A 57342-nucleotide genomic window follows, 5' to 3' on the forward strand; every position below is an offset into this window, starting at 1 on the left:
GGCTGGCGATCCTCGAGCAGTTCGGCTTCCTCAATAGCTTCCTGAGCGCGGTCAGCGTGATCGATGCGCCGGCGTCCTGGCTCAACTATCAGAATGCCTTCGCGCTGTTCCTGGCCGTGGTGGTCGCCGAGATCTGGCGCGGTACCGCCATCGTGCTGGTGATCCTGGTATCGGGCATGGGGCTGATCCCCAAGGAATATGACGAGGCCGGTCAGGTGTTCGGCGCCAGCTACTGGCAGCGCCTGTGGAAGATCACCCTGCCGATGCTGCGTCCCAGCATCCAGTCGGCGCTGATTCTGCGCACCCTGCTGGCACTCGAGGTCTTCGCGGTAGTGATGATGCTGGGCGGCAGTGACATGCCGGTACTGATGAGCGAGACCTTCGACTGGCAGTTCCTCTACCAGCAGACGGGTGCCGCTGCGGCCTATGCGGTGTTGATCATGCTGATCTCGGTGGTCATCACCGGCTTCTACATCAAGTTCCTCAATGTGCCGAAGGAGGCCCGCTGATGAAATCCTCTTCTTCCGAGGCCGTCATGCCGTCATCGCTTTCATCACGCGCAAGCGCCTCCTCAGTCGACTCCTCACGCCAGGTGGCGCAGACCGCCCACAAGCCACGGCGCAATGACATGGCCTGGAAATGGCTGTTCCGGGCTGGCGTCTCGATCCTGGTGCTGTGGGTGCTGGTGCCCATCGCCCTGCTGATGCTCAACAGCGTCAGCACGCCGGAGCAGATCACCGGCTGGCCCAAGACCCTGACCCCGGCGCTGAGCTTCGAGACCCTCGACTTCTTCTGGCACTACCAGGGCGTGATCAGCGCACTGGGCAACTCGCTGCTGGCCGCCGTCTTCACCATGGTGATCGCCATCGTGCTCGGCGCACCGGCAGGCTATGCACTGGCCCGCTTCGTGTTCCCGGGCATGAATGCCTACCGCATGATCATCATCCTGTCGCGGGCCTTCCCGATGCCGCTGCTGGCGCTGCCGCTGGCCGTCATCTTCATCCAGGTCGGCATCGATGACTCCATCCTGGGTCTGGCGATGGTGCACGCCACCCTGGCACTGCCGTTTGCGGTGCTGATCACCTCCAGCCTGTTCATGGGCATTCCGGTGGAACTCGAGGAAGCCGCCTGGCTGATGGGCTGCAACCGCTGGCAGGCCTTCCGCCGCGTGGTGCTGCCGCTGGCCGCCCCGGGCATCACCGCCTCGGCCGTGTTCGCCTTCGTGATCTCGTGGAACGAGGTGTTCGCCTCGGCAATCCTCACCGTCGAGAACCGCACCCTGACCGCCTTCCTGGTGCAGAGCCTTTCCGAGTCACCTGCCGAGATCAAGTATGCCGGTGGTCTGATTCTGGTCGTCCCGGCGCTGCTGTTCCTGTTCGCGATCAGGAAGTACCTGTTCAGCATGTGGGGCATTTCCAACCGCTAACGTACGCCCGCTCATCAGGCCAATGACCGGCGGCGATCTTCATCGTCTCTCGCAAGCGAGTTCACTTCCTCGCCGCCGCTCTCGATCAAAGGAGTCAGACCATGTCAGCCATCCAAATCAGCGCCGTACGCAAGCAGTTCGGCAAACAGGAAATCCTCAAGTCCATCGATCTCGAGATCCGCGACAAGGAATTCACCGTGCTGCTCGGCCCGTCCGGCTGCGGCAAGTCGACTCTGCTGCGCATCATCGCGGGGCTGGAATACGAGAGCAGCGGCTCGATCCGCATCGGCGAGCGTGAGATCACCTCGCTGGCACCACGCGATCGCCGCATCGCGATGGTGTTCCAGAACTACGCTGTCTTCCCGCACATGACCGTGGCGGAGAACATCGCCTTCGGCCTGCGCGTGCGCAAGGACAGCGAGGCGCATATCCAGCGCAAGGTGAAGGAAACCGCTGAACTGATGCATATCGAGGACCGCCTCGATCACTACTCCGGTCAGCTTTCCGGCGGCCAGCGTCAGCGGGTTGCGGTCGCGCGTGCCCTGGCGATGGAGCCGGAAGTGCTGCTGATGGATGAGCCGCTCTCGAACCTGGATGCCCTGCTACGCCTGGAAATGCGCGCCGAGCTCAAGACCATCCTCGCCGCCTCCGACACCACTACCATCTACGTGACCCACGACCAGGTCGAGGCCATGAGCCTGGCGGACCGCATCGCGGTGATGAAGGGTGGCCAGATCGAGCAGTACGCACCGCCCTCCGAGATCTACCACTACCCGGCGACCGAATTCGTCGGCAGCTTCATCGGCAACCCGCCGATGAACTTCATCCCGCCGGATGCACGCTGGAATCACCCGACCCGCTCCGAGCAATCGAGCCAGCAGGTGCACAAGTGCGGTATCCGCCCCGAGGACTTCGAGGTGCGCTTCGAGCCCACCGAGAACTTCGCCCCGGTGCGCGTACTGGTCTCGGAATTGCTGGGATCGCACAAGCAGCTGACCGCGCGTTTCGGTGACGAGATGATTCGCGTCAACGTGCCGAGCGATCTCGAAGTCGGCAATGGCAGCGATATCCACATCCGCCCGCTGGCCGAGAAGGTGCGCTTCTACGACCACAGCGGCCACCTGATGTCGGCGTAAGAGCGCCGCGCACCTGACAGACAGTTGCCGGGCAATCTGCAACACCCGGCAAGCCGCCCGTGCTGCTTGCCGGACACGACACTGATTGACGACTGCTCACTTGCGATCAGTCGCTGACAGCCAGTCACTGATGACCATTCTCTCACAGCCCTTTTGTGACAGTCCTTTTGTAACTACACCGCGACCCACGACGGAGCCGACTCACATGAATGCCAAGCTCGACGCGCTCAGCGCTCACGACGTTCTCAAGCTCAACGACCTGGGCGGCTACACCGTGCCCACGCGTGGCCTCTACCCCTTCCAGTGGAACTGGGACGCCGCCATCACCGCGCTGGGATGGCTGGCCGCCGGTGACGAAGCGCGTGCCTGGCGTGAGGTTGAGCGCCTGCTGGAAGGTCAGTGGGACAACGGCATGGTGCCGCACATCGTCTTCCACGGTGACGCGGAAACCTACTTCCCGGGGCCGGAAGTCTGGGGCGTCAAGCATAGCCCGGCGACCAGCGCCATCTCCCAGCCGCCGGTGCTGGCCAGCGTCATGAAGCTGCTGTTCGAGGAAGGCCGTGATCGCCGGCTTGCCGAGGAAAAACTGGCCGCCACCCTGCCCGGCGTCATCCGCTACCACCTGTGGTTCTACCGCGATCGTGATCCGGAACACACCGGCCGCGTGTGCAGTTATCACCCGTGGGAATCGGGCATGGACAACAGCCCCCAGTGGGACGGCCCGCTGGCTGGCGTGCCGCCGGTCGATGCCGAATACGTGCGTCGCGATACCGGGCTGGTCGATCCGTCCGAGCGCCCGCACAAGTACGAATATGATCGCTACATCTATCTGGTGAAGTTCTTCCAGCAGAACGAGCACGACGCCGAGGTGCTGTATCGCGACTGCCCGTACCGCGTCGAGGACATCAGCCTGATCTCCATCCTGCACCGTGGCACGCGCGACCTGATCGCGCTGTGCGAAGAGGATGCCGCCGGTATGGGTCTGGCCAACACCCACGGCGAGGCGCTCTTCAGCCTCAAGCAGTCGCTGGCGCGCACCGAGGAAGGCGTGCAGGCGCTGTGGAGCGATGAGCTGGGCTGCTTCCTGAGCCGTGATGCGCGTGCCAACGTGCTGCTGGAGCACATCACCACCGCCGGTATCCTGCCGCTGTTCGCCGGGGTCGCCAGCGGCGCCCAGGCACAGCGCATGGGCGGTCTGCTCGAGGAATGGCTGGAACAGGCGCCCTTCGGTGTCGCCTCTACCCATCCGGCCAGCACCCGCTTCGAGCCCAAGCGTTACTGGCGCGGACCGAGCTGGTTGCACATCAACTGGATGCTGGCCACCGGCTGCGAGGAATATGGCATGTCCCGCGAGGCCGACCAGATCAAGCAAGCAAGCCAGAAGTGCATCGAGGCCGCCGGCTACTACGAATACTTCAACTCGGTGACCGGCGAAGGCTGTGGCGGCCGCGACTTCTCCTGGACCGCGGCGATGGACCTCTACTGGCTCAACCCGCTGGAAAGCTTCACCGCCAGCAAGGCCGCAGCCGGCGTCGTGGAGGCTTCCTGATGACTCAGCACGCCTCTCAGCAAGCCTCACCACTGGCGCAGGCACCGCAAAAGGCACCGCTGTCATGCCAGGCGGTACCGCCCATGCCGGCAACGTTCGCCAGCCGCGACTTTCTGGGTGAGCATATCCGCTCGATCATGGACTTCTATCTGCCCAAGGCGATAGACCATGAGCGCGGTGGCTACTTCCAGGCCTGGCGCGACGACGGTACGGTGTATGCGCCCACGGCGCGTCATCTGGTCAGCAGCACGCGGATGGTCTTCAACTTCGCGATGGAATATCTGCGCAACGGTGATGAGCAGTGTCTGGCCGCGACCCGTCACGGCATCGATTACCTGCGCGATGTCCATCTCGATCCGCAGACCGGCGGCTATCTGTGGTCGCTGAGCGAACAAGGCGAGGCAGACCACACCAACCAGTGCTACGGCCTGGCGTTCGTGATGCTGGCCTATGCGACGGCCTGGCGCGCCGGCATCGAGGAGGCTCGCGGCTGGCTCGAGGAGACCCGCGCGCTGATGGAAGACAGGTTCTGGTCGCCGGAGGCAGGACTCTATGCCGACGAGTCCAGCGCCGATTGGCAGACGCTGTCCGACTATCGTGGCCAGAACGCCAACATGCATGCCTGTGAAGCTATGCTGGCCGCCTTCGAGGCCACCGACGAGGCGCACTATCTGGAACGGGCCATGACCCTGGCCAGCAACATCTGCCAGCGTCAGGCCGACAAGGCCGATGGCCTGATCTGGGAGCATTACGATCGCGACTGGAACGTCGACTGGGACTACAACCGCGACGACCCCAAGAACCTCTATCGCCCGTGGGGCTTCCAGCCGGGTCACCTGACGGAATGGGCCAAGCTGCTGCTGATGCTCAAGCGTCATCGCGATGACGACTGGCTGCTGCCAACCGCGCAGCGTCTGTTCGATACCGCCTTGGATCTGGCCTGGGACAGCGAACGCGGCGGCATCTACTACGGCTTCGCGCCGGACGGCACCATCTGCGATGACGACAAGTACTTCTGGGTGCAGGCCGAGAGCCTGGTGGCCGCGGCGCTGCTGCACGAGGCCACCGGTGATTCACACTACGCCGAGTGGTACGAGCGCCTGTGGGGCTACGCCTGGCAGCACTTCATCGACCACCAGTACGGTGCCTGGTATCGCCTGCTGAATGCCGACAACCAGCGCTTCGATGACCTGAAGAGCTCGCCCGGGGCCAAGTGTGACTATCACAGCCTGGGCGCCTGCCATGAGCTGTTGCGCGTGATCACCGGCGACTGAGCCCTGTCGCACTGCCGACCGCACCACCCGACACCCCGCCTTGTGCGGGGTGTCGGCGTCTGGAGACCTTCACTGCCTGTCACCACCCGCCAGCCCGCTCTATTTATTCGTACACCCATCATGTTTCTTTAGAGCACCGCTCCTGACAATACTGGATTGCGCTGACCGCCCCGGCAGAGGGTGGCAGCCGACAGCCGCGGGCATGCCCCGAGGCGCTGCATCCAGCCGTTTCAATAGCTTCAGAAACTACAATAACAAGCGGAGTCCCACATGCCCCTTTCTCAACTCCTGGACTGGCGATTGCACCTGCTGGTCGTGGTGCTGTCTCTCGGCGCCGAACTGATCGGTATTCTCAAGTTCCCGCTCGGCCCCGGCACCTTGCTGCTGTTGCCGCTGTTCTATGCCTTTATTGCCGCCGTACTGTGCAATCCGCACCTGTTCAGTGGTACCAGGCGCTTCATCCCGCCGGTGGTAAGCGCGGCGGCAGGGCCGGTCATCCTGCTGTCGATCATGCCGTTCATCGCCCGCTTCGGTTCCACCATCGGCCCGGCCATCGAGCAGCTGATCTCGGCGGGTCCGGCGCTGATCCTGCAGGAACTGGGCAACCTGGGCACCATGCTGATCGCGATGCCGATCGCGGTGGTGGTACTCAAGATGGGCCGCGAGGCGATCGGTGCGACCTACTCCATCGCGCGTGAACCCAACATCGCGATCATCTCCGACAAATATGGCCTCAAGGGCCCGGAAGGTGTCGGCGTGATGGGCGTCTATGTCGTGGGCACCATGTTCGGCACCCTGTGGTTCGCGCTGATGGCGGGCTACCTGACCTCACTGGATATCTTCGACCCGCGTGCACTGGCCATGGCCTGCGGTGTCGGCAGCGGCAGCATGGTGGCGGCGTGTTCCGGCGCCATCGCCGGTGCCCTGCCGGAGATGGGCGAAGAACTGCTGGCCTTCGCCGGCGCCAGCAACCTGCTGACCTATGCCACCGGCCTCTACGTCTCGCTGTTCATCGCCCTGCCGGTCGCGGAGCGCCTGTTCCGCTTCTTCAGCCGCAAGCGATCCCGCAGCGAAGACGTCATGAATGACGAGGAAGCCAAGCTCGCCTCCGAGGCACTGGCTGAAGACCGCCCCGAAAACCAGCTGGGCAAGACGGCCATGGTCGTCGCGGCTGTCTGCGTGGTCGGCTGGGTGGTCAACACCATCAATGGTGCCAGCCTGATCGACGCCGCCCCCGGCATGCTGATCCTGTACGTGATGACCATGCTCGGCCTGCTGGTCGCCCGCGTCATGCCCTTCTATCTGCCGGCCATCGCCTGGGTGTCGCTGGTCAGCATCCTGATGACGCTGCCGTGGTTCCCGGGCAGCGGCTGGATCACCGAGCAGCTGGGCTTCGTCAACTTCCTCGCCATCGTCACGCCGGTACTCGGCTATGCGGGTCTGGCGCTGAGCAAGCGCGAGTTCAGCATGTTCCGCCAGGCGGGCTGGAAACTGGTGATTATCTCGCTGCTGGTCTTCACTGGCACCTATATCGGCTCGGCTGTCGTGGCACAGGCACTGCTCTGATCACGCTAGCTTCGCCCTTTGCATCTCACCTTGCTTTCCCCTTCTCATCACTTTCACGCCGGCACTCCAGGGTGCCGGTTTCCACAGGAATTCAGCATGCAACTACCCGACAAGATCGACGAGGCACTGCTGCGCAGCTGGCGTCATGAGTTTCATCAGCATCCCGAGACAGCCTTCGAGGAGCACCGCACTTCGGCGCGCGTCGCCGAGATCCTGCGTGCGGAAGGCCTGGAAGTCACCAGGGGACTTGCCGAGACCGGCGTGATCGCGGTGCTCGATGGCAAGCTGGGCAAGGGCCAGACCATCGGCCTGCGCGCCGATATGGACGCGCTGGATGTCACCGAGGCCAACGCCGTCTCACATTGCTCGCACACACCGGGCAAGATGCATGCCTGCGGTCATGATGGCCACACCACCATGCTGCTGGGCGCGGCCTGTGAACTGGCGCGCGATCCGGACTTTGCCGGCCGCGTGGTGTTCGTGTTCCAGCCGGCCGAGGAGAACGAAGGCGGCGGCCGCCGCATGGTCGAGGATGGCCTGTTCGAGCAGTTCCCGATGGATGCCATCTATGGCCTGCACAACTGGCCGGGGCTGGCACTCGGCGAGGCGGCGGTGCATGAAGAGGCGGTGATGGCGGCCTTCGATGTCTTCACCCTGACCCTGAGCGGTCACGGCTGCCACGCCGCCATGCCGCATCTGGGCAAGGACACCATCCTGGCGGCCTGTCAGCTGGTGACCCAGCTGCAGGGGCTGATCAGCCGCGAGACGCCGGCGCACCAGACCGCGATTCTCAGCATTACCCAGTTCCATGCCGGCGATGCCTTCAACGTGATGCCGGAAGAGGTCGAGCTGCGCGGTACCCTGCGCTGCTTCGACCCGGCACTGCGCGCGCATCTGCAGCAGCGCTTCCATGACGCCGTCGATGCCATGGCGACCTTCCACGGTCTCAAGGTCAACTTCGATTACCAGCCGCGCTATCCCGCGACCCTGAATGCGCCCGGCCATGCCGAACGCTGTGCCAGCGTTCTCGAGCAGCTGCCGAGCATCCAGCGGGTCCATCGTGATCTGCCGCCCTCGATGGCCTCGGAAGACTTCGCCTATCTGCTGCAGGAATGCCCGGGCGCCTATATCTGGCTGGGCAACGGTGAAGACAGCGCCTCGTTGCACAACCCGCACTACGACTTCAATGATGCTGCCACGCTAATCGGCGTCAGCTACTGGACGTCACTGGTGCGTCAGCTGCTGGCCGTTGGCGGATAGCGCATGGCCGCGATGAAGCTCTGACGAACCATCATCACTGATCAAGACCACCAGCGACACGGGCCCGGCGAGGAGTGCTGAGCATGAAGATCTGCGTGATTGGCGATGCGCCCATTGGCACTCGGGCCATACAGGCGCTTGCGCATGCCGGAGTCGAGGGCGTCATGGCAATGGCGGCCTCGGAGGTGCAGGACGCCCGGAGCCACCCACCCTTCAGCGCCGATGTCTATCTGATGGCGCTGGCGACATCACAACAGGTACAGAAGGTACTGACAGGCAATCAAGGCCTGCTGCGCATGGCGCCGCCCGGCAGTACCGTGATCGATCTCTGCAGTGGTGATGTCACGCTCAGCCGCGAGCTGGCCGTGCAGACACGCCTCGCCGGCCATCACTGGCTGGAAGCGGCCACCAACCGCAATCCTGCCGATGAGGCGAATGACAGCCTGACGCTGTTGATCGGCAGTGATGAGGCGACAGTGACGCGCATGACAGCGCTGCTTGACGCCATCTGCACGCAGCATCTGCATGTCGGGGACGCTGGCTGTGGCCATGCCGCCGCCCTGGCCAGCGACTATCTGCATGCCGCGCACCTGATCACCACCGCCGAGGCGGTCGCCATGGCCTATCGCGCAGGCGTGACACCCCAGGCGTGCATCGATGCCATCAACCTGGGTGCCGGGCGCAGTGCCGTGAGCGAGGTGAATTTTCCGCGTTGGGTGCTGCCGGGCCGCTATGACTCGGGGATCTCGACCGGTCAGCTGCGCCGCGACCTGCGCCTGGCGCGCAGTTTCGTCACCACGCTCAACCTGCCGGAAGGCTTGATGAAAGCGGTCTTCGAACGCTGTCAGCCGCCGGAGCTGTGTCCGGCGGACGAGGATGATCTCCATCATCTATGTGATCGCTGGCTGAGCAGGGTGCCCGCCCAGCTGCGCCCGCCTCGACTGACCGAAACCAGAGCCCCTGGATCATGAGGCCCGAGGTCAGCGCGCTTCCTGACGCGGACCGCTGAATGCCGTGATCCAGCGTTCGAGATGACGCAGCAACTGCAGGCTGGCACGCGGCATGCGCCGCCCGACCCGCGTGATGATATGCGCGCGGGCCTGGCGGAAGCTGGCACATTCCACATCGCGAGCGATCAACACCCCCTCCTGGAGCTCTCGGGCCGCGGCGAAGGCCGGCAACAGCGTGATGCACAGTTCGGACCGCGCCGCCTGCTTGAGCACTTCCATGGAATTGGTCTGCACCACCATATGCGGGCGCACCCCTGCCTCACGAAATCCATCGTCCATCAGCTGACGCACGCCGTGACTCGGCCCCCACAGCGCCATGGGGTGCTGCGCCACTTCCTCGAGTGTCAGCGCATGGGCCTCACTCGCCAGCGGATGCTCCGGTGACATGATGGCCACCAGCGGCTGCGGACTCGAATGCCAGAAGCGCAACTGGGGATGGACCCGCTCGTGATACATCAGGCCGATATCCGCCTCATCCTCGATCACGCTGTCGATGATGCTCTGCATGCTGCCGGTATCGACCTTGAGCGTGATGCCGGGGTACTGCTTGCGAAAGGCGCGCAGCGGACTGTTGATGATATCGCCGACGAAGCCTTCGCCGATGATCAGGCGAATCTCCCCGGTTTCCAGCCGCTGATAGGCATCGAGGCGTTCGCCGAGGTGCTGATCGAGCTTCTCTCGCTGCAGGATGTAATCCAGCAGCATCTCGCCGACCCGCGTCGGCTGCACCCCGTCACGGGTGCGCTCGATGAGCGAGGCGGCCATGGCCTCTTCGAGCAGACCTATCTGACGACTGACTGCCGAGGGGGCGATGTTCAGACGCGCTGCGGCACGCCGGATGGAGCCGGCTTCGACGGTGACCTGAAAATAGACAAGACGCTGATGCGGGATATCCATGAGGCGCTCTGCAGAGGATGGGAGAGAGAATTACATAAGTGCCAGGAAAAGTGCTGCCAGGAATGTCTGGAAAACTGGACAGTCTTCACACAGGACGCAGCCAGCAGAGTACCCGATATTCTGCCGTCTCGGGCAGCACGCGGTTGAACTCCCCCACCCTCAACGCCATATCAGAATGGATCATCGCCTCGCCTCCTCGCCTCTCCTCCTATTCATGACAGTTCTCACGGCCCTCTGCGCCGTGACGCGAGAACAGGCGATCAGCGTCGCGAGCCGGCCGAATGGAGAAGCGACGCACCGCCATTCTGAAGCCAGTACGCGAATAGGCTAAGATGGCCCATCGCTCCATTGACTGTGTCTGCGTGACACACCACACAGTCCCCATGACAAGGAGATTCAATATGCTGACCATCTCCAATTCGGTAACGCTGGCCGACTGGGAAATCGACCTCACCCAGATTCGCGCCCAAGGCAATGGCGGCCAGAACGTCAACAAGGTCGCCTCCGCCGTCCATCTGCGCTTCGATGTACAGCGCTCGACGCTGCCCGGCTTCTACAAGGAGCGCCTGATGCAGCTGTCGGATCAGCGCATCAGCAAGGAAGGCGTCATCATCATCAAGGCGCAGAGCCATCGCACCCTCGAGTTGAACAAGGAAGATGCGCTGGCCCGTCTCAAGGCGATGATTCTGGAAGCCGTGAAGGTACAGAAAGCGCGCCGTGCGACAGCGCCCAGCAAGGGCGCCAAGCGTCGCCGCGTCGACAGCAAGACGCGCAAGGGCAAGATCAAGGCCATGCGCGGCAAGGTACAGGACTGACATCGCCGCAAGCGGCGGCCAGTTCACGACTCATAATTCACGTCAGGGATAACAATACATGCGCAATATCATCAGCTCGGCCGTGCTGGGCGGCCTGCTGGCCGCGGGAATGGTCTGGAGTGGCAGCTATCTCAAGCAGGCTGCCCAGGTATGGGAATCTTCCAGCCGTGTAGTGACGGTCAAGGGGCTCGCGGAGCGCGAGGTCAAGGCCGACCTGGCCCTCTGGCCGCTGCACTTCAGCGTCAATGCCAATCAGCTGACCGGGCTTCATGAGGCGCTGGCCAATGATGAGCGCAAGATTCGCGCCTTTCTCACCGCACAGGGCTTTCCCGCCGACCAGGTCAGCGTGACCTCTCCCCAGGTGACTGACCTCTACGCCAACAGCTACAACGCCCAGCGCCCGGATGAGCGCTATCGCGCCGAAGCTACGGTGCTGGTGCGCTCGCCCAAGGTCGACCTCGTCAAGCAAAGCGCCTCACTGACCGGTGAACTGGTGCGCGAGGGTATCCTGCTCTCGGCTGACTATGCCTACCGCACCGAATTCCTGTTCACGGGGCTTGAAGCCATCAAGCCGGACATGATCGCGGCCGCGACCGCGGATGCCCGACGCGCCGCCCAGCAGTTCGCGGAGGATTCCGGTAGCACGGTCGGCCACATCAAGCATGCCAGCCAGGGCTATTTCTCGATCTCGGACCTCGACAGCTATACCCCTGACATCAAGAAGGTCAGAGTCGTGACCACCATCGACTACACCCTGAGCCACTGATCACCTCTCGACAGCCCCCTTCTTCGCCGTATGGAGCCCCAATGCCCGACACCCCGCTGAGCAAGACCCAGACAAGCTTCTATCGACGCCTGTTCGTGGCCCACCTCATCGCGCATGACATCGCCAGCGTGCCAGCCATCATCGCGGCCACCGGCATGCCGCGGCGTACCGCCCAGGACACCATCACCGCCCTGGGTGAGCTCGAGATCGTCTGTGAATTCCAGCGCGAGGAGGGCCAGCGCAACAATATCGGCCACTACGTGATTCGTGACTGGGGGCCGATCAATGCCCAGTGGGTAGCCGACAACGCCGAACGTCTGCAGAAAGCGCTGGGCTACGCGTGAGGGGCATGAACTTTATCGAACAACGAGGGCCGAGAAATGGGGAGCGAGAGATGGCTTTCGAGAATGAGCTCTCAAGCATGAGGCCTCAAGCATGATGGCTGACCCATGACGGCCGAGATTCTGGACAGTGCCGTTCAGCACGGCTTGATCGCCGTGCTGATCCAGCTGGCGCTGTGGCCGCTGTTTGGCGTGTGGTCGGCAGGTGCCATCGCCGTCGCCCTGTTTCTGGGCCGTGAGATCGCTCAGCATGAATACAAGGGCGATGGACCCAAGGCAGAGAACTGGGACTACGGCCTGCTGCAGCACTGGAATCTGGATTCCTGTCTCGATGTTGCCCTGCCACTGCTCTGCTGTGTGAGCCTGGCCAGTACGGTCTGGGCGTTAAGGCGCTACCTGGCCCGGGCGTGATCCGCGGCCCGCCTCGCGACTAGATGGGTCGCGCAAGCGCACGGCGAAAAGTGAACGTCGTAAAAAGTGAAAAACCCGTGCAGTCTTCTCTGAACGGCTCCCCTCCCCCAGCGCTGCGTTCTACCCTTCCTTGCCCTGCGCGTTTTGACTGTCCTTATAGCCTTCTCTTCCTGGCTGTCTTCCTTGCTGCCTCGCTAGCCCTTTGCTGGCTGTCTCTTGCCTACATCTGGCCTGCCTTTTCACCTCAGCACGGTGCAACCAGATTCGCTGGAAAGCGTTGCCTCAAGCATCATCAGCCAACGGCAATGCTGGTGACACTGCGCCGTACGGCGCCCGACCCAGTGGCGGAAAGCGCAGTGGCGGAAGGCGCAGAGGCGGAAGGCGCAGAGGCAGCGCGACGACGCAGCGGATGTCGGGCGCGATCCTGCAGGTAGGCCGAGAGCGTTTCCGGGCGGATGCCGGGATGCTGAAAGACGTAATCCTCGGTGATGATCGACAGAAATTCAGCACTGCGTGCGCCCGCGACCTCAAATCCCAAGATGAAGTGGCGCGACTGAGAGACCTCGAAGCAATAGTTTTCGGCGGCCACGGCGCAGGTCTGCACCACATAGCCTCCCCCCAGCTGTTCTCTGAGGATGGATCGTTCGGGATTGAATCGAGATGCCGTGTAAACGTCTATGATTTTCATTATCACCCCCAATATCGACTGGCGCAGTATATACGGAAAATCTAATACTTACATGCTTAGAGAACTCATCCCGCCTACCCCGCACTTCGAGCCGACAGTCAATTGATCCAGATCAACTCAAGCGGCAGCGCTTTCTGGGCCAGATGTCAGTGGCATCTGCCTGGATCAATAGAAAAGCGCTTGCGCGAGCACAGTGCTGATTGAGCTGAGAGGCCGGGAAAGTGAGCAATACGAACCAAAGGCGAGATACGTGAGGCAGGCGGGTCATCGCGAGAATGGTGATGAAGAATGGAAATCGGGAGCTGAAAGATGGAGAGCAGTGAGTGAGCAGTGAGTAAATAGTGACGAGATGGGCATCTTCAGGACATGCGAAAACGCAAAAAGGCCATCCGTTACCGGATGGCCTTTTCACTTGAATCTGGTCGGGACGACAGGATTCGAACCTGCGACCTCTGCAACCCCATTGCAGCGCGCTACCAAGCTGCGCCACGTCCCGACAGTGTCTGGAAGAGCTTCCCCCTCAAGACGAGACGTAATGTACCGCATTGATCTCAAAAAGAAAAGCAGGAATCTCACATTTCTTTACCTGCGTCGTGATCTGGTGTCGCACTGACGCCTGAATCCGCTGTCGGCATTGCAAAATGACCGGGTGCGACGCATGTTCATGAAGCAGGCATTCATTGCGCACCTTCGAATGCAACGCCCATGAACGACAATCGTCCAGAGGAGTTCGCGACCGATGATCCAATTCACGCTTACCACCACGCTCAAGGGCGGCACCAGCGTCAGCGGCGACCCCATCAAGGTCAGCGCCGAGAGCGCCCCTGCCGCCGGCAGCCAGATCACCAAGGGGCAATGGCCCGCACTCGACGCCTTGTCACCCAACTTTCCGGTGACAGTGACGGGAGTCGAAGAGGACGAGGATGGCAATACCCTCGTGCGCCTCAAGGAAGCCGACAGCCCGGATGCCAACGACCCCGACAGCTACCGCTACACGCCCTGGAAGTAACGGAGCGACGCCGGGTAGCATCGGGAAGGTATGAGGGGTTATCGCGCCAGCGTCGAGAAGGCAATATATTGCGCTTCATGCGGAAAGTTGGACGCCTTCATTTCGCGCAGCTTCTTGTCAGACAAGTTATGACCCACGCTGCGTTAGCATAGGGTTTGCGGAGCCTTCGTTGGCTCTGGCGAGCTGTGGCTGATGATGAGGTGGTGTATCATCCAGCCTTTCCCGGTTGGTGCCTGATGTGCACTGACATCTCGATGCCCGAGGTCACATGGTCAGCCCATTGAAATTGATAGTTACCTCCTGGCGCTGGCTGGTCGGCAAGACCGGCTCCGCCCGAGAGACACTCCATCATGGCTTTCTCGTTTCCGCATTCTTCATCGGGTTGATTTCGGCCCTCTTCAATTCCCTGCTGGGCCTCACCCTGCCGGCGTACAACATCGTGCTGGTCATCACCAGCGCGTTCATCGCCCTGATGTGGTATCGCTCGCGGTTTCATGGCGAGTTCCAGCGCATGGCCTGGCTGTTCTGTGCGCTGGTCACTTTCGTGATGCTGCCCGGCAACTGGCTGTTCAATCATGGCGCGACCGGCCCGACCCTGCTCTTCTACCTGATGGCGTCGGCCTATGTATTGGCGGTACTGCCCGCCGACCCCAAGCGCCGAGGCATCATCGTCATCGGCCTGATGTTCATGCCATGGGCACTGCTGGCGTTTGAGCATGCAAGGCCGGGCCTGGTCAGCAGCTATGCCAGCGAAGGCATGCGTTTTCTCGATATGGGCTTCAGCTACACGCTGGCCTTCGGGCTTCTCAGCGTGGTGATCGCAGGCTATGCCCGACGTATCCATGAAGAGCGTGATATCGCCAATGCCTATGCGGCGCGACTCGAGCGCCTCAGCCTGCTGGACAGTCTGACCGGCCTCTACAATCACCGCGCCATCCACGAACAGGCCGAAGCCTGGATCAGGCGTTCGCAAAGTGCCTGCCTGCTGATCTGCGACCTGGATCACTTCAAGATGATCAATGACAACCACGGCCACCCGTACGGCGACACGGTACTGGAAGAGTTCTCACGCCATGTCAGCCAGTTGACCCGAGAGTTCTCGGGAGAAGCCGGACGCTATGGCGGCGAGGAGTTCATGATCCTGATTCCCGGCACCCTGGCGACGGCTCGCCAGTTCGATGGATGCCTGCGGGAGCGCTGCGAAGCCTCGCCCCTGTTGCATGGCGTGATTCTCTTCAGCACCGGCGCCAGCGAATTGCACGCCGATGACACCCTGTCGAGCTGGGTCAAGCGCAGCGATGACGCCCTCTACCACGCCAAGGAAAATGGCCGAGGCCGTCTGATGGTCGACAAGGACCTGAGCGTCATCTGAGCCTTCACCCGCCCGACCTGGACCGACTGAGCCCCCAGACACAACGCCCCCGCAAGCATGGCTTGCGGGGGCGTTGTGTCTGGGCCGGTGCGAGGCTGATGTCGCTCAGCGCTCGCCCTTCAGCCACTCGAGATTGATCTCGTGCTGGCCATTGTCATCGGTGATGAAGATGGTGCCTTCGGAGATCATCACGGTCCACTTGATGTTGCGCGGCAGCGACTCGGTGATGGCGTCCAGCGACCCTTCCGGCACGGCCGCGATGCTCAGGTTGGAGAGCCCAGCCACCGCCGGCACGACCTTGGTTTCCCACACACGCAGGCTGCCATAGGCCAGCAGCGAGGTACGCTCGGTGCGTCGCGAGCACCAGGTCAGGCGCTCGGCATCCGGCTGACCGACTTCGATCCAGTGCAGGATACGGCCATCGAGGCTCTTTTCCCACAACGCCGGCTCATCGACATCGGACAGGCCGCGACCGAACGCGATGTTCTCGCTGTACCACAGGGCGTGGCCCAGCAGACGCACGCAAAGACGCAGTTCGGTTTCGGAGGGGTGACGAGCCACCGTGAAGCGCAGGGTCTCGTAGACGCCGCGATCCAGGTCGGTCAGCGACAGATCCACCTTGTAAGGCGTGGAAGACAGGGCCATGAAAATCTCTTCTTGAAAAGGCAGACGTCTTGGAAAGGCAATGGCAGGAAGACACTATCCCGATAAAGCACCATGCTCCTCGACTGAACCACGCGCGTGAAAATGCAAGCGCGTGGGTGCGGAGCGCAGAGTCTACCCTAGCCGGGCCCTGAACGCCCGACTCCTGCCTGGCATGCCAGCCCTCAGGCGAGGTGACGCGCCACCAAGGCATCGATGGCATCGATATCGCTCAGGCGTTCGCGCGTCATGATCAACTCGCGCCCGAGCGCCAGCGCCCGCCGCTCGGCGCGTGCGCGGGTGGCCTCATCGCTGATGGATTCGAGCTCCAGAATATGCGCAAGCCCCACAGTGCGGCGGATCAGCTCACAGCCGGCATAGCCCAGTGCATCACGCAACATGCGAGACAACAGATGCTCTGCCACGCCCGACGCAGCGAAGCTGGCATCCGATGTATGGGTGGCCTGCTCACGATACTCACAAGCGAAGCTCTCCCAACTGGCGACCGCCTGGGCGCGCAGCTGCGCTACGTAGTCACGCTTGTTGCCCTGTTCTCCCTCAAGCTCGGTATGCGCACAGGCCGCCAGCCACAGTGCTGCCAGCCAGCTGCCAATATCAAAGCCCGCCGGCCCGAAGAAGCCGAATTCCGGATCGATGACCTTCGTACTGTCTTCACGCACGAAGATAGAGCCCGCATGCAGATCACCATGCAGCAGTGCCTCGGGCGCGGAGAGGAAACGCTGCTTGAGCTCCGCCACTTCGACCTTCAGGGCAGCATCCTGCCACAGGGCTTCGGCATCCGCGCGCAGCGCCGGATTGATGCTGTTGCGCTCGTGATCACAGAACGGATCGATGAAGAACAGGTCTTCGGTGATCTTGCACTGATCGGGATTGATGAAGCGGGCGACGCGCGCCTTCTTGTCGTGGGCATCGAGTGCCAGATCGCTGCTGCGATAAAGCGTAGTGGCCAGAAAATGCCCCATCTGCTCGCCCAGCCGGGGCAATGACGCGCGCTCCAGGAAGGCATGGCGCAGATTGCGGTGATCGCCGATATCTTCCATCACGATCGCTGAACGAGCTTCATCGAAGTGATAAAGCGCCGGCACCAGGTCCGGCGCGCAGTCTGCCTCGAACTGCAGAGTTTCCGCCTCGATGCGCACACGCACCAGCGACAGCGGCCAGCTTTCGCCGATGATGCGCACCCAGGGCAGGCCCTGCTTGACGATTACCGAGGCGGAGCGGTCCGGCGTGCAGACGCGATAGACATAGTTGATGTTGCCATCGCCGATCTCTTCGACCTGAAGTGCTTCAGCGGTCGCGAAGCCCGGATATCGAGCACCGACGTGCTGGCGCGCGAAGGCGATCACATCCGCATCATCGCGAAACTGATAGTCGATGGAAGGCGCGTGGCTAGCGGTGGGGTCTTGAGCAGTCATGGCAGGTCTCAGCGCTGAATCATGAAGTCGCCGGCCTCGGCGACGCTTCGCGTGCATGGCATGCGAAGCACCTCAAGGCTCTCACTTTATTCATTTAAGAAATAAGAAGGCGATCAGTTATAGCGAGAAGATGCCTGCTGGCGCGGCGATTGGCAAGACCTGCCGAGCGAGTTTTGCTCAGCTCGGCAGGCGCTTGTCGCATGCAGGATGCTGGATTACTGGATGGGAGCCAGCAGATAGGCCGCGCGCGAGATCAGCTTGCGCCACATCGGCCGCGCATCCAGCTCTTCGCAGCTGATTTCACGACAGTGGCGGAAGTCCTCTTCGAGCATCGCCTCCACTTCCGAGGCAAACTGGTGATCGGGCACGAACGCCGTGATCTCGAAGTTGAGGCGGAAGGAGCGGTTGTCAAGATTGACGGTGCCGATGGTTGCCGTATGACTATCCATCAACATCACCTTCTGATGCAGGAAGCCTGGCTGATAGCGGAAGACGCGTACGCCGGAGCGAATCATCTCGGACAGGAACGAGAACGCCGACAGGAACACCAGCAGGTGATCGGGTCGCTCAGGAATCATCACCCGCACATCCACCCCGCGCAGCGCAGCGATCTTGAGCGCATCCTGCACGCCCTGGTCCGGCACGAAATAAGGGCTGGTGATCCAGATGCGGCTGACCGAGGAGTGAATCGCCTGCTGCACCAGCAGGCTGGCCGTCTCGCGGCGGTCCGCCGGGCCGGAAGGCACGATCACTACATGCTGACATTCGTCACAGCTGATCTGCGGCTGCCATTCAAGCGACAGCACCTCACCGGTCGCCCAGTGCCAGTCTTCCCAGAAGGCTTCCTGCAGGCCCATCACGCTGGGGCCCTCAAGCTTGAGATGGGTATCACGCCAGGCCCCGTAACGCTCGGAATGGCCCAGATATTCATTGCCGACATTCAGCCCGCCCACGAAGCCGACACGGCCGTCGATGACGGTGATCTTGCGATGATTACGGAAGTTGATCTGGAAACGATGACGCCAGCCCCGCGAGGAATTGAAGGCACTGACCTCACACCCCGATTCCATCAGATCATTCAGATAGCCGTCGGGCAGCTTGCGCGAGCCGATCTCGTCATACAGGAAACAGACCCGCACGCCGCGTTCGGCGCGGCGCATCAACTTCTGCTTGAGACGCACCCCCAGTTCATCGTTTCGCACGATGAAGAACTGGATCAGGATGTAATCCTCGGCGGTATCGATGGCATGAAACAGCGAATCGAAGGTGTGCTCGCCATTGATCAACAACTTGGCGCGGTTGCCGGTGGTGACAGGCATCATCGCCAGGCGCTCTATGGCATCCAGATGGGTGGGATTGCCGCCCAGCGGGCGTGACAGCCACGGCGACAGTTTGGGACGGAAACGCATCAAGACGCGGCGCATGGTCGAGTCGCGCTCCTCGCGAGCGCTGACATAACCATAGAAACGTGGACGCCCGAATACCCAGTACAGTGGCAGGGCGACGTAGGGAAAGGTCAGCAGACACAGAATCCAGGCGATCGCACCCTGGGAGGTACGACTGGACATCAGGGCCATGACGGCGGTCATCGCACCCAGAATGTGACTGCTCAACAGCAGAAAGCCAAGTAACCAGGCGGTCATTGCAGCTCCATTGCAGGCGTCAGGGTTGCCAGAGTATGCCACAGCAGTGCGCGCAACGATGCCATGACATCGACGGCACACAGACGAAGACCCCCGCCGGCATGCCATCACCGGCGGGGGTCTTCAGGTCATATCCACACGATACGACGGCGTATCACGACAGGGCCATCATGCACGCTCAGCGATGATTTCCTTCCACTTGGCCGGGCCCGTCTGGTGCACGGAGACACCCGCGCTGTCGACGGCTACGGTCACCGGCATGTCTTCGACCTCGAATTCGTAGATCGCTTCCATGCCCAGGTCTTCAAATGCCAGCACACGGGATTTCTTGATCGCCTGGGCGACCAGGTAGGCAGCGCCGCCGACGGCCATCAGGTAGCTGGACTTGTTGTCACGGATGGCGTCGATCGCGGTCGGGCCACGCTCTGCCTTGCCGACCATGCCCAAGAGGCCGGTCTCTTCCAGCAAGGTGCGCGTGAACTTGTCCATGCGGGTCGCGGTGGTCGGGCCAGCCGGACCGACGACTTCGTCACGGATCGGGTCGACCGGGCCGACGTAATAGATGAAGCGACCCTTGAGATCGACCGGCAGCTGCTCGCCGCGTGCCAGCATCTCGGTCATGCGCTTGTGAGCGGCGTCACGGCCGGTCAGCAGCTTGCCATTGAGCAGCAGGGTGTCGCCCGGCTGCCAGCTCTGCACTTCCTCGGGCGTCACGGTGTCGAGGTTGACACGCTTGACACTGTCGCCTGCTTCACGGGTGATTTCCGGCCAGTCCTCGAGCTTGGGTGCCGGCAGTTCTGCCACACCGCTGCCATCCAGGGTGAAGTGCACGTGACGGGTCGCCGCACAGTTCGGGATGATCGCCACCGGCTTGTTGGCCGCGTGGGTCGGATAATCCATGACCTTGATGTCGAGCACGGTGGTCAGACCACCGAGGCCCTGGGCGCCGACGCCAGTGGCGTTGACCTTCTCGAACAGCTCGAGACGGATCTCTTCGGCACGGTTGGAGGCACCACGCGCCTTCAGTTCCTGGATATCGATCGGCTCGAGCAGGGACTCCTTGGCCAGCTGCATCGCCTTCTCGGCGGTACCGCCGATGCCGATACCCAGCATGCCGGGCGGACACCAGCCAGCGCCCATCTTCGGAATCTGCTCCAGCACCCAGTCGACTACGGAGTCGGACGGGTTGAGCATCGCGAACTTGGACTTGGCTTCGCTGCCGCCACCTTTGGCCGCGACGTGGATCTCGACGCTGTCACCCGGCACCAGCTTGTGGTGGATGATGGCGGGCGTGTTGTCCTTGGTGTTGGCACGCTTGCCGTCCGGGTCTGCCAGCACAGAGGCGCGCAGCACGTTGTCCGGCAGCAGATAGGCGCGACGCACGCCTTCGTTGACCATGTCATCCAGGCTCATGTCGGCCTCGAAGCGCACGTTCATGCCGACGTGAACGAAGACGGTGACGATACCGGTGTCCTGACAGATGGGACGATGACCCAGGGCACACATCCGGGAGTTGATCAGGATCTGCGCGATGGCATCCTTGGCGGCAGGATTCTCTTCACGCTCGTACGCCGCGTTCATGGCGTCGATGAAATCCTTCGGATGGTAGTAGGAGATGTACTGCAGCGCGTCGGCGACGCTCTGGATCAGGTCATCCTGGCGGATCACGGTCATCAGGATCGGCTCCTCAAGGGCAAGCGATGGAAAAGACAGACACACTGGCGCACAGGGCACAGGGGCGATTACTGTTGTCAGGCACGGCAATCGCGCCGCCACGGGGCGAGCGTCAGATCAGGTGCGCGGGATTATACCTCATGCGAGCACGCGGCGGCAGAGCGAATCCTGCAACCCGCAAGACATGAGAATTCAGCAGGTTATGGCCCAGTCTGCGCAAGGCTCTCCCGCCCTGAGCCGCCTGCTTCGCTGCCGGCAGTCGCGTGTATCGCGAAGCGACTGCCGCCGTCCCGTTGCGGTACCGTCCTGTCATGCAGACTCCCCTTCTTCAGCCACGATGATTGCTCAATGACGCCACGCGACTGTTCACCCCCCTCCTTCTCGCCACGCCTCTTCCCGCGACGCTTCTTCTCGCGGCGTCTGCTGTCGCTGGCCGCTGCCGCGCTCACGATGTTGCTGGCAGGCTGTGGCACCCAGTCGGGTTCTGGCGCAGGTGTCGGGAGCGATACCTTCGACTGGGTGACGCCCTCCCCCCACGGCAAGAGCAATTCACGGGTTCGCCATCTGGTACTTCACTACACCGATGATGATCTGCACGGCTCCCTGCTCAGCCTGACGGGCTCTCAGGTCAGCGCTCATTATCTGCTGTCGGCGCCGATGCCCGCGACCGGCCTGCCGCGCGTCTATCCGCTGGTGCCGGAAGCGCGCCGCGCCTGGCATGCCGGCGTCAGCCAGTGGGGTGAGCGCAGCAATCTCAATGACACCTCCATCGGTATCGAGATCGTCAATGCCGGGCCCCTGGCACTGGAGCCATTGCAGGGAGGCGAGCAGGAAGATGCCAGGGAGGCGGTCGCCAGGCGCTGGGCCCCCTCACGTGGCTTCGCACCGTGGAGCGAGGCGCAGATCACTGCATTAATCACGCTGCTCAAGCCCATCATCGCGCGCCATGGCATCAAGGCGGTGGATATCGTCGGGCACTCGGACATCGCCCCTGAGCGCAAGACCGACCCCGGCCCGCGATTCCCCTGGCAACGCCTGCATGACGCCGGCATCGGTGCCTGGCCACGCACCTCTGACGTGCTGTGCTTCCAGCGCCAACTGGCAAGCGAAGGGCTGCCATCACGAGAGGTTCTGCTCACGGCGCTGACGCATTACGGCTACCCAGTGGACGTCGCACGGCCCGAACTGGCGATTGCCGCGTTCCAGGCACACTTTCGTCCCGGGTCGATCAGTGGGGCCTTCGATGTCGAGAGTATCGCGATATTGCTGGCGCTCAACGCACGTTACCGCCAGTCGCCTGGCTGCCAGCCGCCCTGAAAACGTCAGGCATGAGCCCCGGACAGTCACCTGAATGTCACTTCCCTGTCACATTTCTGACGCAGCATCGATTTGTCCTTGACGCACCAAACAGATTTGCATGGCAGTTTGACGACCGCCGTCTACTCTGGGATGAGGCATGACCAGAGAGGGTCATGGGCAGACAAGCTAGCGACTGGCTCGAAGAAGCCGGAATACCCCATCACAATGAGGTTCATCATGGCTGACAACATTCTCAGTGCAGTACCTGAAACGGCAGCAGACATGACAACACCCGCCACATCCCCCGGGGCTCTTGGATTCGTCGTCTGTGATGACAATCGCATCTATGGGGCGGGCATGAGCGAAGAAGACTGCCTCGACAACGCCCTGGAGTGCCTGTGCGGTTTCTGTGAGCGCAGCGCGCTCAAGAAGATGCTGGAGCTATGTCAATCCGGCGTGCGCTATCCCTTGCGCCAGCTTCCCGCCAGCCAGGCCTGCGTCAGCAATTGCCAGGTCTCCGGCCCTACCGATCATTACCGTATCCATGACGGCGTCGCCTATACTCCGGAAGAATTCGTGACACCTCTCTCGGCGTAAGCCATTCACGCCACTTTACCCGCCCCCCCCCTGGCTCGCACCCTGCATCGCATCCTCAAGAAAGCGCCCCTGCCACCGAGGTTTCAGTGACAGGGGCGCGTTCTTTTGCATTGCCTTCCTCTGGTGAGGCGCGACAGCGAATCACGTGCCAGGCCTCTCAGCCGCCAAGATAGGCACGACGCACGTCATCATTGGCCAGCAGCGCCTTGCCGCTGTCCGCCAGCACCACGCGACCATGCTCCAGCACATAACCGCGATCGGCGATCGACAGGGCGCGATGGGCATTCTGCTCCACCAGGAAGATGGTGGTGCCCTGCTCGCGCAGCTGCTCTACGATCTCGAAGATCTGCCCGATCACGATGGGCGCCAGCCCCAGCGATGGCTCATCGAGCAACAACAGCCGCGGCCGACTCATCAGGGCGCGCCCGATGGCCAACATCTGCTGCTCTCCGCCGGACATGGTGCCGCCGCGCTGCTGAAAGCGTTCCTTGAGGCGCGGGAAGAGCCCCAGCACGTGCTCGATACTGCGCTCGTTTTCCTCCTTGCTCTGGTAATAGCCGCCCATGGCAAGATTCTCCTCCACCGTCATGCCGGTGAAGATGCGGCGACCTTCCGGCACCACCGACAGCCCTCCACGCATCACACGCGCCGTGGGTGTACCGGTGATCTCCTCGCCCTCGAACCACACCCGCCCGCTGGTCGGACGCGGATCGCCACAGATCGACATTAGAAGCGTCGTCTTGCCGGCACCGTTGGCACCGATCAGCGTCACGATCTCGCCCTGTCCGACGGCCAGCGAGACATCATTGAGCGCCTGCACCGGCCCGTAGTGGGTGGTCAGATGCTCGAGGGCCAGCATGGCCTCCCGGGGCGCGAGCTCCTCACCGGCAAGCGTGGCCTCGGGTGTCACGTCTTCGACATGCTCACTCATGATCACTCTTCCCCCAGATAGGCCTTGATCACGGCATCATTGCGCCGTATGTCTTCCGGACTGCCATCCGCCAGCGGCTGGCCCTGATTGACCACGTAGATGTGGTCCGAGATGCCCATTACCAGACTCATATCATGCTCGATCAACAGCACCGAGATGCCCTCATCGCGGGTCAGGCTGACGATCAGATCATCCAGATCGCGCGTTTCATTGGGATTGAGGCCCGCCGCCGGCTCATCCAGCATCAGCAGCCGCGGCCTGGCGACCATGCAGCGCGCGATCTCGAGCCGACGCTGCTGGCCATAGGCCAGATTGCCCGCCTCGCGGTTGGCGAATTCGAGCAGACCGACTCGCTCCAGCCAGTCGCCGGCATGCTGCATCAGCGCCTTTTCACTGCGTCGATAGCCCGGCGTCTTGAACAGTCCCTTGAGAAGGTTGCGTTCGGCGTGCATGTGCTGCGCCACCAGCAGGTTCTCGATGACGGTCATCTCCTTGAACAACCGCACGTTCTGGAAGGTGCGCACCATGCCAGCCTGAGCAATTCGGTAGCCCGGTAGACGATGCATGGCGCGGTTCTGGAAATACACCTCGCCGCCAGTCGGCTGATAGAAGCCGGAAATGCAGTTGAAGACGGTGGTCTTGCCTGCACCATTCGGTCCGATGACCGACACCACCTCCCCCGGATGTACCTGAAGCGTCACCCCATCCACGGCCTTGAGGCCACCGAACTGCATGGTGAGGTCACACACATCCAGCAACGGTGCCCTACCCTCGGCGCGCGCCTGACGATGTGAGGAGGTGGCTGGTGCTGCCTTGTCGAGGCCTTGCCTGTCGTGGACCTGCTTGTCACAGACCTGATTATCATGTGTGTCAGCCACGGTCGAGCTCCATCTGCGGTCGTTTGAGCGGCACCAGGCCCTGAGGACGCCATACCATCATCAGCACCATCATCAGTCCGAACAGCAGCATGCGATATTCATTGAATTCGCGTGCCAGCTCCGGCAACAGCGTCATGGCGATCGCGGCCAGAATCACACCCAATTGCGAGCCCATTCCCCCCAGCACCACGATGGCCAGAATGATCGCCGACTCGATGAAGGTGAAGGATTCTGGGCTGATGAAACCCTGACGCGCAGCGAAGAAGGCACCGGCGAAACCGGCGAAGCTCGCACCGATCGTGAAGGCCGAGAGCTTGATACCGGTGGGGTTCATCCCCAGCGAGCGACAGGCGATGTCATCCTCGCGCAGCGCCTCCCACGCCCGCCCGATGGGCATGCGCAGCAAGCGGTAGATCACGAACAGCGTGATCAGCACCAGAATCAAGGCCAGCAGATACAGGTAGATCACCTTGAGGGCCGGGTCATAGTCGATGCCGAAGAACTCATGGAAGGCGATGTTGCCCTCGTCGGCCCGCCGCGAGAACTCGAGATTGAACAAGGTCGGCTTGGGAATGCGCGCGATGCCATTCGGGCCGCCAGTCAACTCGGTCCAGTTGTTGAGCAGGATGCGGATGATCTCGCCGAAGCCCAGCGTCACGATGGCCAGATAGTCACCACGCAGCCGTAGCACGGGGAAGCCAAGCAGATAGCCGAACAGCGCCGTCATCAATCCGGCGATGGGCAATGCCTCCCAGAAGCTGAAGCCCAGATAGCTGTTGAGCAGCGCATAGGTATAGGCCCCAACGGCGTAGAAGCCCACGTAGCCGAGATCCAGCAGCCCGGCGAGCCCTACCACCACGTTGAGCCCCAGGCCCAGCATGATGTAGATCAGCGTCAGGGTGGCGAGGTCCACCGCCGAGCGGTTGGAGAGGAACGGGAAGATCAGCAACGCACCGATGGCCAGCATGATCCACAGCTGACGCTTCTGACCGCTCATGACATCAGGGACGCTGAAACGTGAAGGTTTGCGCGTGCGTGCGCGCCACTCCTCGATCTGCGGACGTACCAGCTGATGCAGGAAGACGGCCAGCGCCGCGGCCAGCAACCATCCCCAGGTGTCCATGCCCATCAAGCGTACCGTGGTGGTGATGCCGGTGGACTCGAGCTGCACACCCAGTACCGAGCCCCCCAGCACGAGGGTCAGCACGGCGGCCGCAAGTGCCGACCACCAGGGACGCCGATAGGAAGGCTGTGGCGGAATCGTCTCGGCGGGTGAGGTACCCGCTGTATTCAAAGTCTGTTTCGCAAGCTTGGGCATCAGATCTTCTCCACTTCGGGCTTGCCGAGAATCCCGGAGGGACGGAACAGCAGAATCAGGATCAGCAGTCCGAAGGCCACCACGTCCTTGTATTCAGTCGACAGGTAACCGCCGGTCAGCGCCTCCGCGACGCCCAGCAGCAGGCCACCCAGCATGGCGCCGGGGATACTGCCGATACCGCCCAGCACCGCCGCCGTGAACGCCTTGAGGCCAGCCAGGAAGCCGATGTAGGGATTGACCACGCCGTAGTACATGCCGAGCAGCAGGCCTGCCACGGCGGCAAGTGCCGCCCCGATCACGAAGGTCATCGAGATGATCATGTCGGTATTGATGCCCAGCAGACGCGCCATGCCGGCATCCTGCGAGCAGGCACGGCAGGCACGACCCAGACGCGAGCGCGAGATGAAGGACGACAGCAGCAGCATGCACACCAGGGTGACGCTGAAGATGATCACCTGCATGTAGGAGAGATTGACTGCGAAGCTTTCCAGCCCGAACTCCCAGCCGCCCGGGATCAGGCTGGAGATCGCCATGTCCCGCGAACCCTGGGCCAGACGCATGTAGTTCTGCAGGAAGATCGACATGCCGATCGCCGAGATCAGCGCGATCAGACGCTTTGAGCCACGTACCGGGCGATAGGCCACCCTCTCCACGGCAAAGCCGTAGGCACAGGACACCAGCACCGCCACCAGCAAGGCGGCCGCCATCAGAAAGAAGGGGTTGGCGATACCCAGCATGCCCAGCGCCGCGATGACGATGAAGGTCACGTAGGTGCCGATCATGTAGATCTCGCCGTGAGCGAAATTGATCATGCCGATGATGCCATAGACCATCGTGTAGCCGATGGCGATCAAGGCATAGGTACTGCCGATGGTCAGGCCATTGATGACCTGTTGCAGGAAGTAGAGGATGTCTTCCATTGGAACGACCCTTGGCCGCGACTGTCGTCGGCTTGTGGCCGGTGACCGTCAGGGAAATGCCGCATGTGCGGCGACAACGGGAAGGCACGGCGATGTTGCATCACCGTGGACTCGACCGAACGGAGAAGCCCGCCATGCCAGGTGGCATGACGGGAAGCGTTTCGGGGGTGATCCACCACGGCCACATGAGGTCTCAAATACTCTCTCAAATGATCGCTCAAATGAGGTGCCAGATGTGATGTCACATGGCCGTGGCGAAGGCTGAGCTCAGACGAGCAGAGGCCAGCCGATGATCAATGTGCCGCTTCGCTCTTGGTTCCGTCGGCGTGCCAGTTGTAGACGACGAAGTTGAAGTCCTTCAGATCGCCCTTCTCGTCGTATTCGACCTTGCCGATGGGCGTGTCAAAGCTGTTGGCCTTGAGATATTCGGCGACGTCATAGGGGTCGGTGGAGTCAGCCCCCTTGATGCCATCGGCGATCAGCTCCACCGCGGTGTAGGCCGGCATGACGAATGGCCCGGAGGGGTCCTGATCCTTGTCCTTGAAGGCCGCGACCAGATCGGCGTTCTTCGGGTCTGTCTCGAAGGCCGGCGGCAGCGTCACGTAAAGCCCTTCGGAGGCCTGACCGGCGATCTTGGAAATGTCCGGATTGCCGACCCCTTCCGGGCCCATGAAGGGTGCATCGAAGCCCAGCTCACGCGACTGACGCAGCAAGAGGCCCAGCTCCGGGTGATAGCCGCCGTAGTAGACGAAGTCGACATTCTCCTTCTTGAGCTTGGAGATCAGCGCCGAAAAATCCTTGTCGCCTGCCGTGATGCCCTCGAACAGCACCACATCGATGCCGGCTTCCTCGACGGTATCGCGCACGCCGGTGGCGATGCCTTCCCCGTACTGCTGCTTGTCGTGGATCACGGCCATGTGCTTGGGCTTGACCGTCTCGGCGATATAGCGCCCGGCGACCGGCCCCTGCAGGGAATCCAGGCCGATGGTGCGGAAGACCAGCTCATAGCCCTGCTCGGTGATGGTCGGGCTGGTGGACGCCGCCGTGATCATCATCACGCCTTCCTCGGCGTAGATGTCCGAGGCCGGCTGGGTCGCACTGGAGCACAGGTGGCCGATCACGTACTGGACACCGTCATTGACGATCTGGTTGGCCACCGCCACCGCCTGCTTGGGATCACAGGCGTCATCGTATTTGACGCCCTTTAGCATCTCGCCGTCGACGCCACCGGCGGCATTGATCCGCTCGATGGCCATCTCGGCACCGATGAACTGCATGTCACCGTACTGGGCAACCGGCCCCGTGACAGGGCCTGCCATGGCGATGGTGATATCGGCCTGAGCCTGGGTGGACATCGCCGCGGCGATACCGAGAGCGAGAAGAGACCTGCGCATCATGATGAGAATTCCTGTTCCCGATTATTGTTGTACTACGGCCGGGCAGACCTGACTGACGCCTGGTGCCAACGCTGGGCTGACCGAAAAAGGCTGGCGACAGTGTCTGTCATTCGCTGACCTTGTGCGCCGCTGCCAGCCTGCAGGCAGGGGGTCGACACGTCAGGAATGCCTTGAAAGCATTATTGGCAGCAGCGAATACGCATGTAAAGTGACCGTTTGGGCGCTCATGAATGCGGCTCGGCAGCCTACCAATAGCGAAAAGCACCACGCTTCCCAATGTGGCCAGACAATCCTCGGAAAACCCGATCAAAGCCAGTCATTGGCACATGCCAACACGCGGATAACAGGATTTCCCTCTCCTCTCGCACCATCAGGAGGCACTGCAGCCCCCTGCCCGGCTACGCCCAAGGTTGTAAGAGAAGCAATGCTGCCGCCCTCCCCGAGCAACCGGTTGCCCCTGAGCCATGCACTGAGCTGCCATGTGATGATTTGCGAAGCATAGGCAAGATAACGGGATAACTCGCTGATGACACTTGCGCAACACATATCCGCCGCGCGCTGGTACCAGGGTACCTGCAGACAGGCACACGCCAGCCCTGAACGCCACGCGCCCGACGATGGGTGACATCGTCGGGCGCGCAGGGTAATGCCTTTGGCAACGCGAAAGCTGGGAGATGGAGAGTAGCGTCAGCCCAGCGCGATCAGGCGATTGCGGACGTCGTTGATCTGGTCGCGCAGTCGACCGGCTTCCTCGAACTCGAGGTTCTTGGCCGCGGCAAACATGGCATCTTCGAGACGGCTGATCTCCTTTTCAAGCGCCTGAGGACCTTCGGCCGCCAGCGCGGCGTAGTCCGGCGTCTCTTCCGCCACCTGACGCTCGCTGCCCTTGCGACGGCTGCTCTTGCGGCCCGGTGCCTGGGCACCTTCCATGATATCCGCCACCGACTTGGTGATGGTGCGCGGCGTGATGCCGTGCTCGTCATTGAAGGCCATCTGCTTCTCGCGACGGCGTTCGGTCTCGGCGATGGCCCGCTGCATGGAATCGGTGATGCGATCCCCGTACAGAATGGCCTTGCCGTTGGCATTACGCGCCGCGCGGCCGATGGTCTGGATCAGCGAGCGTTCCGAGCGCAGGAAGCCTTCCTTGTCGGCATCCAGAATCGCCACCAGCGAGACCTCCGGTATATCGAGACCCTCACGCAGCAGGTTGATGCCGACCAGCACATCGAACTTGCCCAGACGCAGGTCACGAATGATCTCGACACGCTCGACGGTGTCGATATCGGAGTGCAGATAGCGCACCCGCACATCATGCTCTCCCAGATACTCGGTCAGGTCTTCCGACATGCGCTTGGTCAGCGTGGTGATCAGCACGCGCTCGCCCACCTGGGTGCGCGCCTTGATCTCGGAGAGCACATCATCGACCTGGGTCGAGGCCGAACGCACCTCGATGATCGGATCGAGCAGCCCGGTGGGACGTACCACCTGCTCCACCACCTGGCCGGCATGTTCTTCCTCATAGGGGCCAGGCGTCGCCGAGACGAATACCGTCTGCGGCAGGATGCTCTCCCACTCCTCGAATTTCATCGGGCGGTTGTCGAGGGCCGACGGCAGACGGAAGCCGTACTCCACCAACGTCTCCTTGCGCGATCGGTCACCGCGGTACATCCCGCCGACCTGCGGCACGCTGACGTGGGACTCGTCGATGAAGACCAGTGCATCCTTGGGCAGGTAGTCGAAGAAGGTCGGCGGCGCATTGCCGGGATCACGCCCCGACAGATAGCGCGAGTAGTTCTCGATGCCATTGCAGTAGCCCAGCTCCATCATCATCTCGATGTCATAGAGGGTACGCTGCTCCAGGCGCTGGGCCTCGACCAGCTTATCGTGCTTGCGCAAGTAATCGAGGCGCTCGACGAGTTCTTCCTTGATGCGATCGACCGCAGCGACGATGGTCTCGCGCGGCGTCACGTAGTGACTCTTGGGATAGATGGTCATGCGCGGCACCGACTCGGCCACTTCACCGGTCAGCGGATCGAACAGCCGGATGGAATCGATCTCGTCATCGAAAAGCTCGACACGCACCGCCTGCTCTTCGGAGTCGGCCGGGAAGATGTCGATCACGTCGCCACGCACCCGATACGTACCGCGCCGGAAATCCATATCGTTGCGAGTGTACTGCAGCTCCGCCAGACGCCTTAGGAAGCCACGCTGGTCAATCTGCTCACCACGATTGAAGTGCAGGCGCATCTTCAGGTATTGATCCGGATCCCCCAGGCCGTAGATGGCCGAGACGGAGACCACGATGATCGCATCGCGGCGTTCCAGCAGCGCCTTGGTCGCCGACAGGCGCATCTGCTCGATATGGTCGTTGATCGAGGCATCCTTCTCGATGAAGGTGTCCGAGGAGGCGACGTAGGCTTCGGGCTGATAGTAATCGTAATAGGAGACGAAATATTCGACGGCGTTGTCGGGGAAGAACGACTTGAACTCGCCGTACAGCTGTGCCGCCAGCGTCTTGTTGGGGGCCATGACGATGGCCGGGCGCTGCAGACGCTCCACGATGTTGGCCACCGTGAAGGTCTTGCCGGAGCCGGTCACGCCCAGGAGGGTCTGATGCGCCAGACCCGCGTCCAGGCCGGTTATCAGCTTCTCGATGGCCGCCGGTTGGTCACCGGCCGGCTGAAACTTGGAATCGATGCGAAATGGTTTGCTCATGCGCTCTCAATGGTGGCAGTCAGTCGGGTCTTCAACTGACGACAGGCAGATGATTGCCCAGCGGCATCATTCGCTCGCGGGCGCTTCTCGACTGGTCACCAAGACCCGGGTGCTGGTCATCAGGCGATGGATGGGGCAACGCTCGGAGATCTCGATCAGACGCGCGCGCGTCTCGGCGTCCAGCTCATGGCCCTCCTCGGCCAGAAACTGCATGCTGACCGTGAGGCGGTATTCGCTGTCGCTGCCACGGCGCTCGTCGCTGTCGTCCCGGTCCACCGTGGTGGTGATCCCCGCCAGCGGCAAGCCTTTGCGCCTTGCGTACATCTGCACGGTGATCGACTTGCAGGCCCCCAGCGACAGGTCGAAGTAGTCATGCGGGTCCGGAGCGCTCTCGGCGCCACCGACCACCGCCGGCACATCGACCAGCAACTCATCAAAGCTTGCGACCTGTACCCGCTGCACGAAACTGCCTGACCGACGGCTGATTACCTCGATGCTCATTCGTCACCTCCCTGTCGCTGATCTGTCCGTGATCCCGCTCATGAGACGTTGCCTGCTCGCCGCCTGTCCAGCGTCTGTGCACTGCGGTCACTTGACCTTGTAACCGGCCTTCTCGACCGCCTTGACCAGGGCGTCATAACGCACCTGACCGTCGACTTCGGCAAAGCCACGCCCGACCTCGGCTTCCTTGACGCCATCCATCATCATCAGCGCCGTGGTGACCTTGTTGACGTCCTTGACGCTCTCGACACCGATCAAAGTAAGAGAAAAGCTGGCCATCGTGTCATTCCTGTCATGCAGTAAAAAAGGGGCGCCGCGGCGCATTGCAGCCGTCAAGAATAGCACGGTTGTCTGGCAGTCAGCGCGGACCAGACGCTTCGCAAGCCAGGCCGCAGAAACGCCTGGCAGGACGGGAGCCCTGATTTGCCCGTTCTTTTACTGTCACTTGAGGCACTAGGGGCTGACAGCCGCCAGCTGGCGCGTGACAATGCGGGCATCCGACATGCCGCATGGTTGCCAGAGCGCCACCGGCAGTTCACTCCTTCGCAACAGGATGGTGGTAAATGAATCCCTTCAAGACCCTGATGCAAGACCACGGCTACCAGCTCGGCGAGGACGGCCGCCTGACGCTGGGTGAGCCAGACGATGCCTCCATGCCACTCGCTGGCGTAGCTGACCGCACCCTGGCCGAAAATGGGTTGACCCCGCTGGGCAATTTCGAAGTCCTCGAGGTCTGCGGCAAGGATGGCGAACGCTTTCTGCAGGGGCAGACCTCACAGCAGCTGAGTCTGGTCGATGGCGAGCTGGCGCCGCTGACGACCTTCTGCACACCGAAGGGGCGCATTCTGGCCATGGCTCAGCTGCTGCGCGTCAGCGAAGGGCGCCTGTGGCTGGTGATGCCGGCTGGCACCGCCGAACCGCTGCGCGCCCATCTGGCCAAGTTCGCGCCCTTCTACAAGGTGACGCTGGAGGTGTCGTGCGAGCTGAGTGTGCTCGGCCTTCTCGGCGAACAGACTCTGGCGGCCTGTGCCGACGCCCTGGCGGCACCGGCTCTGCCCGCGCACGACCTGGCCATGCGCTCGGTTCTCCCGTCGCCCCTGCAGTCGAGCGAGGAAGAAGAACCGCAGACCTGCGCGCTGGCTCGCCAGCCGTCAGGCAATACCCCGCGCGCGATACTGGTCGGCCCGCATGCCGCCCTGGCAGACCTCGCGACGGCGCTTTTCGGACGCGATGTGGCCGCCAGCGACGAAACCCGCTGGCGCCTGGAAGATATCCGCGCCGGTCTACAGTGGGTCACTTCCGCGCAGACTGACAGCTGGCTGCCGCAGATGCTCAATCTGGAAGCCCTCGCCGCGATCAGCTTCAAGAAAGGCTGCTATACCGGTCAGGAAGTCGTGGCACGTGCCCACTTTCGCGGTCAGGTCAAGAAGCGCCTGCAACGCCTGACGACAATGCAGCCGGCCGACTTGCCGGCGGTGGGCAGCAAGGTCACATCTCCCGATGGCAAGTCCCTTGGCGAAGTGTTGCAGGCAGCCCATGATGAGCAGGGACGCCTGGAGCTGCTGGCCGTGATCAGCCTGCGTGATGAAGAGATAGCGTTGGCATTGGAAGATGGCACCGAGCTTGAGCGCAGCGCACTGCCCTATGCCGTCGAGCGTCGCGACCCGGAGCAGCTCAAGGGCTGAAGGGTACGGCTTGAAGGACTGGCTGTCTTGAAGGGCTTAGCCTTGAAGGACTTAACGCTTGAAAGCCGCCACAAGAAAGCCCCACACGTGCCAACGTGCGGGGCTTTCGTCTTTCACGGATTGCAGACCTGATGCACCTACCGGGGCTCACAGCCCTTCCGGCAGCCAGCCATCCCCTGCGATCAGGTGCTCGATCAGCTCCTGCACCGGCATCGGTCGTGCATAGAGATAGCCCTGATGCAGCGAGCAACCATGCGCGAGCAATTCGGCTCGCTGCTCTGGCGTCTCGATGCCCTCGGCCACCACCGCAAGATGGAAGGCCTCCGCCAGCCCCAGCATCGCTTCGATCATGGCCTGCCCCTTGCTGGAGCCCAGCGCCGTCACGAACTGTCGATCGATCTTGAGCTTGTCGAACGGCAACCGCTGAAGCTGTGACAACGAGGAGTAGCCGGTGCCGAAGTCATCCAATGCCAATGCCACGCCGTGAGCCCGGATGGTCTGGAACAGCACGGCGAGTGCCTGGATGTCATCCGGCAGCTGGCTCTCGACCAGCTCAAGCGTCAGGCGCTCACACAGCTCCGGATGCCGGAACAACATTTCCAGGTCTGACAGGAAGCGCTTGTCCATCATGTGGCGCACGGTCACGTTGACGCTCAGATGCAACTCATGGCCGCTTTCGTGGACGCGCATCAAGGTCGCGATGCTTTCCTTGAGCACCCAGCGCCCCAGCGCGACATCCAGGCGTGCGGACTCGACGATCGCCATGAAATCCGCCGAGCCCATCAAGCCATGTTCGGGGTGCTGCCAGCGAATCAACGCCTCCGACAGCTGCAAGCGGCCGCTACGCCCATCGACGATCGGCTGCACGAAGAGCCTGAGCTGATTCTCACGCAGCGCGACGGTGAACTCGGCCTCCAGCTGCTTGAGGCGACGCAACTCACGCTCCGCCTCCTCATCGAAGAAGTGCCACTCACGTTGGCACTGCTGGGTATCGTGCAAGGCACGCTCGGCGCGATAGACCAGCGCATCCACCTGGTGGCCATCCTCGGGGTAGCGCGTGATGCCCAGACTCGGCTGCAGATAGATCACCTCATCATTGAGCGTGACCTTGTCGCGCACGGCATTCAGCAGGTTGTCCAGCCAGCCACTGATACCGCCACGCGTCGCTTCCAGCAGCCGGCGCTGGACCATGATCAGCAGCCTGTCGGTCTCGAGGCGCGCCACATCGCCCGAATTCCCCAGCAAGGGAGCGATACGCTTCTTGACCTGCTCCAGCTGGTGATTGCCCGGCTCGGCGCCGGCATGATCATAGAGCACCTGCAAACCGCCAATCCGCAGCGCCATCAGCACGAAGCCTTCCATCGGCGCGACCTCACCCAGCTGATCAATCCGCACCTTGATCAGGCGCAGCATGCCTTCACGGCTGAGCAGGCCGGTATCGAGATCCGTCTCGCGCTCCTCGAGCAACTGGTGCTGGAGCAGCACGCGTTCCTGCTCCAATCCTCGTACCACCAGCGTATCGAGAGTCATGTCCAGCAACGGCATCATCTCGGTGGCGTTGAGTCGATGGCCACGACTGGCCACCAGCAGCAACTCGCTGCGCCCGGGATGCGGCGAGACCGAATAGCCCATCAGCTGACTGGCGCCCAGTCGCTGACACAGCAGCAGCGCGCGGTCATTCGGCTCATCGGCATTCTTCTCGACGCTCCCATCGCCATCGCGCCGCGAGCCATCACCGGGTGACACGCACACGCGCCCTACCGGCAGGCGCAATAGAGGATCACGCCGCAACGATGCTTCACTCAACCACTCACGCTCATCGTGACTCTGCAGAATCAGGTAGCCGGCATTGGGATTTCCCACCTCACGCCGATAGATGATGATCTCCGCCCCCAGCATCTCGCGCACGCGCTGCAGGTATCGGGTGAGAGACGCACGCGCATTCTGCGGCGCGTGGGTTTCGTAGGGGACGCTCAGAAATTGCTGGTTGAGAGTGTTGTGGCGCTGGTTTTGATGCTCGAGATAGGCGCCATAGGCCCGACACGCCCTGCGGCGCCGACTGTCGCGCACCAACATGCCAATGGTGCCCATGCCCGCCAGCACAATGATCAACAGCAGCACCGCCAGCGGAGCGCCCATCTCATACACAAGCTGAGCGACGCGATTCTCATCCTGCCAGCAGGCCTTGGCATGGTGGTAGCGATCGGCACGGCCGGATGCCGGCAAAGCCACGCAGATCTGCTGCGTCGCGATGGGCTGTGGCATGGCGTTGCTGACGACCTTCAGACCCTTCAAGCCCAGTACGGCCGCCTGCTCGTCCAGCAGGTCTGTCGTGAGCGGCATGCCCAAAATCAACAGCCCCTGCTCGTCTCGCGGTGGCAAGGCCTCCTCATCCTCGTAGAGCCCCTGCATGCCGATCAGCCATGGCTGGTTATCGACGATCAACCAGGCCAGCTGGGATTGTGTCGATGACTGGCGGGCAGCCTGCATGACGGGGGCGAGCGCACGTCGCCAGCTCACCGGCTGCTTGCCCAGCCAGTCGGCCCCCGGCGACCCGGCGTTGTGCTGCACCCAGGCTGCCACCTGCCCATCGCCCCGCACCGCAGAGATCAGATGTATGCCGGTATTGATGGCGAACTCGGGGCCATACATGTACTCGAGCCAGGTCGTGTCGAGCTCGGGCTTGCGCAGAAACCTGGTCACGGCTTCTTCCCAGTAGCCGTTCTCCTGCAACTGTCCTGCGAGCAGGCGCTGTTCACTCTTGATCCACAAGGCCAGCCGCTGCCTGTCGGATTCACGATCCGCCTCACGGGATTGGGTGATCTGGCTGGCCGTCAACCAGGCGGTGGCCAGCAGTGCCGCCAGCAACAGCAGCGGCAGCAGGTACATCCGATAGCGGGGGCCAGCAGGCATGAAGGCATGCGCGAAGACAGCAGAAGACTCATGTGACGACACACGAGAGGAGGAACGCGGTGCTGAAGAATCTGACATTGATTTACCGATGATGAGGCGACCTCCTGAACCGGGTCGGCAGGCTGTCGCCTGGCCTTTGAGGTCAGTCTAGATCAGACGTTCAGTTGAAGAATACGCTGCACATTCGTCGTGGTGGATAACGCGATATCGTGGCGACTGCTCGAGCGGAGCTCCGCCACCACGTCCGCGACCTTCGCCACTCGCGATGGCTCATTGCGCTGGCCCTGAAACCCGCACAGCGGCATGTCGGGGCTATCGGTTTCCAGCACGAAGCCATCGTCGGGCAGTGACGCCACCACTCCGCGCAGCTTGTTGGCACGCGGGTAGGTCACGCTGCCGCCCAGCCCCAGCACAAAGCCAAGCTCGAGAAAGCGCTGTGCCTGCACCTGACTGCCCGCGAAGGCATGGATGATGCCGCCACGGGTGAGTCGTGCCTGCTTGAGGCGCTTGGCCACTTCGTCGTTGGCGCGCACGCAGTGCACGATGACAGGCAAGGAGAATTCGCGTGCCATGCTCAGCTGGGACTCGAACAGCTGCCATTGGGCGTCATGATCGGCCAATCGCGTATCGAAGCCACATTCTCCCAACGCGACGATCTTACCAGCATGCTGGTCGAGAGCCTGATGAAGCGACGCCAGCGCGTCATCGCCATGCTCGGACAGAAAATAGGGATGCAACCCCAGGGCACCGAACATACGCGCCGATGAACCCGCCAGCGCCAGCACTGCCGGGAAGCTTGCCACCGTGGTGGCGGGCACCACGAAGGCCGAGACGTCTTCCTGCTCGGCACGCGCGATGACCGCCTCACGATCCGGCGTGAAGTCAGCGAAATCCAGATGGCAATGGCTGTCGATCAGCATGGAATCTCCCAGGGATGGTCGTACAGCCATCGTGCTATATCAGCGTGTGTCAGACAAACGAAGGGACCGGCCTGGTGACCGGTCCCTTGTGGACAAGTGTCGATATTGCTTGTTAGTGGTCGTGACTGGCGCAGATGGCCTAGGCCGCCTCCACCGGCGCTGCCGGCGCCAGTTCGGAGGTGCAATGACCACAACGGGTCGCCGCCAGCGGCACCCTGGAAAGGCAATACGGGCAATCCTTGTCGGTGACCTCTTCGGGCGCTTCCTCGGCTTCCTTCTTGAGCTTGTTGATCTGGCGGATCAACACGAAGACCGCCAGCGCCACCAGCGCAAAACTGATGATGGCATTGATGAACAAGCCATAATTCAGCGTCACGGCTCCCGCTTCCTTCGCGGCATCCAGGCTGGCATAGGGGGCAGCCTGAGCGCCTTCCTTGAGCACGATGAAGAAATTCGAGAAATCTACCCCCCCGATCAGCAGCCCCATCAGCGGGTTGAGCATGTCCCCCACCAGACTCTTGACGATCAGTGTGAATGCCCCGCCGATGATGATGCCGACGGCCATGTCGACGACGTTACCCTTGACGGCAAAATCACGAAATTCCTGCATGAATCCGGACATCTGTCATCTCCTGTCACTCGCTAACCATCCGGTGAATTGCCACGCATCATGCATGGCCCGCACTGAGACACATTCCACGCCATTGTTGTTGTCATTGTCTGCGCCCTACCGACCTTCGCCCCAGCAAGCTTCATCACACGGATGCCAGCAAGACAACATGACCCAAACATTATGCCGTGCTGATGCCGCGCCATGGGTTGGCTGTGTAAACGTAGGGTTACACGCATATCTGGACACAAAAAACGCCACCCCTCGGGGTGGCGTTCTTCATGACGTGATCGACAGTCTCGCTATCGCAGCGTCGCTGTGGCAACTGTCTCAGTGCTCACGGGTCGCACGGAAGGTGATGTCCGGCCAGCGTTCCTGGGTCAGCTGCAGGTTGACGCGGGTCGGCGCGATGTAGGTCAGCCAGCCGCCGCCGTCGTAAGCCAGGTTGGCACTGGCCTTGCGTTTGAAGTCTTCCAGCATCTTGGTGTCATCGCAGTAGATCCAGCGTGCGGTCTGCACGTTGATCGCCTCATAGATGCACTCGACCTTGTACTCTTCCTTCAGGCGGTGAGCGACCACGTCAAACTGCAGCGTACCGACGGCACCGACGATCAGGTCGTTGTTGTCGAACGGCTGGAAGACCTGGGTCGCGCCCTCTTCGGAGAGCTGCTGCAGGCCCTTCTGCAGCGCCTTCATCTTCAGCGGGTCCTTAAGGCGCACGCGCTTGAAAAGTTCCGGCGCGAAGTGCGGAATGCCAGTGAAGCGCATGTCCTCGCCGATGGTGAAGGTATCACCGATCTGGATGGTGCCGTGGTTGTGCAGGCCGATGATATCGCCCGGCCAGGCTTCTTCCACGTGGGAGCGGTCCGCCGCCATGAAGGTCAAGGCGTCGGGAATCTTGACGTCCTTGTTGATGCGCACATGGCGCATCTTCATGTTCTTCTCGTACTTGCCGGAGCAGACACGCAGGAAGGCGACACGGTCACGGTGCTTCGGGTCCATATTGGCCTGGATCTTGAAAACGAAACCGGTGAAGCGCTCATCGTGGGCCGTGACTTCGCGGGTATCGGTATCGCGCGGCTGGGGGGGCGGGGCATATTCGACGAAGCCGTCGAGCATCTCGCGCACGCCGAAGTTGCCCATGGCAGTACCGAAGTAGACCGGCGTCAGCTCACCGCGACGATAGGCCTCGAGATCGAACTCGTGAGAGGCGCCGCGCACCAGCTCGACCTCCATGCTCAGCTCTTCGATCAGGTCCTCGCCCAGCACTTCGATGGCTTCGGGGCTGTCGAGGCCCTTGATGCGCACGTCGTCGGGAATGCGGTTGCCCTGGCCCTGCTTGTAGAGATGGATCTCGTCATTGAGCAGATGATAGACGCCCTTGAAGCCCTTGCCGACGCCGATCGGCCAGGTCATCGGCGCGCACTGGATGTTGAGTACCGTCTCGACTTCATCCATCACCTCGATGGGATCACGCGTCTCGCGGTCCATCTTGTTGACGAAGGTCAGAATCGGCGTGGTGCGCAGGCGGCAGACTTCCATCAGCTTGATGGTGCGGTCCTCGACACCCTTGGCGCCATCGATGACCATCAGCGCCGAGTCGACGGCAGTCAGCGTCCGGTAGGTATCTTCGGAGAAGTCCTCGTGCCCGGGGGTATCCAGCAGATTGACCATGCGGTCCTTGTAGGGGAACTGCATCACGGAGGTGGTCACGGAGATACCACGCTCCTGCTCCATCTTCATCCAGTCGGAGGTCGCGTGGCGATCGGCCCGCTTGCTCTTGACCGAGCCGGCCATCTGGATGGCATTCCCGAACAGCAGCAGCTTCTCGGTGATGGTGGTCTTACCGGCATCCGGGTGAGAGATGATGGCGAATGTACGGCGCACATCCGCCGCCTTGGCAATCTGGGAATCTGACATGAGCTGAAAGGCATCCGGCCCGACGTGAGGCACGCCGCGCGCACTGTTGGGTGAATAGCAGAACAAGACGAATGGCGCGCATTGTAGCGGCTGGCGCGGCGCGGCAACAGAGGCGAGCGTGATCTACACGCCTTCGATCATCCCTACGCGCGCGAAAATGCCAAGGCCTTACTCCTCGACCTCAGACAGTGTCTCAATGATATGGCACTGTGCCATCACCCCGCCGGCACAGCAGTGCGTCAGGCGCTGCAACTCTTCCTCCATGACGGCGAGGTCGCGCTGACGCTTGCGCACCTCGATCAGCTGCGCCTCGATGCGCGCGTCTATCTGATCGCACGGCAAGGACTGCTGGTCCGCCAGGCCCAGCAAGGCGCGGATGTCATCCAGCGAAAACCCCAGCCTCCGACAACGGCGGATGAAGGTCAGACGCCTAAGCTGTGCATTGCCATACTCACGATAGCCATTGGACGCGCGTCGCATCGGGGCCAACAGCCCCTGCTTCTCGTAGTAGCGGATCGTCACCGCCTGGACATCAGACGCCTTGGCCAGTTGGCCGATGCCCATCGTCACCTCGCCGTGCGATGACGTGAACGATTCCCCTCTCCGTGCGAAATCTCTTGCGGTCATCGATGACTACTCCTCTCGCCATGTGTTGCATGTCGATGCATCAACCGTTTCATCAGCCTACTTGACCTTATAGTGACTATAACCTCCATGCTGTCATCAACACGACAGGAGGCCAAGACCCATGAAAAGCTGTTGCGAAAGTAAATCCGGCGAGCTGGCAGAGCTCAGAGCCTCACAGGGCAAGGTCCTGAAGATTCTGTTGGCGCTGAATGCCAGCATGTTCTTCGTCGAATTCACCGCGGCCTGGTGGCTGGGTTCCACCGCGCTGCTGGGGGATTCCCTCGACATGTTCGGCGATGCCAGCGTTTACGCCCTGACTCTCTATGTCCTGCACCGCAGTGTGCGTGAACGCGCAATGAGTGCGCTGATCAAGGGCATCGTGATGCTGTCGCTAGGCCTGATCGTTTTTGGCGAAGCAGGCTACCAAGCCCTCAATGGAGTGGCACCGGCCGCCCACGGCATGGGCGTCTTCGCCCTGCTGGCACTGGTCGTAAACCTCATCTGCTTCGGCCTGCTGTGGCGCTTCAAGTCGGATGATCTCAACATGCGCTCCACCTGGCTGTGCTCACGCAATGACATCATCGCCAATGCCTCGGTCTTCGGGGCCGCGGTACTGGTGGGCTGGACAGGCTCCCGCTGGCCGGACGTGCTGCTGGGGGCGGCGATTGCCGCACTCTTCCTGCAGTCCGCCTGGCAGGTGATTCGCGATGCGCGTGAAGAACTGCGCGAGGCCAGAGAGGCCGAGAACGATCAGATACCTGACGACCAGGACGCTTCCAACACCAGCAGCTGTTGCACCCCGCCGACGGCTGCGGTAGTGCTTGAGCAATCTCACGCCAGCAGTTGCTGCTCCAGCAAGCGCTGTGGTTGAAGCACGACGTCGCTGACCCATGACTGCCAGCAACACGAAAGCGCCCCGTCGGTACCGACGGGGCGCTTTCGTGTCTGGATAACACCAGGCTCAAGGGGCCGGACAATCTGGCTGACGCTCGGGGTGAGCCTGCCGGAAGGCTTCCAGTGACTGACAGGCCGCCTCGATGGCCAGAATCCTTGGGTAGTCCATAAGTTCACACTCGAAGCGCCGCGCATTGTAGAGCTGAGGCATCAGGCAGGCATCCGCCATGCCCGGGCTATCGCCATGGCAGAAACGCCCTGCACTTTCCGCCAGCATCACTTCCAGACGCGCGAAGCCCTCGGCGACCCAATGTCGATACCACTCAAGGCGCTGCTGCTGGGTGACCTCAAGCCGATCGGTCAGATAATTGAGCACGCGCGGATTGTTGAGCGGATGCATCTCACAAGCCATGAACTGACACAGTGAGCGCACCTTCGCACGCGCTTCAGGCGCGGAGGGCAACAGCGCCGGGGTGGGCCAGCGCTCCTCCAGATATTCTAGGATCGCGATCGACTGGCTCAGGGCCACAGATGTTGGGGTATCTCCCACCATCAGGGTCGGCACCAGTCCCTGGGGATTGATGGCCAGATAGTCCTCGCTGCGCTGTTCGCCCTTGAGCAGATTGACCGGCACCTGAGCGACCTCAATCCCCTTGAGCGCCAGCGCGATTCTTACCCGATAGCTGGTAGATGAACGGTAATAGCCATACAGACTCATTGAACTCATGCTGCATTCCCCTGTGACGCAGTTGGATGCCGGCCGCCCCTTCGCACTGTCTCGCGCCCAGTTGGCTTGAGGCTTACCGGCGCACGACGTCTTCCCGAGACGTGTCTCTGAGAAGCTCTGCCTGACGAGGCCGCCCTCAGGCGTCCAACTGCGTCACCTGCTGATCAATGGCGCCGAAGATGCTCTGGCCATCGCGATCGAACATCTCGATGCGGATGCGATCACCGAAACGCATGAAGGGAGTGCGAATCTCATCGAACAGGATCTTCTCGACCATGCGCACTTCTGCCAGACAGCTGTAGCCCACACCCCCTTCACTGATCGGCTTGCCGGGGCCGCCATCCTTGCCGGGATTGGACACGGTGCCTGAACCGATGATCGCGCCGGCGCCCAGTGGGCGGGTCTTCGCGGCATGCGCCACCAGCTGCGGGAAGCTGAAGATCATGTCTGGCCCGGACTCTGGCTCACCGAACTTCTCACCATTGAGATGCACGCTCAGCGGCAGATGCACGCGCCCCTGCTGCCAGGCCTCCCCCAGCTCGTCCGGCGTCACGGCGATGGGCGAGAAGCTTGACGACGGCTTGGACTGGAAGAAGCCGAAGCCCTTGGCCAGCTCGCCGGGGATCAGTCCACGCAGACTGACGTCATTGACCAGCATCAACAGGCGAATATGGTCCTCGGCCTGCTCCGGACTGACATGCATCGGCACATCATCGGTGATGACGGCGATCTCGCCTTCGAAATCGATGCCATGCTCCTCACTGACACATACGATATCGGCGCTGGGGGCCAGGAAGCTGTCGCTGCCGCCCTGATACATCAGTGGGTCGTGCCAGAAGGTCTCGGGCATCTCGGCGCCACGCGCCTGACGCACCAGCTGCACATGATTCAGATACGCCGAGCCGTCTGCCCACTGGTAACTGCGCGGCAGCGGGGAATGCAGCGCCTGACTTTCCAGCGCAAAAGCGTCCGCCAGCGTGCCATCATTTAGCGCCACGTAGCGTTGCTCGAGCCTGGGCGCCAGCGACGTCCAGTCTTCCAGCAGCGCCTGCAGCGTCGTGGCGACATCCGCGACCTTGACGGCGCGGGTCAGGTCACGGGAGACCAGCAGCAGTGTTCCATCGCGGGAACCATCCTGGCAGGTAGCGAATTTCATGGGTGCCTCCTTGAAGAGCAACGTGAGCAAGAATGCAGGAATTGCCTGGGGTCGGATGACGATGAAAAGTCAAAGGTCATCGCTGATGCAGGGTGGATTGAGGAGTGAATCAAGAGGTGGATTGAGGAGTGGTGTGGGACGTGAAGTGAGACGCGAGTCCCTGCCAGACCGAGCCATAGTCGCGCTGACGAGCGCTCGACGACAGGGCCTGCGGGGTGGGCTGGAACAGATAGCGACTCTCGAACATGAAGGCGAGCGTATTTCCCTGATAGCGGGGGGCAAGTTCCGCCCGACTGGCGGCCTCGAAGGTGGCAGCGTCAGGGCCATGCGGGGTCATGGCGTTGTGCAGACTCGCGCCTCCAGGACGGAAGCCTTCGCGTTTGGCGTCGTACTCACCATGGATAAGCCCCATCAACTCGCTCATCAGGTTGCGATGGAAGTACGGCGGCCGGAAGGTGTTCTCGGCGACCATCCAGCGTGGCGGAAAGATCACGAAGTCGAGATTGGCGACCCCGGCAGTGTCCGACGGTGAGGTCAGCACGGTGAAGATAGAGGGATCAGGATGATCGAAGCTGACCGTATTGATCGTATTGAAGGTCGCCAGATCATATTTGTAGGGCGCGTAATTGCCGTGCCAGGCCACGACATCCAGCGGTGAATGATCCAGACTCGCGCGCCAGAAACGCCCGCCGAACTTTGCCACCAGCGTGAAGTCACCGGCTTCGTCCTCGAAACGTGCCGATGGCGCGAGGAAGTCACGTGGATTGGCCAGTCCATTGCTACCGATGGGCCCCAGCGAGGGCAGCTCGAGAGGCGCGCCGTAGTTCTCGGCCACATAACCACGACAGCCTTCCGCGTGCCCCGCCAGCGGATTGAGCTGGAACTTGATACCACGCGGGATCACGACGATCTCGCCGCTGGCGACTTCCAGCAGGCCCAGCTCGCTGCGAACCTCGATGGCACCCTGCTGCGGCACGATCAGCAATTCGCCGTCAGCATTGTAGAAAAAGCGCTGCTGCATGCCGCGAGTGAAGGCGTAGAGATGCGTGGCACAACCCTGCTGCGCCTGGGCATCCCCATTGACCGCCAACGTGATCAGACCTTCCAGAAAATCGCCAGCGCAGAACGCGATGGGGTCCCAGCGCATCGGGTTGGGATCCGGCATTCCCTCGGCCAGCGGTGCGGTGGCGACCTGCGGCATCTCCATGGGCTGATAGGTGCCCTGCACCACCGAGGGCCGAATGCGGTAAAGCCAGCTGCGCAGGTTGTGGCTACGCGGCGCGGTGAAGGCCGAGCCGCTCAACTGCTCCGCGTAAAGGCCGTAGGGGCAACGCTGGGGGGAGTTCTGGCCCTGCGGCAAGGCACCAGGCAACGCCTCGCTGGAGACATGATTGCGAAAACCGGCGTGATAACGACACTCAGCATTGCGCTCGCGCATGACGATTCATCTCCTTGTGGGCTCGCGGCTCCTGATGACCCGGGGCATCTATGGCACGACATGCCGCCACCGCCCCAAATAGTAACATATGAAACCATATAGCCAGATCCATACCTTGGCAATCGCCAAAGTGGCCGACTTTTGTCTTGCCCAACATCGAAAGTGGTAACATTGGCAACCTGATCTGGCCGCAATGCTCTGATGCGACAACGCAAGTCAGCCCTCTCACCGAGACAGGTAACTCTCGATGCAACGCACTGATGACACTCCCGAAGCGCGCGATGCCCTTGATGGGGATGCCTCCCAGGACACGCCCCGCTGCGAGCTGGATCTTGACCAGTTTTTGCCCTATCGCCTCAACCGACTGGCCGAGCGTACCAGTGAGGCGATGTTCGCCCGCTATGGCGAGCGCTTCGCCATCAATGTCGCCGAGTGGCGTCTGCTGGCCTGGTTGAGCCGTGGCGTACCGATGACCGCTCGGGAAATCAGTCTGCGCACCCACATGGACAAGGTACGCGTCTCGCGCGCCGTCAAATCACTGGAGAACCGTGAACTTATCCTGCGTCGTCCGAGCGAGCAGGACCAGCGTGCGCAGCTGCTGGTTCTCACCGCCGAGGGTGAGGCCATGCTAGCCGAGCTGATTCCCGAAGCGCGGCGTTTCGAGGATGAGCTGCTCGGTGCGGTCAATGCACGCCAATACCGTGATCTGCTACTCACCATGCAGACCCTGGAGCGACAACTGGATCAACTGCCGGGCAGCGATTGAGCCAGGCATGCAAGACGCTCATTCACAGAACGACAGGGGGTTTCCTGGCCGCCATTTCGCGTGATGTATAATTATGGTATAGGTTGTGTACTGTTTTTAAGGAGCCTTGCCAGCATGCATCGCAAACCGCACCTGCCCAGCAAGCTGTGTCAGACCTGCCAGCGCCCCTTCACATGGCGCAAGAAGTGGCAGGATTGTTGGGATGACGTACGCCATTGCAGTCAGCGCTGTCGTCGCAACGCACGCCAGCTGGCACGGGAGACGCGCGATGACGTCCACTGACCCCTGGCTGGTATGGTTGAACGAGGATCTGCGCCTCGATGACAACCCGGTATGGCAAGCCGCACTCGAGGAGCGAGCCTCGCACCTGCTGGTCGTGCATGTTCTGGCGGAAACGACCTTTCAGCCCTTCGGCAGCGTCAGCCCTGGGGAACCACGCCTGCAGCCGCTTAGCACGGGACGGCAACATGCCCTGCTCGGGAGTCTGGAATCGCTGCGCACACGACTTCAGGCGCTGGGCAGTGACCTGCTGATCCTCCACGGCGATGCGGCACAACTGATTGGGCAGCTAGCAAGGCAATATGACTGCCGAGGCGTCATCACATGCCGCGCTACGGGCGTGGTGGAACACCGACAGCAACGCGCGGTGGCAAGCCAGTGTCGCCTGCGGCGATTGAACAGTGGTTTGCTGCTGGACGAAGACGAGCTGCCGGAACCGCTTACCGCGCTCCCCGAGAGCTTCAGTGCCTTTCGGCGCAAGCTGGAGAAGGCCCGCCCGAGCCTTCCCGACATGCCTGCCCCGTTAAAAGCCCCCTCCCGGCTCCCCGGCTGGCCGGAGGCCGCCCCTCGTGGCTTTCAGGGCGCGGCCAGGTATCTGTTGGAGGCTCGCCACTGGCAGGCCGATACCCGCGGCGAATACACCTTTACTCCCGGAGAGCCCGCCGGCTTGCAACGCCTGCAGGATTATCTGAGCCCGGCCTCCGCCGGCCACTACAAGACCACCCGCAATCGCCTCAGCGGCGCGGATTTCTCGACCCGCTTCTCCGTGTGGCTGGCACTGGGCTGTCTGTCGCCGCGGCGGATACTGGATGCACTGCACCGCTTTCAGACCACACTCCCCGAGCACTGCGCGCATCCGCAGGCTGCCTTCAAGGACAGCGACTGGATCCGCATCGAGCTGCTATGGCGCGAATATTTCCACTGGGATGCACGGCGGCTAGGCAGACATACCTTCACGAGCGAGTCCCCAAGCCACGACGGGGCTCAACCGCGCGGCCATGAGCCGGGGTCACAAGCGCTTGAACGCTGGCAGGCCGGAATGACCGGGGTGCCATGGGTCGATGCCGGCATGCGCGAACTGGCGGCTACCGGCTGGCTGAGCAACCGCATGCGCCAGAACGTGGCGAGCTTTCTGGTCAAGGACCTTGGCGTGGACTGGCGCCAGGGAGCGGCCTGGTTCGAACATCAGCTACTGGATCACGACGTCGCCTCCAACTGGGGCAATTGGCGCTATCTGGCGGGTATCGGACGTGACCCACGCGGGGATCGCCACTTCAACATGATGAAGCAGGCACGCCAGCATGACCCTCTCGGCCATTACGTCAGCCGCTGGATACCTGAACTTGCGGCACTGCCCGCCGGCATGCAGTGCCATGCGCCCTGGCTCGCCTGGTCAAGCAGCGCCGGACGCGACAGAACAACGGCTCACTATCCGCGCCAGCCAATCACGCATGTCGAGGGTTGGAAGGCCCACCTGACCGACATCACACCGACACGCGTGACGCCCTGGCCGAGTGGCTCCTTCGAGCGAGGCTGACAACCATTGAATCCCGAAGAGAGCGCCACCAAGCGGTCACGACGCAGAGGAGGCGACCCAGGGGATCCCTTGGCGCCTTGACGCTAACTGTCCGTCAGGGCTGCACTTTATGCGCCTTATTCACTATCATGGCCGCATTCCTCGCAGGAGTTGTCATGAATCAGCCGCTACCGCCACCACTGTCCACGCCGCACCGCAATCTCATTCGTCTGACCATTGCGCGCGGCATCACCTGGACCGGCTTTCTCATCCTGATCATCTTCGGGATCGAGATCATCGGCTTTCAGCTCAACGTGCTGCCCGTCATCTCGATCATCATCGCGATGGGGCTGGTCAATGTCGCGACCTGGTGGCGCCTCGGGCAATCTCACCCTGTCACCGACACCGAGAACCTGATTCACCTGCTGGTGGATATCGCCGGCCTGACGATGCTGTTCTTCCATACCGGTGGCTCCACCAACCCCTTCGTGCCCTATTATCTGGTGCCGGTGACCATGGCGGCCGCAACGCTCCCGTGGCGCTATGCTTGGGTGATTGCTGCAGTCGGCATGGGCTGTTACAGCTTCCTGATGGTGTTCTACGAGCCGGTGCCGCAGCTGGCGACCTATGAGCTGGGCGGACGCATCAGCCTACATGTCATCGGCATGTGGCTGAACTTCGGCCTGTCGGCGTCTCTGGTGACCTACTTCATCTACAAGATGGCCCATGCGCTGCGCACCCGGGAGCAGGCGCTGTCCACCACGCGTGAGGCCGCCCTGCGTAGCGAGCAGGTATTGGCAGTGGCCAGCCAGGCCGCCGGCACCGCGCATGAGCTGGGCACCCCGCTCTCCACCATGGCGGTGCTGTTGAGCGAGATGCGCGAGGATGCCAAGGACAGGAACAACCCTCAGCTAGAGGATGATCTTGCCCTGCTGCGCAGCCAGGTCGACACCTGCAAGCAACGCCTGCAGGCGATGGTGGCCGCGGCCGACCGCCGCCGCATGGAGCAGCCTCAACCCATCAATGCTGCCCAGTGGCTGGAAGAAATCGTGCAGCGCTGGCTGGTAGTGCGCCCGGACGTGCAGCATAGCGTCGAGGTGACGCCCGGCGCTGAACAGGCCTCCATGCTGGTGGACACCACGCTTGAGCAGGCGCTGATGAACCTGCTCAACAATGCCGCCGACGCCTGCCCGGATGATATCGAGATCACCCTGGAGCAACGCGATCAGGAAGTGCTGATCGACATCCGCGATCATGGCGAAGGTGTGCCCATGGCGGTGGCGGATCAACTGGGTGAGACCTTCATCTCCACCAAATCCAAGGGCATGGGCATCGGCCTGTTCCTCACGCATGCCACCATCAATCGGTTCGGTGGCGGCGTCAGTCTGTACAACCACGAAGATGGCGGCACCTTGACGGAAGTGCGCCTCCCCCTTCATCTGACATGATGGCGGCAAAGACCGCCCAAGCGAGAACCCTGATGAGCGATGCAACCCGACTGCTGATCATCGACGATGATGAATTCTTCTGCCAGGTCACCGCGCGCGCCATGACGCGTCGCGGCTATGAAGTGGAAGTGGCCCGCGATGAGGCCCAGGCACTCAGCGTGGCGCGCAGCCACCGCCCGGAGCTGATCACGCTCGACCTGAAGCTGGAGCAGAGCTCTGGCCTCAAGCTGCTGCCCGAGCTGATCGCTCTGCTGCCTGACACGCGTATCGTGGTGCTGACCGGTTATTCCAGCATCGCCACCGCGGTGGAAGCCATCAAGCTCGGCGCGGTCAACTACCTGTGCAAGCCCGCCGATGCCGACGAGATTCTCAACGCATTCAACCGCGAAGGCGGTGACCCGGCCGCCGAGATTTCCGACAACCCGCCGTCGGTCAACCGCCTGACCTGGGAGCACATCCAGAAGGTGCTCAACGAGCACGATGGCAACATTTCCTCCACAGCCCGCGCCCTGGGAATGCACCGTCGCACCCTGCAACGCAAGCTGCAGAAGCGCCCGGTCAAGCGCTGAGATAGCGCCGCTGCCCTGGCCTGCACCCAGGCGACAATTTGCAGACGACCAAGCAAGAGCCCTCACCATCCTCGCTCGCAAACGCGATTCGATGGTGAGGGCTTCGAGTCACTGCAGTGACTGTAATGCGTCGGATCTCAATGATAAGCCGTTATTGCGCCGTCCACCCCAAGTCCATGTTGAAGCTGGAGCCGGTCACTGAACCTGCCTTGTCGGAGGCCAGCCATACCGCCATATCCGCCACTTCGGAGGGGTCAATCATTTGCTTGATCGCCGCTCCCTTGAGCATGACCTTCTCGATCACTTCATCTTCTGGCATGTCATTGAGCTTGGCCTGTTCGGCGATCTGCTTGTCGACCAGCGGCGTGCGTACATAGGCCGGGCAGATGGCATTGGCGGTGATGCCACTTTCCCCACCCTCTAGCGCAGCAGTTCTGGTCAGCCCCATCAAACCATGCTTGGCACTGACGTAGGCCGCCTTGCCCGGGGACGCGACATGGGCGTGAATGGACGCCATATTGACGATGCGCCCGTACCCATTCTTCTCCATGTACGGCCAGGCCGCCTGGATCAGCGTGAATGGCGCACTCAGCATCAAGGCGATGATCTGATTCCACTTGGCTTCGGGGAAGTCCTTGATACGCTCGACATGCTGGATGCCGGCATTGTTAACCAGGATATCGAGGCGCCCGAAACGGGACACGGCTTCTTCTACCGCCGCGCGACACTGCTCAGCATCCGTCAGGTCGGCCTTGAAGAAGGCAGCCCCTGCCTTGTCGGCGACCTCTGCCCCCTCATCACTGAAATCGACCGCCAGCACCTGATGCCCGGCATCGCACATCGCTTGCATGATGGCGGCGCCGATACCGCTGGCGGTACCGGTCACCAGTGCAACACGGGCAGGGGAAGATTGTTGTTCACTCATGCGAATCTCCTGACAGAGGGTAATGTCATGCTGCTCTGCAACATATAATGAAGATAGCGCTAATCTAGCCGTCTTTACCACCCGACCATCGCCGAGTTGCACTCCGCGCTGGCATTATCGAGCGCCAGCCAGCATCACAGCCGCATGATGCATTCGACGCAATCATTGACCTCCGCTGACGCAACCCGGCCGACAGGCGCTATTCACGACGAGAAGCGAACCTGCTATGACAGGAAGCGAACCTGCACCAGCAGCCCCGGGGCCTGGGGCGTTCCCAAGGGGTTCTCCTTCAGCGCCAGCGCTGCGCCTAGACGTTCGGCGAGCTCGCGCACGATGGATAGGCCCAGCCCGGAACCTTGAGTCTTCTGGCCGGCCAGACGCACGAAGCGTTCAAAGACGCGCTCGCGTTCACGCAGCGGGATTCCGGGGCCCGTATCGGCCACTTCCATGCGCCATCCAGCATCGTCGCGGCGGATATCCAGGCGCACCTCTCCGCCTTCTGGCGTATAGCGCAGCGCATTATCGAGCAGATTGCGCAGCAGCACGTAGAGGCCGTTCTCATGACTGACCAGCTGCGCGCCAGGTTCAACCTCGATATGCAGCTTGATGCCTCGCTGGCGTGCCATGGGGCCCAGATCCCGCGCCAGCTCATTGGTCAGCTGGGCGAGATCGACGGAGCGACGCGGTGCCTCTGCCCCGCTTTCCAGTCGTGACAGGGTCAACAGCTGCTCCACTACCCGTGTCATGCGATTGACGCCATCCACGATCATGCGTGCCGAGCGCCGCGAGGCCTCATCCCTGGCATCGGCCTCCAGATTCTGGGCATGCACCTTGATGCCCGCTAGGGGAGTCCGCAATTCATGGGCCGCATTGGCCGTGAAGCGCCGCTCCTTGTCAAGGGTGTCCGCCAGGCGCACCAGCAGCCCATTGAGGGCATCCACCATGCCGCGTATCTCGTCAGGTGCCTCGCTGGCATCCAGCGGCTCGAGGTACCCGGGTTGACGGGCCGTGATCTGATGACTGATGCGCAATACGGGACGAAAACCCCGCGAGACCGCCACACCGATCAGCAAGGCGATCACGAGCAACCCGACCACCAGCGCCAGCACGTTGTGCAACGCAATCTGGCCGGTCAGTTCATCGCGCACATCTTCACGCTGGGCCGCCGTGACCCAGATGCCACTCTCGGGGAAATACAGCGTGAAGGTGAACCAGTCATGATGATTGTCATGCTGCATGCCATAGCCAGGCACCGGCAGGTAATCCAGCGCCACAGAGGGTGAAGAGAGGCCAAGCAACGGCTGGCCCAGCGCATCCCACATCTGGAAGATCAGTTTGTCTTCATAGACATGCCCCAGCGGGGATTTCTCGTGACCATCGGCAAAGCTCAAGGAGGGTGGACGCAGGCTGAACTGGCCCGATGTCATCTGCTGCAACTTTTCCTGACGCGCGGCCGGTGTCAACGACGCCAATTGAGACTGATAGAGCCGCCCCAGCATGCGTGCATTCTGGGCCAGCTCAGCGTCGAACAGCTCATCAATCTGCTCGCGGGAGTCGAAGTAGCTCCAGGCAGCGGCCGTCCCCAGCACGATCACGACGCCACCAATCAGGTTGCGCCGCAGGAAACTGCGGATGGATTTCACGTGAGTTCCCCCAGCCGATAGCCCACGCCGCGCACGGTCTTGACCACCCCGGTGCCGAACTTGCGGCGCAGATGGTGCACATGTACCTCGATGACATTGCTCTCGACATCGCCATCCCAGCCATAGAGCTGCTCGACGAGCTGATCTCGGCTGAAGACACGGCTGGGGTGCAGCAGCAGGAACTCCAGCAGATCAAACTCGCGCCGTCCCAGCGCGACCTCACTACCGGAGAGCGTGACAGTGCGGCCAGCTTGATCAATGCGCAACGGCCCCAGCTGCAGGCAACCGCTGGCCTGCCCGGCATGGCGCCTGACCAACGCACGCAGACGCGCCACCAGCTCGGCAATGTCGAACGGCTTGACCAGATAGTCGTCCGCGCCGCCGTCCAGACCACGTACCCGGTCGCTGATGTCATCACGTGCCGTCAGGATCAATACCGGTAACGTCTGGCCCTGACGGCGCAGGTGACTCAAGACCTGCAGACCGTCGAGATCCGGCAGGCCAAGGTCCAGCACCAGCACATCAAAGGGCGAATGCTTGAGCGTGGCGGCAACGTTGGCGCCCTCCTTCAACCATTCAGTGCTCATGCCTTCGCGGCGCAGGGTATGGTTGACCCCCTCCCCCAACAACGGATCATCTTCGACGAGCAGAACTCGCATCTGGACTCCTTGAAATCGTTCTGATTCTGCCATGTCATATCAGGACATGAGACAAGACGTCCGCCACCGAAAGGTGACGGACGTTGGAAGCAAACCTCGGGATAGCACATCGCCTGTGTCGATGGATCAGCCAGCCATCACACACCGCTGCGTGCACGACGCCCCGGGTGTCGAGCATGGCGCCACCTGGCCAGACGCGCCGTCAGCAGCATCCTCTGCTCACGCAGCCCGAGCGCGCCACGCTCCAGCATGCGGCGCGGTCCTCCGATGACACGCCGCAACGCCTCACCCGCCATCAACCAGCCATACGCGAGCGGGTGCCCGGCTCGCGCCAGACGCAGTCGGAAGATCAGCGCGCGCGCCTGACGCGCCACACTGACAGGATGATTGCCCTGATGACGCGCCAGGCGCATCAAAAGAGGGTCCTCTTCACCAGTGATCAGCGCCGGGGTATGCAAGCGGATACGTGAGTGCTTCGCTGTCGGCAGCGGAACGAAAAAGTCGCCGTCTGCCTGCACGATCAACTCCAGCAGCGGGCGTCGGCTATCCGCCGAGCCATGAAGCTCAAGACACTCCAGTACCTTGGCGCGCACCTCGGCCGGCCACCCCCCACGCTCGAGCACATGCCAGGCGCGGCCACTCTCCAGATGCCAGCGGCCATCGCCCGGCAGGCTTAGCAAGGTATCGGGGCGCTCCGAAGCCGGGATGTTGTGCAGTTGCGTGCATAGCGCGTCACCCCTCACATCTGCGTGCGTCAGTGACAGGCGGCGGTGTTGCTGGCCACTCGGGGTGGGCAACAACCTGCACAGCAAGGCAAGGTCATCCCCCTCTCGCTCGACCAGAATCAATGCAGCCCCTGCCGCCGCCAGCTGCCAACAGAGTTCTCGACAACTGGAGGCCATCGGCGCCTCGACCAGGACACGATGCCCGGCTAGGCTAGCGGGCTTGAGCTTTGCAGCGGTGTGGGCAAGACCAGTGCGTTCAAGAACTGTGCGTGCAAGAGAAATGAACATGAGGGCTTTCCTTGGGTCGAGGCATTGCCAGACACAGAGGCGCGAGTGGATGACACGCCTTGTGGACCTGCATAGGAGCATGATCGATCAGCTCACTGACAGACATGTGGCAACGAGGTGACATTTCCACAAGACGTGCTGACGATTCCCATGGCCAACACGCAAGCGCTGAGCTTAACCATGGAGTGATCACCAGCATGAATGGCTGCGCTTAACGCAAACTTAAGCTCTCACAAGACGATGCCACGATAACGCTGGCCTTCCTGCTTCTTGCTCGCCTCCAGCTCGACTCTCCACCAATACCCCTGATGCTCAGAAGCCGAACAGCCTGACGATAGGCGGCACGATGAAGGCGGTCAGCAGACCGGTCAGCCCCATCGACATGCCAGCGAAGGCACCCGCCAGAGTGCTCACCGACGAGAAGCAGAACGCAGTACCGATGCCATGCGCCGACAAGCCCATGGTGAAGCCCTTGACGGTATCGTCTCGCGCCCCTGCCAGTCGCATGACAACGGGGCCTACCACACAGCCGAGGGTGCCGGTCAGCAGCACCAGCCCTGCCGTCAGCGAGGGGATACCGCCCAATTTTTCGGCGATCCCCATCGCGATCGGTGATGTGACGGATTTGGGCGCCAGGCTCAAGGCCACCTGGGTGTGTGCTCCCAGCGACAGTGACAGCCCCAGAGTAGTGGTCACGGCAGTGACGATGCCGACGCAACAGGCCGTCAGCAGTGGCCACAGCATCTGCTTGACCCGATCGAGATGGTCAAACAACGGTACCGCCAACGCGACGGTGGCCGGCCCGAGCAGGAAGTGGATGAACTGGGCCCCTTCAAAGTAGGTGGGATAGTCGGTGTCTGTCAGCCACAGAAACCCGATGATCAGCGCGATGGAGACCAGTACCGGGTGCGCCAGCGATGCGCCCCGTGCCAGACGATTGATCGCCGTCGCCAGCAGAAAGGCCACCAGCGTCAGCAGCAGATGCAATAACGGAGAAGCGCTCAGGTACACCCACAGGGCGTCAAGCGGGGCCAGATTCATGAGGACACCTCATCACCGTTGGGTGACTTGCCCCCTGGGCCGCTCGGCGTAGCAGAGCCTCGATCGATCAGACGCTGCAACAGCCAGGCCGTGACGAACTGGGTGACCGCGATCGACGCGACCAGCGTGATGGCGATGGCGGTGAGATCGCGTGCGATGAGCTCGAAATGGACCATGACGCCAACGCCCGCAGGCACGAACAGCAGCGACAGATGCGAGAGCAGGCCATTGCTGGCAAGCCTGAGACTGGCCGGCACGCGTTCCCGCAGTAGCGCACGGGCCAGCTGACGTTGACCGAAGTCTCGATCCGCACTCTCGTCAACGCGCAGCACTCCTTCCCCTTCTCTGTCCGGGGCAGGCAACAACCGTTTGCGCAGCCGCCCTCGCAACATCAACCCCAGCAGCAGGAAAAGCATTCCCAGTACTGGCCCTGGCACCGGCAACAACAACGCACGCCCCGTCACCTCGCCGAGAAACTGGCAAAGCAGAAGGATGCAGAACCCCTTGATCAACGCCATTTCCTTTCATACTCCTCTTGACCGTGTCAGCCCGTCAGGCTGCCATACTGACAATTATGTCACAGCCATCCTTGACGACCTCCCCTCTCTGCCCTGGCGTCCTTACTGCCCTCAATGTTCAAGACGCCAACAACGGTTTGGCAACGCTCTACTGTGGTAGTCTGCGATTTCGACCCCTCCTACACCGTTACAGACAGGGAAGGCTGCGACACGATGCCAGACTCTCTCGGGCTTGATACTTCCGTTATTCCCAATTGGATCAAGACATTGCGGCATGAAGAGGATCATCAGGCCCTGATGATTCTTGAGCTGGCTGCGGACCTTGCTGGCGCTCCTATGGGGATGATCAACCTGCGTGACGGCGAGCAGCTCAAGCGCTGGTTGAGTCTGAATGACAACGCGCATGAGTCCGTCCTTATTAGCAATGCGCTGTGTGGCGTGGCGGTACTGCAAGCCAGTCCTCTCATCACGTGTGACGCCCGTCGACAACCCGAATTCGCCGGTTGCAGTTCGGTCCTTGCCGACGGCATTCGTTATTACATCGGCTTGCCCCTCAAGGCAGACAATGGCGAGATAATCGGCTGCATGAGCCTGGCGGACACTGCACCGCGTCAACAGTTGCCCAGCCCGGAAGTCCTCATCCGGTTGGACAAGCTCGCGACCCTGGCGACCGAGGCGCTGAAACGCCAAGTCAATCAAAGCTACCTCAATGCAGAGTTCGCAGACAGTCAGTCGCGCGCCAGCTGGATATTGCGCAGCATCTCCGATGGCATCATCGAATGGAAAACAGGCAACGAGAGACTGACCATCTCTACCCGCCTGGAAAACCAATTGGGGTATGAAGCCGGAACACTCGACACCGGGCTCGAAGCATTGCATGAGAGAGTCGCACCCGACATGCGTGACGACTTCAAGGCCTTGGTCAACGCCAAGCGACTGAGCGGAACGCCTTTCAATTGCGAGCTGCTGATTCGCACTCAGCAGGGAGACCATCGCTGGTTTGAGCTACGCGCTCAATTCGAGGTCAGAGACGGCGAGCCCTACCGCTTCATTGGCTCATTACTGGACATCCATCAGCAGCATCTGGCCAAGGAGGCCCAGGCTGACAAGCTGCGCCGCTATGAACGCCAACAGGCGGCCTTGATCGAGCTCGGCAACACCCGCCACGATGACAGCACGCAACTGGATGGCCTGCTGCCGTGGCTATGTGAGCAAATCGCCAAGGGCCTGCAGATACGCAAGGTCAGCTTCTGGTACATGAATGAAGACCGCGACTGCCTGTCGCTTGCCCATGTCCATGATGCGTGGATCCCCCCGCCGCACGATGCGACGCATAGCACAGTCCCCACTCGCCTTACCCGCACCCAGAACCGGGTCTATTTCGAAGCCCTGGATGCCGGGCGTGCTCTCGCGTTGTCCGATGTGACCAAGGCCAATCAGGAGTTGCTGTTTGATGGGACCTTCCGCTGCAGCGTTAAGGCCATCATCGACAGCCCGATCCGTGTGGCAGGTCAGGTGGTGGCCGTCATCTGCTGTACAGAAAGCAATGCCCCGCGCGAATGGGCAGATGATGAGCGGGCGTTTCTTGCCTCCGTGGCGGATCACGTCTCACAGCTCATGACCGAATTCGAGCAACAAGCCTCTCAGAAGCGCCTGCGGGCCAACGAACGACGCTACCGCGCCACCTTCGAGCACTCTGCTGTCGGCATGGCGCACCTGAGCACCAGTGGCCAGCTGTTGCGCGTCAACCAACGACTCGAGAGCATCCTGGGCTACACCGCCGCCACCTTGTCCCAGAGTGTCATTCGCGAACTGATCGAGCCGGAGGACCTGGAAAGCTTCCTGCAGCAACATCAGGCTCTGATCGAGCAGCGCAAGGACTTCTTTACCCAGCAATGCCGCTTCATCCACGCCTCCGGCAACTCGGTGCATGCCGAGATCAGTGTTTCTGCGGTTGAGGCGACGCCAGACCAGGAGGGCTATACGCTGCTGGCGCTGATCGACAATACGCTCAATCACACCATGTCGCAGCGCATGGCCCACGAGGCCAACCACGACAGCCTGACGGGATTGCTCAATCGCGGCGCCTTCAAACGTGAACTGACGACACTCTGCGATGATGCACGCGCCACTCGCGCACTGCATTGTCTCGCCTACATCGATCTGGACCAGTTCAAGGTGGTCAATGACACCTGTGGCCACTCGGCCGGCGATGCGCTATTGATCCAGCTGGTCGACGTGATTGCCGCCGGCTTGCGCAAGCCGGACCGTCTCGCGCGCTTGGGAGGGGATGAATTCGGTTTGCTGATGCCCAACATGTCGCTGGACACCGCCGAGGCACTGCTCGAAGAGATGCGTCAGTCCGTCACCAACTTCCGATTCATGTGGGAAGACAAGCTGTTCACCATCAGTACCAGCATTGGCCTGGTGAGCATCGACAGCAATCACAACGACCCGCACCAACTGCTGAGTGCCGCCGATGCTGCCTGTTATGAAGCCAAAGATGCCGGGCGTAACCGCATTCATCGCCACAGTGAATCTGGTGACGAGGTAGCTCGGCGCATGCAGGAAATGCACTGGCTGACAGAAATCACCGCGGCCATC

Annotated in this window: 52 protein-coding genes and 1 tRNA gene (2 of these 53 cut by a window edge); 24 read left to right on the forward strand and 29 right to left on the reverse strand. The window is 61.9% G+C overall.

Annotated elements, in window-relative coordinates; translation table 11 throughout:
* The 8 genes from AC5WNI_RS09345 to AC5WNI_RS09380 form a co-directional block, all read left to right on the forward strand.
* Positions 1 to 509, forward strand: the 3' portion of a protein-coding gene (locus tag AC5WNI_RS09345; protein WP_043334942.1) for a carbohydrate ABC transporter permease. The gene continues 340 nt to the left of window position 1, outside the view; the window shows 509 of its 849 coding nt (coding positions 341-849); its start codon lies beyond the left edge, outside the window; its stop codon occupies positions 507 to 509.
* Positions 509 to 1426, forward strand: a complete 918-nt coding sequence (locus tag AC5WNI_RS09350) for a carbohydrate ABC transporter permease (protein WP_205741727.1) — start codon at positions 509 to 511, stop codon at positions 1424 to 1426. The genes AC5WNI_RS09345 and AC5WNI_RS09350 overlap by 1 nt, the downstream gene beginning before the upstream one ends.
* A gap of 101 nt (positions 1427 to 1527) precedes the next feature.
* A complete protein-coding gene (locus tag AC5WNI_RS09355) occupies positions 1528 to 2562 on the forward strand; it encodes an ABC transporter ATP-binding protein (RefSeq protein WP_175090125.1) in 1035 nt (344 codons plus the stop codon).
* Between the two features lie 205 nt (positions 2563 to 2767).
* A complete protein-coding gene (locus tag AC5WNI_RS09360; protein WP_175090124.1) occupies positions 2768 to 4111 on the forward strand; it encodes an MGH1-like glycoside hydrolase domain-containing protein in 1344 nt (447 codons plus the stop codon).
* Positions 4111 to 5385: an AGE family epimerase/isomerase gene (locus AC5WNI_RS09365; protein ID WP_348686676.1), complete on the forward strand. Its 1275-nt coding sequence runs from the start codon at positions 4111 to 4113 to the stop codon at positions 5383 to 5385. The genes AC5WNI_RS09360 and AC5WNI_RS09365 overlap by 1 nt, the downstream gene beginning before the upstream one ends.
* A gap of 270 nt (positions 5386 to 5655) precedes the next feature.
* Entirely contained in the window at positions 5656 to 6951 is a 1296-nt protein-coding gene (locus AC5WNI_RS09370; RefSeq protein WP_175090123.1) for a DUF3100 domain-containing protein, read from the forward strand.
* 96 nt (positions 6952 to 7047) lie between these two features.
* Positions 7048 to 8211 (forward strand): M20 aminoacylase family protein, encoded by a 1164-nt coding sequence (locus AC5WNI_RS09375; protein ID WP_175090122.1) that lies wholly within the window; start codon positions 7048 to 7050, stop codon positions 8209 to 8211.
* Between the two features lie 83 nt (positions 8212 to 8294).
* The gene (locus tag AC5WNI_RS09380) at positions 8295 to 9182 is read left to right on the forward strand and encodes an NAD(P)-dependent oxidoreductase (protein WP_175090121.1); all 888 of its coding nucleotides are present in this window, start codon (positions 8295 to 8297) and stop codon (positions 9180 to 9182) included.
* 9 nt (positions 9183 to 9191) lie between these two features.
* On the opposite strand, the gene AC5WNI_RS09385 is transcribed toward AC5WNI_RS09380, so the two are convergent.
* Positions 9192 to 10118 (reverse strand): LysR family transcriptional regulator, encoded by a 927-nt coding sequence (locus tag AC5WNI_RS09385; protein WP_153635907.1) that lies wholly within the window; start codon positions 10116 to 10118, stop codon positions 9192 to 9194.
* A 401-nt stretch (positions 10119 to 10519) separates the two neighbouring features.
* Here AC5WNI_RS09385 and arfB point away from each other — a divergent pair, with 401 nt between their 5' ends.
* From arfB to AC5WNI_RS09405, 4 genes are all read left to right on the forward strand, one after another.
* Complete coding sequence (gene arfB / locus AC5WNI_RS09390; RefSeq protein ID WP_153635908.1) at positions 10520 to 10933, forward strand: alternative ribosome rescue aminoacyl-tRNA hydrolase ArfB; 414 nt, start codon at positions 10520 to 10522, stop codon at positions 10931 to 10933.
* A gap of 58 nt (positions 10934 to 10991) precedes the next feature.
* Complete coding sequence (locus tag AC5WNI_RS09395) at positions 10992 to 11699, forward strand: SIMPL domain-containing protein (protein ID WP_153635909.1); 708 nt, start codon at positions 10992 to 10994, stop codon at positions 11697 to 11699.
* Positions 11700 to 11740: 41 nt separating this feature from the next.
* A complete protein-coding gene (locus tag AC5WNI_RS09400) occupies positions 11741 to 12043 on the forward strand; it encodes a winged helix-turn-helix domain-containing protein (RefSeq protein ID WP_153635910.1) in 303 nt (100 codons plus the stop codon).
* 105 nt (positions 12044 to 12148) lie between these two features.
* A complete protein-coding gene (locus AC5WNI_RS09405; protein WP_153635911.1) occupies positions 12149 to 12451 on the forward strand; it encodes a hypothetical protein in 303 nt (100 codons plus the stop codon).
* 292 nt (positions 12452 to 12743) lie between these two features.
* Here AC5WNI_RS09405 and AC5WNI_RS09410 read toward each other — a convergent pair whose 3' ends face one another.
* Positions 12744 to 13055, reverse strand: a complete 312-nt coding sequence (locus AC5WNI_RS09410) for a hypothetical protein (protein WP_175090120.1) — start codon at positions 13053 to 13055, stop codon at positions 12744 to 12746.
* A gap of 503 nt (positions 13056 to 13558) precedes the next feature.
* Positions 13559 to 13635 (reverse strand) — tRNA-Pro (locus AC5WNI_RS09415).
* Positions 13636 to 13878: 243 nt separating this feature from the next.
* Here AC5WNI_RS09415 and AC5WNI_RS09420 point away from each other — a divergent pair.
* Positions 13879 to 14148, forward strand: a complete 270-nt coding sequence (locus tag AC5WNI_RS09420) for a hypothetical protein (RefSeq protein WP_153635913.1) — start codon at positions 13879 to 13881, stop codon at positions 14146 to 14148.
* A gap of 280 nt (positions 14149 to 14428) precedes the next feature.
* The gene (locus tag AC5WNI_RS09425) at positions 14429 to 15520 is read left to right on the forward strand and encodes a GGDEF domain-containing protein (RefSeq protein WP_172978678.1); all 1092 of its coding nucleotides are present in this window, start codon (positions 14429 to 14431) and stop codon (positions 15518 to 15520) included.
* 105 nt (positions 15521 to 15625) lie between these two features.
* Here AC5WNI_RS09425 and AC5WNI_RS09430 read toward each other — a convergent pair whose 3' ends face one another.
* The 4 genes from AC5WNI_RS09430 to AC5WNI_RS09445 form a co-directional block, all read right to left on the reverse strand.
* The gene (locus tag AC5WNI_RS09430; RefSeq protein WP_153635915.1) at positions 15626 to 16165 is read right to left on the reverse strand and encodes a YaeQ family protein; all 540 of its coding nucleotides are present in this window, start codon (positions 16163 to 16165) and stop codon (positions 15626 to 15628) included.
* 182 nt (positions 16166 to 16347) lie between these two features.
* Complete coding sequence (gene mtnK / locus AC5WNI_RS09435) at positions 16348 to 17598, reverse strand: S-methyl-5-thioribose kinase (RefSeq protein WP_153635916.1); 1251 nt, start codon at positions 17596 to 17598, stop codon at positions 16348 to 16350.
* Between the two features lie 215 nt (positions 17599 to 17813).
* Positions 17814 to 19241: a cardiolipin synthase gene (cls, locus tag AC5WNI_RS09440; RefSeq protein WP_153635917.1), complete on the reverse strand. Its 1428-nt coding sequence runs from the start codon at positions 19239 to 19241 to the stop codon at positions 17814 to 17816.
* Positions 19242 to 19409: 168 nt separating this feature from the next.
* The gene (locus AC5WNI_RS09445) at positions 19410 to 20915 is read right to left on the reverse strand and encodes a fumarate hydratase (RefSeq protein ID WP_153635918.1); all 1506 of its coding nucleotides are present in this window, start codon (positions 20913 to 20915) and stop codon (positions 19410 to 19412) included.
* A 348-nt stretch (positions 20916 to 21263) separates the two neighbouring features.
* On the opposite strand from AC5WNI_RS09445, the gene AC5WNI_RS09450 reads away from it, so the two are divergent.
* Together AC5WNI_RS09450 and AC5WNI_RS09455 are read left to right on the forward strand one after the other, a co-directional pair.
* Complete coding sequence (locus AC5WNI_RS09450) at positions 21264 to 22232, forward strand: N-acetylmuramoyl-L-alanine amidase (protein WP_225346717.1); 969 nt, start codon at positions 21264 to 21266, stop codon at positions 22230 to 22232.
* Between the two features lie 219 nt (positions 22233 to 22451).
* On the forward strand, positions 22452 to 22811 hold the full coding sequence (locus AC5WNI_RS09455) for a hypothetical protein (RefSeq protein ID WP_495928355.1): 360 nt from the start codon (positions 22452 to 22454) through the stop codon (positions 22809 to 22811).
* 157 nt (positions 22812 to 22968) lie between these two features.
* Here AC5WNI_RS09455 and AC5WNI_RS09460 read toward each other — a convergent pair whose 3' ends face one another.
* From AC5WNI_RS09460 to AC5WNI_RS09495, 8 genes are all read right to left on the reverse strand, one after another.
* The gene (locus AC5WNI_RS09460; RefSeq protein ID WP_043336899.1) at positions 22969 to 23670 is read right to left on the reverse strand and encodes an ABC transporter ATP-binding protein; all 702 of its coding nucleotides are present in this window, start codon (positions 23668 to 23670) and stop codon (positions 22969 to 22971) included.
* A 74-nt stretch (positions 23671 to 23744) separates the two neighbouring features.
* Positions 23745 to 24500: a high-affinity branched-chain amino acid ABC transporter ATP-binding protein LivG gene (livG, locus tag AC5WNI_RS09465; RefSeq protein WP_263643040.1), complete on the reverse strand. Its 756-nt coding sequence runs from the start codon at positions 24498 to 24500 to the stop codon at positions 23745 to 23747.
* Positions 24501 to 24612: 112 nt separating this feature from the next.
* Entirely contained in the window at positions 24613 to 25938 is a 1326-nt protein-coding gene (gene livM, locus AC5WNI_RS09470) for a high-affinity branched-chain amino acid ABC transporter permease LivM (RefSeq protein WP_153635920.1), read from the reverse strand.
* Positions 25938 to 26858 (reverse strand): high-affinity branched-chain amino acid ABC transporter permease LivH, encoded by a 921-nt coding sequence (gene livH, locus AC5WNI_RS09475; protein WP_043336883.1) that lies wholly within the window; start codon positions 26856 to 26858, stop codon positions 25938 to 25940. Before livH ends, livM begins: the two co-directional genes overlap by 1 nt.
* A 293-nt stretch (positions 26859 to 27151) precedes the next feature.
* On the reverse strand, positions 27152 to 28252 hold the full coding sequence (locus AC5WNI_RS09480) for a branched-chain amino acid ABC transporter substrate-binding protein (RefSeq protein WP_404813686.1): 1101 nt from the start codon (positions 28250 to 28252) through the stop codon (positions 27152 to 27154).
* Positions 28253 to 28942: 690 nt separating this feature from the next.
* Positions 28943 to 30970 (reverse strand): excinuclease ABC subunit UvrB, encoded by a 2028-nt coding sequence (gene uvrB, locus AC5WNI_RS09485; protein ID WP_153635922.1) that lies wholly within the window; start codon positions 30968 to 30970, stop codon positions 28943 to 28945.
* A 66-nt stretch (positions 30971 to 31036) separates the two neighbouring features.
* Positions 31037 to 31471: an OsmC family protein gene (locus AC5WNI_RS09490; protein ID WP_153635923.1), complete on the reverse strand. Its 435-nt coding sequence runs from the start codon at positions 31469 to 31471 to the stop codon at positions 31037 to 31039.
* An 87-nt stretch (positions 31472 to 31558) separates the two neighbouring features.
* Positions 31559 to 31750, reverse strand: coding sequence for a hypothetical protein (locus tag AC5WNI_RS09495; RefSeq protein ID WP_153635924.1), 192 nt, complete (start codon positions 31748 to 31750; stop codon positions 31559 to 31561).
* Positions 31751 to 32034: 284 nt separating this feature from the next.
* On the opposite strand from AC5WNI_RS09495, the gene ygfZ reads away from it, so the two are divergent.
* Entirely contained in the window at positions 32035 to 33156 is a 1122-nt protein-coding gene (ygfZ, locus tag AC5WNI_RS09500) for a CAF17-like 4Fe-4S cluster assembly/insertion protein YgfZ (RefSeq protein WP_225346719.1), read from the forward strand.
* Positions 33157 to 33303: 147 nt separating this feature from the next.
* On the opposite strand, the gene AC5WNI_RS09505 is transcribed toward ygfZ, so the two are convergent.
* From AC5WNI_RS09505 to AC5WNI_RS09525, 5 genes are all read right to left on the reverse strand, one after another.
* Positions 33304 to 36069, reverse strand: coding sequence for an EAL domain-containing protein (locus AC5WNI_RS09505; protein ID WP_172978679.1), 2766 nt, complete (start codon positions 36067 to 36069; stop codon positions 33304 to 33306).
* 152 nt (positions 36070 to 36221) lie between these two features.
* On the reverse strand, positions 36222 to 36989 hold the full coding sequence (locus AC5WNI_RS09510) for a TatD family hydrolase (protein ID WP_153635926.1): 768 nt from the start codon (positions 36987 to 36989) through the stop codon (positions 36222 to 36224).
* Between the two features lie 139 nt (positions 36990 to 37128).
* Positions 37129 to 37611 (reverse strand): large conductance mechanosensitive channel protein MscL, encoded by a 483-nt coding sequence (gene mscL, locus AC5WNI_RS09515; RefSeq protein ID WP_153635927.1) that lies wholly within the window; start codon positions 37609 to 37611, stop codon positions 37129 to 37131.
* Positions 37612 to 37929: 318 nt separating this feature from the next.
* A complete protein-coding gene (locus AC5WNI_RS09520) occupies positions 37930 to 39519 on the reverse strand; it encodes a peptide chain release factor 3 (protein ID WP_153635928.1) in 1590 nt (529 codons plus the stop codon).
* Positions 39520 to 39687: 168 nt separating this feature from the next.
* Positions 39688 to 40146, reverse strand: coding sequence for a MerR family transcriptional regulator (locus AC5WNI_RS09525; protein WP_225346720.1), 459 nt, complete (start codon positions 40144 to 40146; stop codon positions 39688 to 39690).
* 121 nt (positions 40147 to 40267) lie between these two features.
* Here AC5WNI_RS09525 and AC5WNI_RS09530 point away from each other — a divergent pair, with 121 nt between their 5' ends.
* Positions 40268 to 41017, forward strand: a complete 750-nt coding sequence (locus AC5WNI_RS09530; protein WP_495928356.1) for a cation efflux transmembrane domain-containing protein — start codon at positions 40268 to 40270, stop codon at positions 41015 to 41017.
* 90 nt (positions 41018 to 41107) lie between these two features.
* Here AC5WNI_RS09530 and maiA read toward each other — a convergent pair whose 3' ends face one another.
* The 3 genes from maiA to hmgA all read right to left on the reverse strand — a co-directional run bounded on the left by maiA (position 41108) and on the right by hmgA (position 44361).
* Complete coding sequence (gene maiA / locus AC5WNI_RS09535) at positions 41108 to 41758, reverse strand: maleylacetoacetate isomerase (RefSeq protein ID WP_225348140.1); 651 nt, start codon at positions 41756 to 41758, stop codon at positions 41108 to 41110.
* Positions 41759 to 41903: 145 nt separating this feature from the next.
* Positions 41904 to 42923 (reverse strand): fumarylacetoacetate hydrolase family protein, encoded by a 1020-nt coding sequence (locus AC5WNI_RS09540; protein WP_153635930.1) that lies wholly within the window; start codon positions 42921 to 42923, stop codon positions 41904 to 41906.
* A gap of 109 nt (positions 42924 to 43032) precedes the next feature.
* Positions 43033 to 44361, reverse strand: a complete 1329-nt coding sequence (hmgA, locus tag AC5WNI_RS09545) for a homogentisate 1,2-dioxygenase (RefSeq protein WP_153635931.1) — start codon at positions 44359 to 44361, stop codon at positions 43033 to 43035.
* 247 nt (positions 44362 to 44608) lie between these two features.
* Between hmgA and AC5WNI_RS09550 the strand changes: the two genes are divergently transcribed.
* From AC5WNI_RS09550 to AC5WNI_RS09570, 5 genes are all read left to right on the forward strand, one after another.
* A complete protein-coding gene (locus AC5WNI_RS09550) occupies positions 44609 to 45127 on the forward strand; it encodes a MarR family winged helix-turn-helix transcriptional regulator (RefSeq protein ID WP_153635932.1) in 519 nt (172 codons plus the stop codon).
* Between the two features lie 114 nt (positions 45128 to 45241).
* The gene (locus AC5WNI_RS09555) at positions 45242 to 45409 is read left to right on the forward strand and encodes a DUF2256 domain-containing protein (protein WP_153635933.1); all 168 of its coding nucleotides are present in this window, start codon (positions 45242 to 45244) and stop codon (positions 45407 to 45409) included.
* Positions 45396 to 46943 (forward strand): DASH family cryptochrome, encoded by a 1548-nt coding sequence (locus tag AC5WNI_RS09560; protein WP_172978680.1) that lies wholly within the window; start codon positions 45396 to 45398, stop codon positions 46941 to 46943. Before AC5WNI_RS09555 ends, AC5WNI_RS09560 begins: the two co-directional genes overlap by 14 nt.
* 155 nt (positions 46944 to 47098) lie before the next feature.
* On the forward strand, positions 47099 to 48370 hold the full coding sequence (locus AC5WNI_RS09565; protein ID WP_153635935.1) for an ATP-binding protein: 1272 nt from the start codon (positions 47099 to 47101) through the stop codon (positions 48368 to 48370).
* A gap of 32 nt (positions 48371 to 48402) precedes the next feature.
* Positions 48403 to 48939, forward strand: coding sequence for a response regulator transcription factor (locus AC5WNI_RS09570; RefSeq protein WP_043336058.1), 537 nt, complete (start codon positions 48403 to 48405; stop codon positions 48937 to 48939).
* A gap of 151 nt (positions 48940 to 49090) precedes the next feature.
* Here AC5WNI_RS09570 and AC5WNI_RS09575 read toward each other — a convergent pair whose 3' ends face one another.
* From AC5WNI_RS09575 to AC5WNI_RS09600, 6 genes are all read right to left on the reverse strand, one after another.
* Positions 49091 to 49864, reverse strand: a complete 774-nt coding sequence (locus tag AC5WNI_RS09575; RefSeq protein WP_153635936.1) for a 3-hydroxybutyrate dehydrogenase — start codon at positions 49862 to 49864, stop codon at positions 49091 to 49093.
* A 224-nt stretch (positions 49865 to 50088) separates the two neighbouring features.
* A complete protein-coding gene (locus AC5WNI_RS09580) occupies positions 50089 to 51507 on the reverse strand; it encodes a sensor histidine kinase (protein WP_495928357.1) in 1419 nt (472 codons plus the stop codon).
* Positions 51504 to 52166, reverse strand: a complete 663-nt coding sequence (locus AC5WNI_RS09585; protein WP_107334631.1) for a response regulator — start codon at positions 52164 to 52166, stop codon at positions 51504 to 51506. The genes AC5WNI_RS09580 and AC5WNI_RS09585 overlap by 4 nt, the downstream gene beginning before the upstream one ends.
* Before the next feature lie 137 nt (positions 52167 to 52303).
* Positions 52304 to 53179, reverse strand: coding sequence for a hypothetical protein (locus tag AC5WNI_RS09590; RefSeq protein WP_153635938.1), 876 nt, complete (start codon positions 53177 to 53179; stop codon positions 52304 to 52306).
* A 312-nt stretch (positions 53180 to 53491) separates the two neighbouring features.
* Positions 53492 to 54220, reverse strand: a complete 729-nt coding sequence (locus AC5WNI_RS09595) for an LrgB family protein (RefSeq protein ID WP_153635939.1) — start codon at positions 54218 to 54220, stop codon at positions 53492 to 53494.
* A complete protein-coding gene (locus tag AC5WNI_RS09600) occupies positions 54217 to 54738 on the reverse strand; it encodes a CidA/LrgA family protein (protein WP_153635940.1) in 522 nt (173 codons plus the stop codon). The genes AC5WNI_RS09595 and AC5WNI_RS09600 overlap by 4 nt, the downstream gene beginning before the upstream one ends.
* Before the next feature lie 213 nt (positions 54739 to 54951).
* On the opposite strand from AC5WNI_RS09600, the gene AC5WNI_RS09605 reads away from it, so the two are divergent.
* Positions 54952 to 57342, forward strand: partial view of a bifunctional diguanylate cyclase/phosphodiesterase gene (locus AC5WNI_RS09605; protein WP_172978681.1) — the 5' portion only. 891 nt of this gene lie beyond the right edge of the window; 2391 of the gene's 3282 nt are visible here — the first part of the coding sequence; the start codon lies at positions 54952 to 54954; the stop codon falls past the right edge of the window.

It is taken from the genome of Cobetia sp. PDI-12MA (assembly GCF_059507695.1).

What these genes read in the sequence shown, in the direction of transcription:
- AC5WNI_RS09350 (WP_205741727.1), top strand. Translation starts at nt 509, where the DNA reads ATGAAATCCTCTTCTTCCGAGGCCGTCATGCCGTCATCGCTTTCATCA.
- AC5WNI_RS09355 (WP_175090125.1), top strand. Translation starts at nt 1,528, where the DNA reads ATGTCAGCCATCCAAATCAGCGCCGTACGCAAGCAGTTCGGCAAACAG.
- AC5WNI_RS09360 (WP_175090124.1), top strand. Translation starts at nt 2,768, where the DNA reads ATGAATGCCAAGCTCGACGCGCTCAGCGCTCACGACGTTCTCAAGCTC.
- AC5WNI_RS09365 (WP_348686676.1), top strand. Translation starts at nt 4,111, where the DNA reads ATGACTCAGCACGCCTCTCAGCAAGCCTCACCACTGGCGCAGGCACCG.
- AC5WNI_RS09370 (WP_175090123.1), top strand. Translation starts at nt 5,656, where the DNA reads ATGCCCCTTTCTCAACTCCTGGACTGGCGATTGCACCTGCTGGTCGTG.
- AC5WNI_RS09375 (WP_175090122.1), top strand. Translation starts at nt 7,048, where the DNA reads ATGCAACTACCCGACAAGATCGACGAGGCACTGCTGCGCAGCTGGCGT.
- AC5WNI_RS09380 (WP_175090121.1), top strand. Translation starts at nt 8,295, where the DNA reads ATGAAGATCTGCGTGATTGGCGATGCGCCCATTGGCACTCGGGCCATA.
- AC5WNI_RS09385 (WP_153635907.1), bottom strand. Translation starts at nt 10,118, where the DNA reads ATGGATATCCCGCATCAGCGTCTTGTCTATTTTCAGGTCACCGTCGAA.
- arfB (WP_153635908.1), top strand. Translation starts at nt 10,520, where the DNA reads ATGCTGACCATCTCCAATTCGGTAACGCTGGCCGACTGGGAAATCGAC.
- AC5WNI_RS09395 (WP_153635909.1), top strand. Translation starts at nt 10,992, where the DNA reads ATGCGCAATATCATCAGCTCGGCCGTGCTGGGCGGCCTGCTGGCCGCG.
- AC5WNI_RS09400 (WP_153635910.1), top strand. Translation starts at nt 11,741, where the DNA reads ATGCCCGACACCCCGCTGAGCAAGACCCAGACAAGCTTCTATCGACGC.
- AC5WNI_RS09405 (WP_153635911.1), top strand. Translation starts at nt 12,149, where the DNA reads ATGACGGCCGAGATTCTGGACAGTGCCGTTCAGCACGGCTTGATCGCC.
- AC5WNI_RS09420 (WP_153635913.1), top strand. Translation starts at nt 13,879, where the DNA reads ATGATCCAATTCACGCTTACCACCACGCTCAAGGGCGGCACCAGCGTC.
- AC5WNI_RS09430 (WP_153635915.1), bottom strand. Translation starts at nt 16,165, where the DNA reads ATGGCCCTGTCTTCCACGCCTTACAAGGTGGATCTGTCGCTGACCGAC.
- mtnK (WP_153635916.1), bottom strand. Translation starts at nt 17,598, where the DNA reads ATGACTGCTCAAGACCCCACCGCTAGCCACGCGCCTTCCATCGACTAT.
- cls (WP_153635917.1), bottom strand. Translation starts at nt 19,241, where the DNA reads ATGACCGCCTGGTTACTTGGCTTTCTGCTGTTGAGCAGTCACATTCTG.
- AC5WNI_RS09445 (WP_153635918.1), bottom strand. Translation starts at nt 20,915, where the DNA reads ATGACCGTGATCCGCCAGGATGACCTGATCCAGAGCGTCGCCGACGCG.
- AC5WNI_RS09450 (WP_225346717.1), top strand. Translation starts at nt 21,264, where the DNA reads ATGACGCCACGCGACTGTTCACCCCCCTCCTTCTCGCCACGCCTCTTC.
- AC5WNI_RS09455 (WP_495928355.1), top strand. Translation starts at nt 22,452, where the DNA reads ATGGCTGACAACATTCTCAGTGCAGTACCTGAAACGGCAGCAGACATG.
- AC5WNI_RS09460 (WP_043336899.1), bottom strand. Translation starts at nt 23,670, where the DNA reads ATGCTGGCCCTCGAGCATCTGACCACCCACTACGGGCCGGTGCAGGCG.
- livM (WP_153635920.1), bottom strand. Translation starts at nt 25,938, where the DNA reads ATGCCCAAGCTTGCGAAACAGACTTTGAATACAGCGGGTACCTCACCC.
- livH (WP_043336883.1), bottom strand. Translation starts at nt 26,858, where the DNA reads ATGGAAGACATCCTCTACTTCCTGCAACAGGTCATCAATGGCCTGACC.
- AC5WNI_RS09480 (WP_404813686.1), bottom strand. Translation starts at nt 28,252, where the DNA reads ATGCGCAGGTCTCTTCTCGCTCTCGGTATCGCCGCGGCGATGTCCACC.
- uvrB (WP_153635922.1), bottom strand. Translation starts at nt 30,970, where the DNA reads ATGAGCAAACCATTTCGCATCGATTCCAAGTTTCAGCCGGCCGGTGAC.
- AC5WNI_RS09490 (WP_153635923.1), bottom strand. Translation starts at nt 31,471, where the DNA reads ATGAGCATCGAGGTAATCAGCCGTCGGTCAGGCAGTTTCGTGCAGCGG.
- AC5WNI_RS09495 (WP_153635924.1), bottom strand. Translation starts at nt 31,750, where the DNA reads ATGGCCAGCTTTTCTCTTACTTTGATCGGTGTCGAGAGCGTCAAGGAC.
- ygfZ (WP_225346719.1), top strand. Translation starts at nt 32,035, where the DNA reads ATGAATCCCTTCAAGACCCTGATGCAAGACCACGGCTACCAGCTCGGC.
- AC5WNI_RS09505 (WP_172978679.1), bottom strand. Translation starts at nt 36,069, where the DNA reads ATGCCTGCTGGCCCCCGCTATCGGATGTACCTGCTGCCGCTGCTGTTG.
- AC5WNI_RS09510 (WP_153635926.1), bottom strand. Translation starts at nt 36,989, where the DNA reads ATGCTGATCGACAGCCATTGCCATCTGGATTTCGCTGACTTCACGCCG.
- mscL (WP_153635927.1), bottom strand. Translation starts at nt 37,611, where the DNA reads ATGTCCGGATTCATGCAGGAATTTCGTGATTTTGCCGTCAAGGGTAAC.
- AC5WNI_RS09520 (WP_153635928.1), bottom strand. Translation starts at nt 39,519, where the DNA reads ATGTCAGATTCCCAGATTGCCAAGGCGGCGGATGTGCGCCGTACATTC.
- AC5WNI_RS09525 (WP_225346720.1), bottom strand. Translation starts at nt 40,146, where the DNA reads ATGACCGCAAGAGATTTCGCACGGAGAGGGGAATCGTTCACGTCATCG.
- AC5WNI_RS09530 (WP_495928356.1), top strand. Translation starts at nt 40,268, where the DNA reads ATGAAAAGCTGTTGCGAAAGTAAATCCGGCGAGCTGGCAGAGCTCAGA.
- maiA (WP_225348140.1), bottom strand. Translation starts at nt 41,758, where the DNA reads ATGAGTCTGTATGGCTATTACCGTTCATCTACCAGCTATCGGGTAAGA.
- AC5WNI_RS09540 (WP_153635930.1), bottom strand. Translation starts at nt 42,923, where the DNA reads ATGAAATTCGCTACCTGCCAGGATGGTTCCCGCGATGGAACACTGCTG.
- hmgA (WP_153635931.1), bottom strand. Translation starts at nt 44,361, where the DNA reads ATGCGCGAGCGCAATGCTGAGTGTCGTTATCACGCCGGTTTTCGCAAT.
- AC5WNI_RS09550 (WP_153635932.1), top strand. Translation starts at nt 44,609, where the DNA reads ATGCAACGCACTGATGACACTCCCGAAGCGCGCGATGCCCTTGATGGG.
- AC5WNI_RS09555 (WP_153635933.1), top strand. Translation starts at nt 45,242, where the DNA reads ATGCATCGCAAACCGCACCTGCCCAGCAAGCTGTGTCAGACCTGCCAG.
- AC5WNI_RS09560 (WP_172978680.1), top strand. Translation starts at nt 45,396, where the DNA reads ATGACGTCCACTGACCCCTGGCTGGTATGGTTGAACGAGGATCTGCGC.
- AC5WNI_RS09565 (WP_153635935.1), top strand. Translation starts at nt 47,099, where the DNA reads ATGAATCAGCCGCTACCGCCACCACTGTCCACGCCGCACCGCAATCTC.
- AC5WNI_RS09570 (WP_043336058.1), top strand. Translation starts at nt 48,403, where the DNA reads ATGAGCGATGCAACCCGACTGCTGATCATCGACGATGATGAATTCTTC.
- AC5WNI_RS09575 (WP_153635936.1), bottom strand. Translation starts at nt 49,864, where the DNA reads ATGAGTGAACAACAATCTTCCCCTGCCCGTGTTGCACTGGTGACCGGT.
- AC5WNI_RS09585 (WP_107334631.1), bottom strand. Translation starts at nt 52,166, where the DNA reads ATGCGAGTTCTGCTCGTCGAAGATGATCCGTTGTTGGGGGAGGGGGTC.
- AC5WNI_RS09590 (WP_153635938.1), bottom strand. Translation starts at nt 53,179, where the DNA reads ATGTTCATTTCTCTTGCACGCACAGTTCTTGAACGCACTGGTCTTGCC.
- AC5WNI_RS09595 (WP_153635939.1), bottom strand. Translation starts at nt 54,220, where the DNA reads ATGAATCTGGCCCCGCTTGACGCCCTGTGGGTGTACCTGAGCGCTTCT.
- AC5WNI_RS09600 (WP_153635940.1), bottom strand. Translation starts at nt 54,738, where the DNA reads ATGGCGTTGATCAAGGGGTTCTGCATCCTTCTGCTTTGCCAGTTTCTC.